Raw genomic sequence first — 57,671 nt, forward strand, 5'->3', positions numbered from 1 at the left:
TTTCAGCATATAAAGAAACCACATCTGTACCATCGTCACCTTCTGCTACTACGTCAAATGTATCTTCAAAATCTAAAATACGTTTTACTCCTTCGCGGAATAGCTGGTGATCGTCTACAATAATAATCTTCGTCATTTGTCTTTACCCCCTAAAATTCTCCAACAATCGTTTTACTCTACTTCTAACGGAATTTTAAATAACACCGTCGTACCTCGATTTATCTCGCTTTTAATTGAGATTGTCCCATCCAAAATTTCGATACGTTCTTTCATACCTAAAATCCCAAAAGAATGGTCTTTAACCTCCTGTGGATTGAAACCTATACCATCGTCTTTTACAACGATATTTACGGCATCTTTCAACCACTCCAGTCTTACCCAAATATCTTTACATTTCCCGTGCTTCATGGCATTTGTTACACATTCTTGCACTAATCGGAAAATAGATACTTCATAGTTTGATGGTATACGCTTTTCGGTGCTTCTCGATTGGAAATGAACTTCAACACCAGGATTATATTCAGTCACTGTCGATAAGTATTTTTTTAATGTCGGAACAATCCCCAAATCATCAAGTGCCATTGGTCTTAAATCATAGATTATACGTCGCACCTCAGATAAAGCATTACGCACCGTTTTCTTTAAATCAGCAATTTCATCTAAAGCATATTCAATGCCTTTTTCACGATACGTCCTGTCTATTAAATTAGTGCGCATTAGTACATTTGCCAGCATTTGAGCAGGTCCATCATGAATTTCCCTAGATAGACGTTTGCGTTCCTCTTCTTGTGCTGCAATAATACGTATACCAAAATCTTGTTTCATTTTTGCTTGTTCTAGTGCTAAACCAACATTTCTTAAATCTGAAGTTAAGTAATTCAAAACGACATTTACTTGATTGACAATATGATCTGCACGTTCAATCGTATCGAGTAACGCTCTTAATCTTCTCTCTAAATCATCTCTTTTATCACGTAGTTGCTTTTCTTGTGTTCTAATAACGGAGAGCTTCACTTGAAAATCATGCGCGGTTTCATATGCTTCTCTAACTTGATCTTCGGTATAATTATCAAAAGCTTTACTCACTAACACAAGTCTTTGCTTAGCAAGCTGTGTACTCTTTTCTAAAGCATCGCCTTCATCAATAACAATTGAAACTTGTTTTCGAACAATTTCTAGCTCTATTTTCATATCTTCGAAACTTCTTCGGCTTTGTTCGCTTATAATAAAGATATCATCTTTTGAGCTCATGATTGTTTCTAACATTCGATTAAATATGTCATCAAGCGACTTTAAATCGAAGGTATCATTTGAAAACATAGTATACTCCCCAGTCTAATGTCTTATGATTACTTACTATTTCAATAGACCAATTACATAGTCTACATCTATTATAGCATTCCCATGTTAAAATTTAATGCTTTTTCTTTATGAAAATTATAGAATAGAACTCTACTTTAAAGGAGATTGATACTGATGAGAGAAAACTATTTAACTGTAAAAGGATACGGAGAAAGTGAAATTGTTATTTCAAAATCTCGTTTCCTTACTTATATAGAACGTGCAGAAACGGAAGAGGATGCAATTTCTTTTATTGAACGCATAAAAAAAATGCATCATAATGCAACACATAATTGTTCAGCCTATATTATTGGAGAACATGATCATATTCAAAAAGCAAACGATGATGGGGAACCTAGTGGCACAGCTGGCGTCCCTATGTTAGAAGTCCTAAAAAAACAAGGGTTAAAAGATACGGTCGTTGTCGTCACACGCTACTTTGGTGGCATTAAGCTTGGCGGTGGCGGTCTTATTCGTGCGTATGGAAAAGCGACAACAGAAGGATTACTTGCTGCTCAAGTAGTAGAACGCAAGCTTCACCATTTTATGAACATTTCTATTGATTACACATGGTTAGGTAAAGTAGAAAATGAAATTCGAGGTTCTTCATATACTTTAGAAGAAATTCGCTATTTAGAAGGCGTCGAAATTATTGTATCCGTATTAAAAGAGGAAGAAGAACAGTTTCAAAACTGGGTAATAGAAATGACAAATGGACAAGCAAACATTACTTTTGAGAAAGCTCAATTTATTGAATTTGTTGTAAAATAAATAGTTTTAATTGTCGAATACTAAATATCCATAGTATAATTTTAATATTGAGCTATTTTATCTTTTACGCATATTCTAAAATTACTGTGTTTAATCGCTTTATTATTCCCAAAATTTAGAGGAGAATATATTAAAAATGAAAAATAGAATTAAAAAGCAAGGCAAAAAGAGGTCGTCTAAAGCCTCCCTAATTATAAAGATTTCCCTTCTTCTTGTTGCTAGTTTACTAATTTGTGCAACTGCTTATGGAGTATATATTACGAAGCAAGTAAAGCATGCAGCTGACTCGGCACACGAAGAATTAAAAGGGCGAGACATTTCTGCACTTCGTAATGAGAAGGTAGAACCAGTACACGATAATGTTTCAATCCTATTTGTCGGTGTTGATGATAGTGAAAATCGCGGGCAAGGCTCTGACCACTCACGTTCGGACGCTCTTATTCTAGCAACATTAAATAATAAAACAAAAACAATTAAAATGTTGAGTATCCCTCGAGATTCATATGTATATATCCCTTCTGTAAAACATAAGGATAAAATTACTCATGCACATGCCTATGGTGGAACAATTTCAACAATTGATACAGTAGAAAAACTATTAGATGTGCCAATTGATTACTATGTTCGTATGAACTTTAATGCGTTTATTGATGTTGTTGATGCATTAGGTGGAATTGAAGCAGAAGTACCGTACAAGTTACACGAAAAAGACGAATTCGATCGCAATGCCATCAATTTAGAGCCAGGTTTACAGCATTTAAACGGAAGTCAAGCACTTGCACTAGCAAGAACACGTAAGCAAGACAGTGATATTGAACGCGGCAAACGTCAACAAGAGATTTTAACAGCGATCATCAATAAAGTTTCTTCTGTAGGATCCATTACAAAATACGATGATGTCATTAGAGCACTTGGTGATAATATGAAGACAAATATGAAATTTAGCGAAATGAAGTCATTCCTATCTTATTTATCACAAGGGATGCCACGTATCGATTCTTTAACATTAGATGGTACAGATGATATGTCTACTGGTGTTTACTACTATCAATTAAATCAAAAATCAGTTGATGAAATATCACAAACGCTAAAGAACCATCTTGACACTAATAAAGCATCTAGTAGCTTAACGAATAAAAATACTGATAAAGATAACGCTGCTGGCAAAGATTCAACAGATAAAGATAGCACTCAGTAACTATAAAAGCCTTTCCACTTTATATTTGTGGAAAGGCTTTTTGTTATGGCATGATTATATCGCGATGTTTGCTTAGCGTAGAGATAGATTGGACCTGAGTTTTGCTCCATGTTACTCGAGCAGTTCTGATTCTACCTGAGCGTATTTCCACCGTACCCTAGGGATTCATCAGCCTACCTGAGCAGTTTTTCGCCAAGTCCTTAAAATTGTGAAAAACTCTATACAAAGTTTTTCATCCCTGACTTTAGTTTTGTCAAACTGTCCAGCTTATATTGGGTATCGCCGCTAAAAGTATGAGTTGCGCCGCTAATCAAGCAAAGAACGCCGCTAAAACCCGAAATCCCGCCGCTAATCAAGCAAGTAACGCTACCGTTTTTCTCTTTACCCAAGCAGTTCTTCAGTCCACCTGAGGTTTTTTTCGCATAGATTCAAACTTCTTATAAGTCCACTTCACTCTAAGTCTCATAAAAAAAGCAACCATCCATAAAAATAGGTGGTTGCTTAAATGTTTTATTTATTAAATATCCGCACAAAATTCAATAGTGGTTTATAGTTTTTACCCGCGAGTCCGATGACTTCAACCAAAATTTCAATTGCAGTTAAAATGACAGCTACGAGTAAAATGGCACCCCATACTTTTGCCATTGAGAAAATGATGGCTGCTAAACCAAACATGATGGCAATCCCATAAATAATGAGTACTGTTTGACGATGTGTGAAGCCCATATCTAGTAAACGGTGATGCAAATGTGATTTATCTGGATCAGACCATTTTTTCTTCATACGTACACGTCGAACAATCGCAAAGAATGTATCAGAAATCGGCACACCTAGTATAATAACTGGGATAATTAATGTTACGACCGTAATATTTTTAAATCCAAGCAATGCGAGCACCGATATCATGAAGCCTAGGAATAAGGCTCCGGTATCTCCCATGAAAATTTTCGCTGGATGGAAATTGTAAAATAAAAATCCAAATGTTGCTGCCGCTAAAATGGATGCGATAGCTAAAACGAACATATTGCCCATAATAAAAGCCATGATAGCTAAAGTAATAAGGGCAATCGTTGACACACCTGCAGCTAGGCCATCTAAGCCATCAATTAAATTAATGGCATTTGTAATACCAACAATCCAAAGAATTGTTAAAGGGATACTTAGTAATCCAAAATTTAATTCACCTACAAATGGTAAATTAATCATCTCAATTTGAATTCCACCTACAAAAATAACGATAAGTGCCGCAACAAGCTGACCAATTAATTTTGCTTTTGCAGAGATTTCACGCATATCGTCAATGACACCTGTTGCTACGATAATACAAGCTCCAATTATAATTGCCAGTAAAAAATCGCTACCATTTTCATTGTATATCAAAATCGGCTGGAATATAGCCACAGCTATTAAAAACGCAAGGAAAATCGCCAATCCCCCAAGTCTTGGCATAATTCGTGCATGTACTTTTCGATAGTTTGGTGCATCGACAGCACCTATTCTGAATGCTAATCGTTTAACTAGTGGAGTTAACAATATTGAAGCAACAAATGCTGCTATTAAAGACACGTAGAGCATGTCTCTCCTCCTCAAAAAAATAATCTACATTTAAATTCTAATTGATTATAGCACGAACAGACGCCGAAATATACTTTTTCTATTTATTTTCCACCATTTCACAAATATTATTCCTTCTTTTTCGAATTGGAAGAATGCTGCATGTCAAATGTAGTCATCATTCGTAAAATTTGATAAAATAATGTTGTGTCTAGCATTTAGACAACTTAAAAGGAGCGTAAATTTCATGTTCTCAATTTTTAAACGTAACAATGAGCATACTAGTGCTCGTCAATTAAAACGCTACTATAAAATAGTAGATCAAATTAATAGTCTTGAAGAAAAATATGTTAATAAGTCAGATGATGAATTAAAAGAAATGACTTTTATTTTCAAGGATCGTTTAGAACAAGGTGAACCAATTACATCTATCATCCCAGACGCATTTGCTGTTGTACGTGAAGCCTCAAAACGTGTATTAGGTATGCGTCATTTTGATGTACAGCTTATCGGTGGCCTTGTTTTAACTGAAGGCAATATTGCAGAAATGCCTACAGGTGAAGGTAAAACGCTTGTCGCTTCTCTACCTTCGTATGTACGCGCATTAGAAGGTAAAGGTGTTCACGTTATTACTGTTAATGACTATCTAGCTAAGCGTGACTACGAGCTTGTCGGTCAAATCCATCGGTTTCTTGGTTTAACAGTTGGTTTAAATATACCGATGATGGAGCCGGATGCCAAAAAAGAAGCCTATAACGCAGATATTACATATGGTGTAGGTACTGAGTTCGGATTTGATTACTTACGCGACAACATGGCTCACAGCTTGGCTGATAAAGTACAGCGTCCTTATCACTTCGCCATTATCGATGAAGTCGATAGTGTACTTATTGATGAGGCAAAAACACCACTTATTATCGCTGGGAAAATGGCTGCGAATGATGAACTACATCGCATTGCCTCTATGCTAGCTAAACGTTTTAAAGAAGAAGAAGATTACGATTTTGATGATGAAACAAAAGCTACTTCTTTAACAGATAAAGGCATTGAAAAGGTTGAGGCTGCCTTCAATGTTGATAATCTATATGATCTTGAACACCAAACACTTTACCATTACGTGATCCAAGCAGTGCGTGCACACGTAATGTTCAAACGTGATGTTGATTACATCGTAAAAGATGACAAAATCGAGCTTGTTGATATGTTCACAGGTCGTGTTTTAGAAGGTCGCTCGCTATCTGATGGCTTACATCAAGCAATTGAAGCAAAAGAAGGCGTAACGATAACTGAAGAAAATAAAGCACAGGCACAGATTACAATTCAGAACTATTTCCGTATGTATCCGAAGCTTTCTGGGATGACGGGTACGGCGAAAACTCAGGAAAAAGAAATCCGTGAAGTATACGGCATGGAAGTTATTCAAATTCCAACAAACCGTCCACGTCAACGTGTCGATCAGCCTGATATTATTTTCAACAAACAAGAAGATAAATATAAGTTCGTAGCTGCTGAAGCTAAACGTCGTCACGAAAAGGGACAACCTGTTTTAATTGGGACAACGTCAATACTGCAATCCGAAACAGTGGCCGAATACTTAAAGAAAGAAGGCTTAAAATTCCAATTGCTGAATGCTAAAACTGTTGAGCAAGAGGTTGAGCTGATTTCACAAGCTGGTCAGAAAGGCCGTCTGACTGTAGCAACCAATATGGCTGGTCGCGGTACAGATATTGTGCTAGATGAAGCAGTTCACGAACTTGGAGGCTTATATGTCATCGGTACCGAAAAGCATGAAAGCCGCCGTGTAGATAATCAGCTGCGTGGTCGTTCAGGTCGCCAAGGTGACATAGGCGAAAGCCGCTTCATTCTCTCTATTGAAGATGATATGTTCCGCCGTTATGCAAAAGAAGAGGTTGAAAAATTCTCAGAAAAAATGGTTGTCGATGAAAACGGCATTATCCAAAATAAAGAGGTTCAAGAACTTATTAACCGTACACAACGTATTGTTGAAGGCTCTCAACACGGTATGCGTGAATACAACCTAAAATTAGATGATGTTATCAATGACCAGCGTACAGTTATTTACGGTCTACGTGATAAAATTTTAGCTGGTGAAGATTTAATGGGTGAGCTGAAAAAAATGCTAAGTGAAACGGTTGATTTTGCTGTTCGCGAAGCTGCTTCAGATGAACTCCCTTCAGTTGAATGGGATTACGATCAAATGGAAAGCTCTCTCAATTCACTATTTATTACTCCTGTCACAATAGATCGTGAAGTGGGTAAAGTAAAGCAAATTTTAGCTGATATTCAACCTTCTGAACAAGAGTTGCTTGATCGCATGGAAAAATTCGCTGATAACGCAGAAGTAATGACTATTATTCCGAATGTGATGCTAAGCTACATAGACAGTGGCTGGGTAAAGCATTTAGAAAACATGGCCCACTTAAAAGAAGGAATCGGCTTACGCCATTACCAACAAGAAGACCCGATGCGAATTTACCAACGTGAAGGACTTGAATTATTTGGAAGGAATTTCCAAGAATTACGTCGTTCTATTATTATTGAAATTACAGGCTTCATGAAAATGATTGAAGCACAAATGGAGGTACAATAATGGGCTTATTCTCATTCTTTAAAAAATCAGACAAACTTGGGCAAGAAAATACAATCGACTCTAAAGATTTACTGCAAAACATCAAAGTAGAAAATACAGACAATAATCAGGATGTTGTGACAAAATTATCTTACCATCCAGATTGGGAAGTGCCTCAAGAGCAAAAGTATATCTTTAACTTCCTTGCTAATGAGCTAGAACCATTGAAGCCAAATCAATTATCACTTTCTTCTATTAGTATAGAAGAAGATATGCGCTCTAAAAAATGGCAAGTGCGTGCATTTTTCCGCTCATCATTATCTCAAGCAATTGAGCTTGGTGAAATTGAGCTGTTTATTATGGATAAAAATGACGAGCTTTTAGCATCTAAAAAATTCGACTTTGCAGCACTTGGCACAATTCCAGCAGAAAGTGCTCGTCCATGGGTATTTGAATTTGAAAAATCAACGATAAAAGTCGATGAAGTACCAGAAGATGGCTGGAAAATCGCATTCAACCTTGTTTCCCTTCGCGGTCACCAATTAGAATTAGACCCATCATGGGAGAAACAACTACCTGAAGCACAAAAAGAGGAACTTGCAAAAATCGTAAAAACTTTACCTAAGTTAGGTGAAACAGAAGTAAACTTCACCGGCCTACAAGCGAAACTTGCTGATAACGGTAATTTAAATGTGTCTATCTTCATTCGTAACGGACATAATAAAGCGATTAACCTAGAACAATTACCACTAGAAATTATTGACGCAACAGGCAAACAAATTGCTAAAGGTTCATTTAAAATGGATCCAATATTAACTGTACAACCAGACTCAACAAAGCCATGGACATTTATCTTCCCTGCAGAGCTTGTTGACGCAAAAGATGCCGATCTTTCTCGTTGGACAGCCCGCGTAACACAATAAAATGTTGAAAACCCTTCTTTTTTTAGAAAGAAGGGTTTTTTATTTGTTTATTTTCTTATCAGTGCTGTCGATGTTCTAACCGCGATATTTGATGTTTATCAGCGGTTCTCACTCTCTTATCAGCGTTGTTCCGCGTTCTATCAGCGGTTCTCGCTCTCTTATCAGCGTTGTTCCGCGTTCTATCAGCGGTTCTGGCTCTCTTATCAGCGATGTTCCGTTTTCTATCAGCGATTCTAGCACCTTTATCAGCGATGTTCCGTTTTCTATCAGCTATTCTAGCACCTTTATCAGCGATGTTCCGTTTTCTATCAGCGATTCTCGCTCTCTTATCAGCGTTGTTCCGCGTTCTATCAGTGGTTCTCGCTCTCTTATCAGCGATGTTCCGTTTTCTATCAGCGGTTCTCGCTCTCTTATCAGCGATGTTCCGTTTTCTATCAGCGGTTCTCGCTCTCTTATCAGCGATGTTCCGTTTTTTATCAGCGGTTCTCGCTCTCTTATCAGCGATGTTCCGTTTTTTATCAGCGGTTCTGGCTCTTATCAGCGATGCTCCGCGTTCTATCAGCGATTCTAGCACCTTTATCAGCGTTGTTCTATGTTCTATCAACAACTGTTAGCCTTCATTCCTGCTCTTTTATTTAACTCCATGAAAAAAGCGATTATTGCGTATTTGCAATAATCGCTTTTACTTTATTTAATAGTGTCGAAACGTTTATAAGCTACTAATCTTGTAGACCAGTAAGAGAATGTAACGTCCGAAATTTCAACACCGTCTGACCCTGCATGGATAAATTTATTGTTACCTATATAAATACCCATATGAGATATTCCATCTTTATACGTATTTTGGAAAAATACTAAATCTCCCGCTATCGGATTTTTAATTAGTGTTGTATTGCCGTAGAAATATCCTTCGCTACTGTCTCTTCCAATTTTTAAACCACCTTGATTAAAGGCGTAGTAAATAAAGCCACTGCAATCTAGACCTTCAGATGTGTTGCCACCATAGAGATATGGTGTTCCTACTAATGAATTAGCTACATCCACTGTTTTCTTATAAATAGCTTGTCCATTAGCTGTAGAATCTTTAGACGTTACTGTTGATGTTCCCGCATCTGAAGATCCGTTATTATGTACTGTGTCATTCTCGGGTAATGAAGCTACTGGAGATAATTTTAACACTTGTCCAACGTAAATTGTGTCTGTCGTAAGTCCATTCCAGTCTTTAATGTCCTTTATTGTTACATTATATTGCTTAGCAATTTTGGATAATGAATCGCCTTTAACTACTGTATGTGAAACAGTTGCGGGCTTTGTTGGTGTTGTTGGTTTTGGTGTTGTCGGTTTTGTTGTTGGATTTGAAGGTTTTACCGTATCATTTGTAGCTTGCTTTGAAACTTCAAGCTTTTGCGCGACGTAAATCAGATCATTCTTTAAATTGTTCCAGCTTTTTATGTCTTGTACTGTTACTTTATTGCTTTGGGCAATTTTAGTTAAAGTATCTCCTTTTTGCACGGTATATGTAGCTGCCTCTGCGGTCTGTAATGCTAAAAATGAAGTAGCAATAGTGCTTAAAGCAAGGATTCTTAATTTTTTTGCCTTTTTCATATCATTTTTCCTCCGTTCGTGCTAAAATATTTCCTTGTGTGTCTATCATACTAGATATTTAAGAAATCAGAAATCAGAAAAAATGACTATTTTTCAAACAATTTATGAAAATTACTGATTCCGACAGATTCTTACAAATTGTAATAGAATATTAATTGCAAGATTAGTATTCATGTGATAACATACACTTCTGTATTTAAAATTTTTAGAAAGTTTCATCTTTTCAATTTTAAAGGAGTTTTAATTTTTATGAAGAACATCTTGCTTTTCATCAAAGAAAATTTGGCAGTAGGTTTACTATTATTTGCCTTATTTTTAGGTGCCGGAAATATTATCTTCCCCCCTTTATTAGGTCAACAAGCTGGTGAACATATTACGACAGCAATGATTGGTTTCTTAATAACAGGTGTCGGATTACCGCTATTAGCAATAGTTGCAATTGCGAAAGCGGGTGGCGATTTACAAATACTTGCTAATCGTGTCGGCCCTACCTTTGGTATTATTTTTACGTCAATCGTTTATTTAGCGATTGGACCATTTTTTGCAGTGCCGCGTACAGGCTCTGTATCTTATGAAATCGGAATTGTCCCATTTCTCCCAGAATCAGCAACAGATCATTGGGCACCACTTTTCATTACTTCTGTAATATTTTTTGCCTTTATACTATTCTTAGCTATTAACCCTTCAAAGCTTGTCGATCGCGTCGGGAAAATTTTAACGCCTGTTCTATTGGCCGTTATTTTACTACTAGCGATTAAAAGCTTTATTTCCCCAATGGGTGAACCAGGGGTAGCTATAGGAAAATACACTGAGTCACCGTTGACTGAAGGCTTTGTTCAAGGCTACTTAACAATGGATGTACTAAGTGCACTCGTTTTCGGGATCGTTATTTTGCAAGCATTGCGCGACATGGGTATGTCAAATACTAAAAAGCAAGTCAAAACGACAATTTTCGCGGGAATTGTTGCCGCTATTGGCTTATCATTTGTCTATATCTCACTTGGGCAAATTGGTAACACTAGTATTAATGCAATTGGTACTTTTGATAATGGTGGGAAAATTATTGCGAAATCAGCAGAAGTTCTTTTTGGCAAATTTGGAACTATCATATTATCTGCTACAATTTTACTAGCGTGTATATCTACTGCTGTAGGTTTATTGACTGCCAATGCTCAATATTTCCATAAACTATTTCCTAAAGTTTCGTATAAAACGTTTTTAGTAATTTTCACAATTTTCAGTACTGCTATAACAAACGTTGGTCTTTCTACAATTATTAGTGCATCATTACCTGTATTATTAATCATCTATCCGCTAGCGATGGTGTTGATGGTTCTGTCGCTTTTCGATTCCTTCTTTAAAGGTGGGAGAATTGTCTACATTTTAGCATTAATTCCTACATTCTTTGTTAGTTTGAATGATGGTTTAAAGGAAATGAAAATTACAATTGCACCATATGTGAACATTTTAAAAACTTTGCCATTATACGAGCAAAGTCTAGCATGGCTTGTACCTGCAATAATCGGTGCGCTTATCGGCTTGGTCATTCATAAGCTCACAAAAAAATAGAAGAGACTTATTTAATTTCTTCATCTGACTAGAATCTGATTGCTTTTTGCGAATAAGCTTCAAGCTTCTTTTAGACAACGACTGTCTAGGAATCTTGCCTAAACTTACTTTTTCGCAAATGGCTAGCAGATTCTTTTTTTTGTAGGTAAACCCCTCCTTTCCTATTCACGGTTATATGGAAATTCATGTATAATAAAGCTAATTAGAAAAGAGGTGTCCCATGAAAAAAATATTGTGGTCTTTTGTATTCGTTCTATGCTTTTTCATCATTCCATTGACAAATGCTTCTGCTGCAAGCAATGAACAACAGCTTGTAAAGGAAATCAAGGCAATTATTGAGGAAAACTATGTTGGAACCATCCACGGAAATTTGCAAAAAGCTAAAACAATTCCTGAAATCATTGATATGCTAGATCCTTACTCCACATATTTTACGAAAAATGAACTTGAAGATTATATGAATAGCATCGATCTATCAACAATTGGAATTGGTGTAATCATCGAAGAACATGAAGATGGCATTCATATTTTACAAGTGTTTGAGGATAGCGGTGCATCTAAAGCCGGTGTAGTTGCTGGAGACATTATTATCGCCATTAACGGACAATCCGTAGTAGGAAGCTCTACCCAAGAAGTCTCCTCCTTATTAATTGGTGACGACAATACTAAAATAGAAGTGACGCTCCGGCATGCAGATGGTAAAACATCAACTACAACCATTACACGGAAAAAATTCACATTACCGAATGTGGAATCTGCGTTACTGTTTGGGGATGTTGGCTATATTGCTATGTCATCCTTCTCAGAAGACGGTGCAAAGCTTGTCAAAGATGCGCTTATTCAATTAAAACAGCGTGGTGCAACCTCTTTTATACTTGATTTACAAAACAATGGTGGAGGCTATGTATCAACAGCTGAGGAGATTGCAGGGCTATTCCCGAAAGCAAAAATTGCCTACTTACTGGAAGAAGCACATGCCTCTTATAAAATACGTGCAGTCAATCAAAACGAAAAATTCCCAGCTGATACACGTATTCTAGTAAACCGTTATAGTGCTAGCGCCTCTGAAATGTTAGCAGCAACATTACAAGATCAGCAATCTGCTATTTTATACGGAGAAACTACGTATGGAAAAGGCTGTATGCAAGGATTTTTTGAACTGCAGGATGGTAGCTATTTAAAGCTTACAATTGGTAATTTTACAGGTCCATTAGGGAAAACGATTAATGAGGTTGGGGTAAAACCGAACGTCCAAACAAAGACTGCTCCTATTTACCAGGCACATTATGATGCAATTAAAGCACAATATACAAATTATAAAGAGCTTGAAAGCTTGAAAAATGTACCAACTTCTAAAACATTTACTGTGAAATTCTCACAAGCACTCGCTTCGCAAATTGCTGAAGGTAGTGTACAACTCGTTGCTTTAGGCGGTAACGAAGTACCCATTACTACAAAAGTTGATGGTCATTCATTACTTGTTACTCCATCAAAACCATTAAACAGTGGGCAAGAATATATGCTACTCGTTCATCCATCTATTCAAAAAGAAACAGGCAATAAGCTTCAAAAAGGCGTTTATCTTCATATTACAGTTAAGAAATGAAAAATTCCTCTCACCTTATATGGTGAGAGGAATTTTCATTCAATTTTTTTGTATTTACTTCTCTTAAAAAGTATAAATGAACTAAGTCGCTTGCTAACTCGCATGGCTGTTTTTTTTGTTCAAGTAAATTTGTTAATATTAAACGCTCTAAGGACCCTACAAAACTATCTACAACTATGTTTATGTCTGCACAATATGATTGTAATATATGGGCACAATCATAACGATGTATAAGGTGAGTAAATTGCTGTGTAAGTCGAGATTTAACTACAAGTGACTGCTTAGATTCAAATAATCCAATTTTTGTTAATTTAGGGTTATCAATTATGTAAACGAATAACATTTGTATTTTTTGCTTTAGCTCTGTAACAAAGCCTTCTAATCCCTCTTCACCTTCTACTGATTGTTTACTCATAATTTCATCAAACCCATGCTGAAATCGTTTATTCAGATTGGTGTAGAGAGCATCCTTACTTTCAAAATATAAATAAAAAGTTGGCTGTGTTACATTCGCGGCTTTTACAATGTCACTAATCTTTGTATCATGATACCCTTTTTCAGAAAATAACTCTAAAGCCTTTTCAAGCAATAATTGTTTACTTCGTTCACCATTTGAATTAACCTTCCTACCTCTTGCCATACTTCCCACCTTATCTAATTTGTAGTAGTCATAGTCCTTTAGGCATCACTGAAATAATGCCAATTTATCCATATGTTCATAAAAAATACCACTATTAATAAAACTAATTATAATACAGCTCCTATTTTTTCACTATAAAATATTATAAATATAACAAGTTTTTTGCAGATAGTGCTTATAATGTCCAATCGAGTTTTGACAAAAACAGGTGTGTTAATGACCTTTTTTCCACTCGATTTAAATAGAGGACACTGCTATCCACTAAAGGCTACTCGCTTTTCCACTGGGGCCTAATGGGAGCACCTTAGTAAAATTCCTTATCGAACAACAATAAGCATATCAACACACCTGAAAAATAAAAAAAGTGGGTATCCAGTGCTTTCTAAGATACCCACTTTTCCCCATTATTTTAAATATTTCCGTTTTAGTTTATCACTAAATTCTTTTACTTCTTTCACGCCAAATAATAAGTACGAGCCAACAACTACTGCACTAAAAATAACAAGGCCTACAATAAAAGTTATCCATATGTTGTCAAATACTAAAAACTTGCTTGAAAAATACAAAACAATCGTGATAATAATCATTGGCGGAACTGATCTGAAAAATTGCAGCTCTTTGCTAAAAATCCCCATTTTCAAGTCATATTTATAGGCTGCATAAATAATTAGCATAATAAAGTTTGTTACTGAACTCACTAATGTACCCCATGCAATTGCTTCTGCTCCACACTTATCAACAAGTAACATAATAACGGCAATGTTAATAACAAATACATTTATTAAGCTGAAGATAACAGGTGCCATTGAGTCACCCTTTGCATAATAAAAGCGCGTTATATACCCGTTTGCAGCTAAAAAATACATCGATAAACAGAAGATTGCCAGTACTGGTGTAGTAATTGCAGTTGAAATTGCATCAAAATTACCACGTTCATAAACAACCTGCACAAGATTCTCTGCATAAAAATATGAGTAGACTGTTACAGGATAAAGTAACAACAATAGATAATGTAGCCCTTTTGAGTATAAGCTTTTAATGGAAGTAAGGTCATTCTCTGCTTCTTTTTGACTCAAAATTGGAAAGATAACTGTCGTTACTGCTGTAATTAAAATTGCTTGCGGGAATTGCATAAGTCTTGAGGCATAGTTTACAGCAGCTACTGCCCCTTCAGATAACATTCCTGCAAAAACACGCTGTAATAATGCATAAATTTGAATGGTTGCCCCACCGAGCATAATCGGTAAAGTCATTATCCACAATTGCTTTGATGCAATATTTCGTTCAAATGAAAAACCAACCTTAAATGAATCCAACTTACGATATCCAATAATCAGGAAATATACCATTATTGCTGCACTGACTAATGCACTAATACCATATCCAATTGGACCGATAAAATAGGCTAAACCTACAGCAATCACTAAAAAGATTGCATTATAAATTAAAATTGCAAAGCTAGACAAATGGAATTTTTGATTTGCGTTTAGCAATCCACTATACCATGAGGACAATACGAGTAAAATTGACGAAGGCATCATCCAATAATATAGATTTTTAGCTAAATCTAACTCACTTTGACTAAACGTCTTTTTATTTTTACTTTGGTTAAACATCTCCATAATAGGGTTAGTAAACGCTAACATTAGAATTGTCATTATTGAAACCGTTAACAAGACAATTGTGAAGGACTGTTTAACAAATAGCGCACGATCCGTTGTTTCCCGATTATAAATTGAGATAACAGCAGTAGTAAATGCACCACCTACGACTAGATATAAAAAGTTTGGAATTGTGTAAGCTGTGAAAATACTATCAGCAATATGGGTACTTCCATAGTAGTATCCGATAATCATTTCACGTAAAAATCCGAATACACGGGCCACGACATTAATAATCGCAACTGCCCCAACTATTTTTATAAATTTATTCATAGGCCATCCCTACCTTCAATGGCCGACTTATAAATATCTATACAACGAGCTGTTATATTTTTTTCATCGTGAATGTTTAATACTTCGTTGATCGCTTCACGATTCATATATTGTTCTTTTGGCGTGTTCACGGCACGCAGCATCTCCTCAGATAAAACCATCGCATTTTCGGGCTCCACTAAATGCCCTGCGCCCTCTCCAAGCAAAGATACAAGTCCGCCTACATTTGAAGCAATAACAGGTGTATCTGTCGCTAATGCCTCTAATGCCACTAATCCAAAACCTTCTAAATGGGATGGTAATACAAAGACATCACTTGCTTGGAACCACTTTACTAGTTCTTGTTGTTTTAGTGGATCTATAAATTTGACGTCTTCACTGATTAATGGTTGCAATGATTGGAAAAATGCCTGGTCTCTTCTAGAACCTACAATATTTAACTCTAAAGGCCGAGATACTTTTGTTTTTAACATTTGGAAAGCCTGTAACAGCTCTTCAACGCCCTTTTGTTTTATAACATTTCCTACAAATAAAAATCTGAATGGCTCAGTAGCTAATTGCAGTTCTTTGCACACTGCCACTTGATTTCCTTTTGTGAAAACCTCACGATTAACACCCATGCTAACGACAGAGATTTTACCTTTTTCAATCCCAAAATCTTGTTCAATTTGTTGAGCTAAGACAGGACCTACTGCGATAATATGTTCACTTTCACGTAAAATACTCTCTGTCCAATTGCGAATTCTTGCGTTCTTCTTCGCCATGCGCTCAATATCACCACCATGAGCAGTAACGATAAATGGTATACCAAACATTTTCTTTAATAGGAGCGACAGCATACCAGATGGAAACACATAATGTGCATGTGTGACATCAATAGACTTTCTGTTTTTTAAGCCTTTCATCAATGTCGATAAACCCCATTTTGTATATTTCATAATGGTGTTCTTCTTACCGGTTGCCGGATTAGTATTTACAGATATATCTACGTCTAGTCCTGCTTTTTCAAGAGCAGTGACTTGGTTTTTCACAAAAATACCGAATGATAAATGATCAGATGTTGGATACATATTACTAATGACGAGTATTTTTTTCATAGACGTGTCACTGCCTTTTTCATTAATTCCTGACCACGCATGGCCTCTTTATGAATATGGGTAGCAATTTGTTTCGTCTCCGCAATCGACTGGTCCCAATTACTACTTAGTTTGCCAACTAATGTGGCTAGAGCCTTCACATCATCCTCTATATCCTGCATTTGTAAGCAACGATCTGATACGCCTACAAAGGACATAAAATCTTGTACTTTTGTATGATAGGATATCGCAATAATCGGAGTTTCTGAATTTGTTGCTAAAATAAGCGAGTGCAGACGTGTACCGATAATAATATCCTGTTCCTCAGTTACATCAAGTAATCGCTCCGGCACCAAATTTTCATCAATAATTTTTGTGTGTGCACGTTGTTGCATTTTTTTCTGAATATCCTTCGTCACAGTGACGTCCTGCGGGTATTTTGTGGCAAAGAATGTAATTTCGACATTATGCTCAGAGATTACATGATCTAAATTTTTCGCCATACCTGTAACATACGCATCATATTTTTCAACATTTCCTTCTGGCCAATAGTTTGCATTATAGTACGGAACCGCTGATACACCTATTTTAATTGGTTTTTCGGCGTAATGTTGACGATCACCTTTTAATGTAAATGCAGGATCACCAATAATATCTATTGGCTTTTTCACCCCAATACTTTGCAAAAGCTTTTTAGACTGGGGATCACGTACAGAGATATTTGCTGCATAACGACACATTGCGCGAATACTAATTTTCCCAGAAATCGTATCAAGTGGTCCAGCGCCACATCCGTAAATAATGTAGGGAACATTACTTTGCTTTGCCATCATTGCATACGCTCCATACAGGTGAGCCTCACGTTTATAAAAATCCATTAAAATACCACCACCACCAATGATGAGGAGGTCAAATGTTGATACATATTGTTTATTATTTTTATAGGTATGGATAAACGTTTTAAATAAATTACTCTTCCTGTAATACAATGGATAGCTATGTACCCCATAACGTTCGGATGTTTGTTGTGTGTTATTACTAAAAACGGTAATGTCATCATTAGTTACCGAAAATGTTTGTTTTACTTGTTGAAGAATGCCGTATAATATTGATTCATCACCATTATTATCATTGCCGTAATTCCCCACAATGCCTATTTTCATTAAAAAACATCCTTTTACTTTTTAATACTGAGATTATACCACAATTGCACATTTACGTTCTTTTAAAAATAGTAAATATAAGATGAGCTTCAAAAGTTGCTACTAATCTTGTGATATGTTCGCTCATCAACATAACGTAAGGTTGATTTCCGTTGCGGCTAGGCGCTTCCTTAGAGCGTCCGTTGAGCCGTTAATCAACTTATACGGTTTCAATAAATATCAATTAAATATTTAATTGCAAGGTCCCAATCAATAACCTTTTTATTTAAAAGAGAAAAATAGCAAACTAGGTAACACGACTAGTTTGCTATTTTTTAAATGCTAAGCCATTCTTTAAGGACGACAATTATTGATTAATTGCTCTATAAAGGAATAATCCGAAATGAGCGCGACTAATCGCTTCATCTGGCTTAAAGGTGTTATCACCATAACCAGTTGTAATTTTGTTTGCAGCTAACTGTTGAACATATGTGTATGCCCAATAATCCTTCGATACATCTTTAAAGTTAGTGCTGCTTGTTCCTTTTAGATTATAAGCTAAAGCTACAACCTTCGCCATTTGTGCACGAGTTAAAGTAGCATCAGGATCAAAGACATTATTGCCCTTACCGCTCATAATGCCAGACTCAACTACAGCTGCGATTTGTTTATAATATATGTGATTCGCAGGAATATCCTTAAAGCCTGGATTTTTGACGTTTGATGTTTTTAAATCCAGTGCGCGACTAATAATAACTGCTGCATGTGCACGTGTAAGTTTGTCATTTGGTCTAAATGTGCCATCTGGATGACCTGTAATAATATTATTTTTTGTTAAATACTCAATTTCTTTATAGTACACATAGTTACTTGGAATATCTTTAAACAACTCAGCTTGTGCTACAGTTACAGCAGCCTCTACACGTTTTGTTCCTAAAGTCGCTACTACTTTACCAGTAGCACCTGGGTTTTTAGCTGTAAACTTACCATCACTAGTGATCGTACCGATATTACCTTCTACAGACCATTTCACCTGTGATGCATTGTAAACTAGCGGTTTGCCACCGTCATCCTTTGCATCCATAGTAAATTTAACAGTTTCGCCTGCTCCTACTGTTTTTGACTTTGGTGCAATGTCCATTGTTGCTGGAGCATCTACTACTTTCACTTGGAATGATTCAACAGGTGTGCCATCGTGGTTGATGATAATGCGATCATTGGCAGCTGTCGTTGAAGTATAGTTCAAGCCGTTAACTTTTAAAGTATTATTCTCAGATGTTAGCGATACATGACCGTCTAATGGTAGCGCATTATAGTTTTCATCTAAAATATATTGTACTGCTATACTAGACGAAGCACCTGCTAAAAGAGTTGCATAGCTTGTACTATTCGTATATTTAATATATTTTCCTTTGCCAGTTGGTGCCGTACTTACGGCTTGTAATGTTGCGGACACAAGACGTTGCGCATTGCCTGCATTTAATGGTAGGTTCGCTAATACGACATTATTATTACCGTAATTTCGAATACCCATCGTTGTTGAGCCGCCACCATCTAAGTTAATTGCTCGATCAACACCAAGCGACACTAAATAGTTCGCAAGTTGAACCATATTCATCCCTGCGCTATGTTTCTGTTTTCCATCAACCGTAATAAAGTGAACTGTTTTTCCATTATTACTTGTCGCCACAATAGTACGTGCTGTAACCTCTGTTGCACGCTTACTAGATGTGCTCATCATAATGTAAGGTTTATTATCTTTTACTAAATACGGACCACTTGCCATGATAAATTTTGCATCCTGCCATTGCTTATCAATAGCGAAGTTAACACTCAACTCATCTCCAACTGCAATTTGGTTTAGCTTACTGTGCCAATCCCCACCTTGTAATGATACGACAAAGCCAGTTGAAGGGATGGATATTTTTTCTTTTGATCCATAAGGTGTAATTTGTGTAACTTTACCTGTCAATGTTTGACCAAATTTATTTTCAGTAATCGGAGCTCCTGTATCTACTACGATTTCAAAACCATATTCATTTGTATTTGTTGTTTTACTATAAAATTGTGGTGTGTAAACAATCCCTTCATATATATTACGTGCACGATTCATCCCTGTCATTTTATAGTCTTTACCTTTGTGAGAAAGGGTTACATTAAAATCAAAATAGTCAATGACACCACTGCCATCTGGAGAAACACCAAAAGCTGTAGGGACATTCATATATTCATCGGAGCCGTTTGAAACAGCACCACCGTTTAAAATAACATTATCTTTACTTAGTAAAAATAATGGGAAACCTGCTGACATATCGAAGAAACTTGCATTAATAGCACCAACTACACGATTCCCCTCGCGTGAATTACGATTAGCATTTGCTACTGTCGATTCTCTGCCATTGACATTCGCGGGCATACCTAATTGTACTTCCGTCGTTTCGTCTACATTAATAGCAAGATGATTAATAGAATTTGTTTTGGTACTGCTGTATGTATATTGTTTATACTGCACACCATGTGACAATTTATATTCCTTTTTGACCGTTTGGGCAGCATAGGCATTTAACGGACTAACAACCATTGACAATAATACAACTAGAACTAGTAAATTTTTCGCTATTTTTTTCATTTTTTTGCGCTCCTGAATAAAATGGAGCCTTCAACTCTCCCTTCACATGTTTTACTTCTACAACACTATCAAAAATATGACAAAATATCCATGGAACATTTATGCTATTTTCCAGTTTTATATGAATTGTCATGAAAACTATTTATATAGTCTCATTTTATGATTTTTCTAACATTTGACCCTTATCGTTACTCTATAACTTTGGTAAAATGATGTAGAAGTCTAGGAGGGTATAATATGAAAAAACTATCAATCATCGCTTTGCTCATGACAGTAATCGGCATGCTTTTTTGGCAACCTCAACTGGCATCTGCTGATGAACTAACAGGGCATTCACATGAACCGGGTCTTCGTTATTTAATTTCCAAAAATGCATTAATAAAAGATGCAAAAGGAAGTTATCGTCCAGATGCCAATGTGACACGCGGAGAGTTTGCTTCTTATTTAACTAAAGCCATGAATCTTGAAGCGACTAGCGACATAGTCTTTAAAGATGTCCCAGATACATATGTACATGCAAAGGATATTAAGCTTGCTGCTTCAGCTGGCATTATTACAGGTTACGGAGATGGTTCATTTAAGCCTAATGCCGCTGTTTCAAGACAGCATATGGCGGTTATGCTTGAGAGAGCTATCGATTATTTAAACATTCCTAAAGGTACTTCTACTATTACCTTTAAGGACAATGCAGCTATAATAAAAGACTACCGTCAAGCAGTAGCTATAGGTGCAAAACTAGAAATCATTAAAGGCGATAATGGTTACTTTATGCCTAAAAAAAATGCAACAATTGGACAAGCATCTTCGTTTATTGTCCGTCTAATGCAACTTGCTGGTGATCCAAACGATGGCAATTCAAACAGTGGTAATACTAACGGTGGCAACACTAGCGGCGGTAATACTAATGGTGGTAATTCAAACGGTGGCAACACTAACGGTGGTAACACTAACGGCGGTAATACTAACGATGGCAATACTAACGGCGGCAATACTAACGGTGGTAATTCAAACGGTGGCGATACAAATACCGGATCTTCTAAATATGCTGTTAAGGAAATTTCAAACGGCACATTAGTTGGTAATCAAGGTTTCTCTACCTTCGAAGCTGCTGAAAAAGCTGTGACAAAAAACACTCAGGTTATTGTCCAAAGTGATAAAATTGTGAAAATGCCTTCAGGCTATGTTGTTACAAATAATTATGTAGCACTAAAATCTGAAACAATTAATGACTCGCTTGGGGTTGCGGCTAATACAGAAATGGAATACCTCAGCAGTGATGCAACACAAGTAAAAGTTCGATTAGCTGGTCAAGTCGGCTACTTAAAACACGCTGATGTTACATTAATCCCATTTTCAATGAGCAAAGGTCGTTCTTACTATGAAAATGTGAATGGTGAAATTAAGCACACACTTTACGATTACAACACAAATAAGTATTCTTCTAGCTATGTTTTCGGAAAAGCGCCATCATTTATGAAGCAAGGCGAAAAATACTATAGCTGGGACGGTATTTATTTCACAAACGGCAACGGCTCCTCTAAAGGTGAGGCCTATAACTATTATCAATTTTTACCTGCCCGTGCCCAAACACAATATACGGCACAAGAACTAGATGCTTATATAATGAATAAGCTAGCAGAGGTTGAGAGTACAGGAGTTAGCAGTTATAAAGATGCTACAAAGAAAAGTAAGTTAATAGGTTTAGGGAAAACATTGAAAGATGTGGAAGAAAAATCTCAAATTAACGCAATGCTTGTTTTGGCACTTGCTCAGCATGAGAGTGCTTATGGCATGAGTAATCAGGCACAAGACTTAAACAACTTATTTGGTTTGTACGTGACTGATACGAACCCAAAAAACAAAAAGTTTGATAGTGTAGTTGACAATATCAATGAGCTTGTTGAAAAATTCCTACAGCCAAACTACATTACTCCAGGGGGTTCACCTGGTAGAAACTTTGCGAATGGTGCAGTAGTAGGTTCAAAAGCTCTTGGCTTTAACGTGAAATACGCTTCTGATCCATACTGGGGCGCAAAAATTGCAGGACACTATTACCGTGCTGAAAAAGCATTAGGCTTTAAGGATGCCAAAAATCCATACACAATCGGTATAACAACAACAACCGGCTTAAACGTTCGTACAGGCGCAGCTACTAGCTTTAGCCCACTATTCACATATGCACGAAGTGGCATGCCTGTGATCATCACAAGCTCTGCGACAAACGGCTGGTATGAGGTCCTTTCTGATAAACTGTATACAGGAAAAGCTTTCGTTAGCAAAGACTATGTACAAGTGATCAATTCAGTAAAATAAAAAAAGAAGTCGTCCTATAACGTAGGGCGACTTTTTATGTTGTTGAAAAGCTATTATGGCAATGTTAAGGTGTCGCATTAAATATAATATGGTTTTTCGGCAAAACAAATGTCATCCAACTTCTGAATTTTATCGACATCCACCTGCCTTAGGAACACCCTAATGAAAAAGAGATGCCTCAAATAACATTTGAGACATCTCTATTATTGTTAATATGAAAGCTTTTTCTTATCTGTTTTAATAATCGCTGACGCAATTATGACAAAGCCAAGCATTAAAATAAAGATTAAATCAAGTAAGCCTGTATGCATAGACACTGTAAATACGGTAATGACAAATGCATAAGCTACCGAATGGAAGCTACGAATACCGCCTTGCTTTACTTTATTATAAATTAATGAGATTAATACACCATATAAGAAGAAGCCTATCGCTACAAGCAGATAACCACCGTCTAAGAATAATTGACCAATAAATGTTGGTGTTGTTGTTCTGTTAGGACGTGTAATATATTTACCTTCAGATTCAGCTAGAGAGTTTACAACTTCTGTTACTCTCATACGTGGTGAAACTTGTTCACCTGGTAAAATTGTACTAAAGATACCACCATGGATTTCCCCATTTAGGTAACCTTCCTCCTGCGTATATTCGATAATTTTACTTAAAACAATATGGCCTGTTACACTCTCACCATTTATTGAACGAATCCATTTTGGTGTTAAGTTAACTTGCTGCTCTACTGATAACAGCTTTTCCTTTTCTGTTTCAGTCAATTCTACATCTGGTTGTTCGCGGCTATTAAATTCTTTCGTTGTATCCTCTGATACAACACGAAGGAAGCCAAACATTGAGAAGGCTACCCCGATCACAAACAGAGCTGTAAGGAACCATGTTAATTTCACTCGTTTTACAACATAATGGAAAATGATAATACCAGTAAATAACATAATAATTAATGGTGTACGGTAACCCATTAATAGGAATAAGAACATTACTGCAGCATAAATGGAGCCGTAGATTAATGTTTTTTTCCATGTTATATTTTTTTCTAAAATCATTTTATATGATAATAATAGTAAAATGCCATACCATAATAATTGAGCAAAGAAGTTTAATTTTGGATCAAGGTTACGTCGATTAGATTCATCAGAAATTCCTAATCCACCACCTTTAATCATCATTAATACATATGCAACTAAACCAAGTAAAGTTAAAAATACGATAAAATGAACAACATATTTCCCTAAGAAGGATAAACCAAATGATGGGATTGTCCATTGTAACTTATCAATAATATACACACCAATGTAATAGCATATTACTGCTAAAAATACTGCTGGCCAAATTGATACTCGTAAATTAAATAATTCAAATCGGTGAAAATCAAATAGACTTGTAAAGAAATAGAGCATTAATATAAAAGGTAAAAAGAAATACGGCGAAAACGTATCAATTTTGTTGACCTTTGCAAAAGTTTGTTTCAGTTTATTCATAAATGTCATACATCTCAGAAGATGTGATTGCCCTCCTCTATCGCGAATCAAAATTGTTTATTCTTTTATTTACTAAGCAAAACAAGAGTTATTATATCATAAATACAGGTAGACTTATAGAAAGGAATGAATTGATTTTACATAAAATTATGCAATATTTTTCTTTTTTCCCTAAATTACGTGATCATCACCAAAACGTGTAGTTGATTTCCGTTCCAACTGGGCGCTTTCCTGGGGGCGTCCGATGAGCCGCTTTTGGTGTTGCTGTCGCTACGCTTTCGCACAGTCAAAACATTTGCTGCCGCTACGTTAACACTGCGCTTTCGCACAGAAAACATCCGCTGCGCTGCAGGGTCTCATCTTTGACGCTGATCCCCGAGGAGTCGCCCAGCCTCCACTCTAATCAACTATTTACATAGTAGACGTTTTAACAAAAGTCATCTACAACTTTTGGTGATGAACGAAATTACGAGTTTATACCCAAAATTAACTGCATAAATTTCCTCAACTGTTGTCCCTCTTTGCTCTGACAACACAATTTTAGCCTCAAATCGACAATCTATTTCAAATCGCCATACGATAATAACCAACTTTTAATGTTTTATCCATTATTTAGTTGTATGATAACTAAGTAATGCAAATTTCATGGCTTAAGCACAATTCAAAATTAGCACGCAATCGCGTAATTGAAGAAAAGTACAAAAATAAGGATGTGGATTTTATGAAGAAATTATTCGTTTCACTACTCTTAGCATGCTCTTTTATGCTCGTAGTTTTTTTAGCACCAACACAAGCTAAAGCAGCACAGAAAATCGGTGTCGTTTTCTCTGAAAGTAGTGAAAAATATGCCAATACAACACACCCTGGTGGAACATTTAATGGCAAACGTGTTTCTGAAAAGGTTGACTATAGCTCCACATATAATAAGGAACTAAAAGCTTTTCTTCTCTATCAGCAACAAGGCTTCCATGTAGAGAAAATTTATGAGAAAGACTTAAATAATTTAGAAAGTTTAAGTCAATATGATGCAATCGTTTTTGCCTATACAGTCATGATGAATCATCAGCAACGCGAAAATGTCAAAATGTACGTCCGAAATGGCGGTGGTGCAATTTTTGCCTTCCAAACAGCCCGTAATGAATCTACAAAATTCCCTAAACTCGGTCAAATGGATCTCTCTCCATTGATCTACGATGTCGATTCTTGGGTAATGGAGTGGGATAATTTAACTGAAGTCTTTAATTCCCGTTTTATTGACGATATTGTGTTAGGAAATTCTACAATAAGCAATATAAATACTGTTCATCCAATTATTCAAAATACAACAAAAGAGCTTGGCAAAAGCAAGCTTAATCTAACAAAAACAGATCGTGATTGGGTAGAAGTCATGAAGCCTTGGCAAGGTGGATCTGCAACACCTATTTTATATTTCTCAGATTACAATTACACAGACAAACCTAAAACAATGAAAAAAAATGAATTTGGCGCAGCCCATGCGATTGAATACGGAAAAGGCAGAGTTGTTCAAATTGGATTCAAAATCTATGATTATATAAATATTAATGATCAAACGGATTGGCAGGATAACGAAAATGGTGCTGCTTATATAACAACTAATGGTGACAAGGATGCACAAGTATTTATGAAGCATGCTTTAAATTGGGTAGCCGAAAAACATAATGGCTATGTGCCCCGCCGTTATAACCTTTCGCTTTACTCTGACGGGGTGCAAAGTTATGTAGCACCGTCTGGTAAATTTGTTTTCTACTCCACTGTAACGGTTAAAAACAATGGTAATGTGCCTGCACGCGGTACATTGAAAGTAGAAATTTTAGACGCAAACGATAAAGTTGTTGGTATTGGACATGAACGTTATATTCCAGGACTTGCTGCTGATTCCACAACAGTCAATGCCGATCAAAAAGATATTAGTACCCATGTGGAAAAATATCAGATTACTATGCCTGGTAATTTAGCTACCGGAACATATACGATACGTACATCCTTTATAGGGGGGCGCGATGATCGCAAAAATGCTGATGAAAAATTTGCAACGATTGCAGAAATTAAAACGCTCACGCGCGCAAAAGGTTCCAACAAAGCGACAATTGCTTCCGCTCCATTTTTCCCAGATGTATCTTCATCGAATGGTGCCTATTTTGATATTAAAAACTTATATGCATTAGGCATTGTGAAAGGAACTAATGGGAAATTTAATCCACAGGGGACATTAACTCGCCTACAAGCAACAGAAATGATTTTGCGAGCATTAGGGGTTCCAGCATCAAGCTCAGCTACCTTAAATGCAAGTGACATCAAAGCAGGTGATTATGGCTATGCTGTTTTAGCAACAGGCTTACGCTACGGCATTATTGCAGTAGAAAATGGCAAAATCAATGCCCACCAACCAATGACCCGCGCTGTCATGGCACGAGCACTTGTCAACGGCTTCAAGCTACAAGGTTACACAAATAATACTTTCTTAGATGTGCCGACATCTCATGCTTATTATAAAGATGTCCAAGCCTTATATTCACTTGGCATCACTACAGGCTATGCCGACAAGACATTTAAACCAAATGGTACAGTAACACGTCAAAACTTTGCTCAATTCGTAAATAGAACACTTCATGCAAATTCAAAATAGCTACTAAGGGATAGGTATCACCGGTTGAAGTTCGTTGCGCCGCTAAAACTTTGAGTTTCGCCGCCAACCACACAAAGAACGCCGCTAAACCATAGAATTGCACCGCCAACCAAGCAAAGAACGCCGCTAAACCATAAAGTTTCGCTGCTAACAAGCTTTTTCGCGATTCTATCAGCGATGTTCGTGGTTTTATCAACGATGTTCGCGATTCTATCAGCGATGTTCGCGGTTCTTTCAGCGATGTTTGCGGTTCTATCAGCGATGTTCGCGGTTCTTTCAGCGATGTTTGCGGTTCTTTCAGCGATGTTCGCGGTTCTTTCAGCGATGTTTGCGGTTCTATCAGCGATGTTTGCGGTTCTATCAGCGATGTTCGCGGTTCTAAAACTGTGTGTTCCGCCGCTAAAAGTGTTCATTTCGCCGCAAAACTGTGTGTTCCGCCGCTAAAATACCAAACCCATTAAACAAAAAGAGCTACAGCGTTTACTTTTGATCGCTGTAGCTCTTTGTTTATTGTTTTGAGTAATATTCTAAAATCCCTTTGTAGATGGATTCCGCAAATAACTCAAGATATTTATCATCTGTCAACTTAGCACGGTCTTCACTATTTGTTAGGAAGCCTAGCTCGACTAGAATGGATGGAATAATCGTATTAGCAACTACGGTGTAATTCTTTTGTCTGACCTTACGATTTTCCATATTTACGTTTTTAACAATTTGGTTGTTTACAAATGTCGCAAGTTCAATATCTTCTTGATACATATCACCCGGTGTTTTAGCGTAATACGTTTCGGTACCTTTTGCTTTAGTACTATCTGCAGAGTTAACATGGATACTAACGAAGATTTCGCCGTAATTATCATGTGCAAAGTCAATATGTTTTTGTGGCGGAGAGAACGTATCTCCAGTACGAGGCATCAATACCTTTGCCCCTGCAGCCTCCAGTTTTCCCTTGACAAGAGTACTAACCTTTAATGTAATGTCTTTTTCTGTAATAGAACCATAAGAAGTTCCCGGGTCACTACCACCATGACCTGGATCAATAATGATAATTCGATCTTTTACCGGATTACCATTTTGATTTAATAGCTTTATATAAGATTTATGGACATACCCTGTTTGACCTTGATAAGTAACTTGTGCCCAATAACCGTTAATACTGTTCACTTGAACATAATCGCCCTTTTTCAGCTTACTTACTACCGCAGATGTAGCATTAGCTTCTTGGCGAATATTTAAATTATCAACTGTCACCCGACCTAATAGATCCCCAGAAACTATAGGTGGTGTTGGATCTGGAGTAGAAGGCTTTTCCACCTCAACGTCCGCTGTACTATTAGCCACGATATAACCAGGTACACCGTTCACTACAGTTAGATGGTAACCACTTACCGTCTTATAAACAGGTAAATTCATTTTACTATTCACAGTTGAAATTACCTTTGATGAAGAGGTTGGTTTTGCGTAAAGATTAATATTTTGTGTTGTCGCTACTTGCTTTTGGATATTCCCTAATGCGTTACCATCTGCATCTAGAAACTGTGTATATGTTTTATAAATATAAGCAAAGGTATCTTTATAGGAAACTTTTAACCAATCTCCTTCAACTGCATAGACTGATAGTTGACCACCTTTGTTTACTGTACCTACTATATTAGTAGTAGATGAAGAATCCTTGGATTTACGAATATTTAATCCGTCAGTTGTTGCAGAAACTAAGCCAATGACCTGTGATGAATCAGGTACAGCTACACCTTTAACAGGGATATCTAAGCGATATTTTTCTTCTTTCGCACGCGCTACAAATAACGCAAACTGTTTACGTGTCACTTGTTCATTTGGATTATAATTTTGATTACTTCCCTTGGTAATACCATTATAGTAAATCGTATTCACATATGAAACGTATGGATGGTTAATGCCTACGTCTACAAAAGGAGAATCGATATTTTCATGCTCACTTATATCGAGCTTAAACGCGTTTGTTAACACATAACTCATTTCATCACGAGTTAAAGGTTTGTTTGGCAAAAATTGTCCCTTTGTATTTGTTTTAAAGAGACCAGACTGTATAGCGCGTTCTACATAGCCTGAAAGCTCCGTGCCGGCCGTTACATCCGTGAAGCTTGATTTATTAACAACTAGTGGCTTTTTGCCTGATGCCACAACAACCATCTTGGCAACTTGTCCACGCGTTACGGTGTTGTTAGGTTTATAATACGTTTTGCCCTTTTCTGTATACCCTTTAATAACACCTAAATTTACTAAATAATTGATTTCTTCATATGCGTCATCCTTGTTCGTAACATCTACAAATCCGCCACTTGCTTGTGCACTATGTATTGTAAACATTGAAGTAGAAACGAAAAGGACGCATAATATAAGACTAATTTTCTTGAGATACAATGTCTTATTTCCTCCCTTCTTGTTCTACCACTAATATTAACAAAATTTCCTAGGTAAAACTATTACACATATGTAATTATTATACCAAAATTTAAAATAATAGAATTCAATTCTACAATAATCATACTATTTAAAGCGCAAAGTATTAAATCAAACAAAAAGAGCTACATCGCCTACTATTGAATGATGTAGCTCTTCATTATTATTGTTTTGAGTAATATTCTAAAATTCCTTTGTAGATAGATTCAGCGAATAACTCAACATATTGATCATCCGTCATTTTAGCTCGGTCTTCGCTATTTGTTAGAAAGCCTAGCTCAACTAAGATAGCTGGAATAATCGTGTTGCGAATAACATAATATTGTTCTTTTTTAACACCACGATTTTTCATATTTAAGTTATTAACAATTTGATTATTTACAAAAGTCGCTAAATCAATATCTTCATTAAACATATCACCTGTTGACACTGCATAATATGTTTCGGTACCTAGTGCAGCAGTATTTGCTGCTGAGTTTACATGGATACTTACGAAGATTTCACCGTAATTAGCATTTGTAAAGTCAACGCGGTCTTGTAATGACGGATACGTATCCCCTGTACGAGTGATAGATACCTTCGCGCCTGCAGCTTCTAGCTTTTGCTTCACAAGTGTGCCGACCTTTAATGTAATAGCTTTTTCGGAATTAGAACCTACAACAGTTCCAGGGTCCTTGCCGCCATGACCTGGATCAAGAATGATAATTCGACCTTTCAACGGATTACCACTTTGATTTAGTAGCTTTATATAAGATTTATGGACATACCCTTTTTGACCTTGATAAGTCACTTGTGCCCAATAACCGTTAATACTGTTCACTTGAACATATTCGCCTTTTTTTAGCATACTTACTACCGCAGAAGTAGAGTTAGCTTCTTTACGAATATTTAAATTGTCAATTGTCACTCTACCTAATAGATCCCCAGAAATTGTTGGTGGAGTAGGATCTGGTTTCGGTTCTGGTTTCGGCTCTGGTTTTGGAGCCGGAGTTGGATCTGGGGTAGAAGGTTTTTCTACTTCAACGTCCGTTGTACTATTAGCCACGATATAGCCTGGTACACCATTCACTACAGTTAGATGGTAACCACTTACTGTCTTATATACAGGTAAATTCACTTTACTATTCACAGTTGAAATAACCTTTGATGAAGAGGTTGGTTTTACGTAAAGATTTATATTTTGTGTTGTCGCAACTTGCTTTTGGACATTCCCTAATGCGTTACCATCTGCATCTAAAAACTGTGCATACGTTTTATAAATATAAGCAAAGGTATCTTTATAGGAAACTTTTAACCAATCTCCCTCAACTGCATATACTGATAGTTTTCCACCTTTATTGACAGTTCCTACAATATTAGCAGTAGATGAAGAATCTTTTGATTTACGAATATTTAATCCGTCTGTTGTTGAAGAAACTAAGCCAATAACCTGTGATGAATCAGGTGTAGCTACACCTTTAACAGGGATATCTAAACGGTATTTTTCTTCTTTCGCACGCGCTACAAATAACGCAAACTGTTTACGTGTCACTTGTTCATTTGGATTATACTTTTGATTACTTCCCTTGGTAATACCATTATAGTAAATCGTATTCACATATGAAACGTACGGATGATTAATGCCTACGTCTACAAAAGGAGAATCGGTTTTTTCATATTCGCTTGTATCGAGCTTAAACGCTTTTGTTAATACATAACTCATTTCATCACGAGTTAAAGGTTTGTTTGGTAAGAATTGTCCCTTGATATTTGTTTTAAAGAAGCCTAGCTGTACAGCACGTTCCACATAGCCTGAAAGCTCTGTGCCGACTGCTACATCTGAGAAGTTTGATTTATTGACAACTAGAGGCTTGTTACCTGAAGCAACAACAACCATCTTGGCAACTTGTCCACGCGTTACGGTGTTGTTAGGTTTATAATACGTTTTGCCCTTTTCTGTATACCCTTTAATAACACCTAAATTTACTAAATAATTGATTTCTTCATATGCGTCATCCTTGTTCGTAACATCTACAAAACCGCCACTTGCTTGTGCACTATTTATTGTAAACATTGAAGCAGAAACGAAAAGGACGCATAATATAAGACAAATTTTCTTGAGATACAATGTCTTATTTCCTCCCTTCTTGTTCTACCATTAATATTAACAAAATCTCACAGGTAAAACTATCATATAGATGAAAGTGTTACAACTTAAATTCTAAATAATAGAATTTAAGTCTACCAATGCTCATAGTATTTAAAGCACCAAACAAAAAGAGCTACATCGTTCATACTGAACAATGTAGCCCGTTTTATTATTTTTTCGCGTAGTATTGTGAAATCCCTTTGTAGATAGAATCAGCAAATAACTCAGCATATTTATCATTCGTCATTTTACCGCGGTCTTCGCTATTTGTTAGGAAGCCTAGCTCAACTAAGATAGCTGGAATAATCGTGTTGCGAATAACATAGTATTGCTGTTCTTTGACACCACGATTTTTCATATTTAAGTTATTAACAATTTGATTATTTACAAATGTCGCAAGATCAATGTCTTCTTGATACATATCACCTGTTGAAATTGCATAATATGTTTCAGTACCTAGTGCAGCAGTATTTGCTGCTGAGTTAACATGGATACTTACGAAGATTTCACCGTAATTAGCATTTGTAAAGTCAACGCGGTCTTGTAATGAAGGATACGTATCCCCTGTACGAGTCATATATACCTTCGCACCCGCAGCCTCTAGCTTTTGCTTCACAAGTGTGCCGACTTTTAATGTGATAGCTTTTTCGGAATAAGAACCTACAACAGCTCCAGGGTCCTTACCACCATGACCGGGATCAAGAATGATAATTCGATTTTTCAATGGATTACCACTTTGATTTAGTAGCTTTAAGTATGATTTATGGACATACCCTTTTTGACCTTGATAAGTAACTTGTGCCCAATAACCGTTAATACTGTTTACTTGAATATATTCGCCCTTTTTCAGCTTACCTAATACCGTAGAAGTAGAGTTAGCTTCTTTGCGAATATTTAAACTGTCAACCGTCGCTCGACCTAATACATCACCAGAAACTGTAGGTGGAGTTGGATCTGGAGTAGAAGGTTGTTCTACTTCAACATCCTCTGTACTATTAGCCACGACATAACCTGGTATACCGTTTACTACAGTTAGATGGTAGCCACTTACTGTCTTATAAACTGGTAATTTCGTTTTGCTATTAACTGTTGTTATAACTTTTGAAGAAGAAGTTGGTTTTACGTAAACATTTAAATTTTGTGTTGCAGTAACTTGCTTTTGGACATTCCCTAATGCGTTACCGTCAGCATCTAAAAACTGTGCATACGTTTTATGAATATAAGCAAATGCACCTTTATAAGTAACCTTTAACCAGTCCCCTTCAACTGCATAGACTGATAGTTTACCACCTTTGTTTACTGTACCTACTATATTAGCAGTAGATGAAGAATCTTTTGATTTACGAATATTTAATGCGTCAGTTGTTACAGAAACTAAGCCAATGACCTGTTTTGTATCAGGTACACCTACACCTTTAACTGGTAGCTCTAAACGATACTTTTCACTTTTTGCACGCGCTATAAATAATGCAAACTGCGCACGTGTCACTTTGTTATTTGGATAATAATTTTGACCTGTTCCCTTTGTAATACCGTTATAGTATATCGTATTCACAAATGTAACATATGGATGAGTAATACCTACATCTACAAAAGGAGAATCGATATTTTGATATTCACTTGTATCAAGTTTAAAGGCTTTTGTTAATACATAACTCATTTCATCACGAGTTAAAGGCTTATCCGGTAAGAATTGCCCCTGAGTATTTGTTTTAAATAGTCCAAGCTGTATAGCGCGTTCTACATAGCCCGAAAGCTCTGTGCCTACTGTTACATCAGAGAAGCTTGATTTATTGACAACTAGTGGTTTGTTACCTGAAGCAATTACAGCCATCTTGGCAACTTGTCCACGCGTTACGTTATTATAAGGTTTATAATACGTTTTGCCGTTTTCCGTATATCCTTTAATAACACCTAAACTAACTAAATAATTAATCTCTTCATAAGCTTCTTGATCTTTAGGAACATCTACAAACCCACCACTTGCTTGGGCACTATGTATTGTAAACATAGAAGCTGATATGAATAAGACGCATAATATAAGACTGACTTTCTTGAGGTTCAATGTCTTATTTCCTCCCTTCCTGTTCTCGTGTTCATTTTAGCAAAATTGCACCGACAAAACTATCATACGAACATCACTATTCAACTGTTTTATAGGCATCACTCCTATTTTTGTAAATTTCATAAAAAGAAGAGAGTCTGCAAGTGCAAACTCTCCTCAATTTATACATTATATAAAAGAACTTCCTTGCAATGTATTACTTTAAACGTAGCCCTTGTCTAAGTAATACGGAATTTGATTATTATTGTTATTTTTGTGCGCGTTCAATAAATGTTTGAAGTTGAGAAATTTTTAACATCTCATCGTAACCGAAGTTACCATTTCCGTTACCTTCTGTAATACCATTTGAAGAAAGAATTGAAATAAATTCATTTGCCCAATGATTTGCAGGAGCATCAGCAAATGTTACAACATTGCCTTGTTGCTTTAATCCGAAGGCCTGTACTAATACTTTCGAGATTTGAGCACGTGTTATCGGTGAAGATGGATTAAATTTGCCACTACCATCACCAGCAAAGATACCTAACTTCGATACAGCAGCAATTGCACCAGCATGTTCATTTGTTGGCTTTACGTCTGTAAAATTCGTATTTTTATCGGATGTATCCAAGTTAAGTGCTTTAGCAATTTGCACTGCCACTTCAGCACGAGAAGCATAAACTGTAAAGTCAATCGCAGCTTCCTTTACTTCTTCTTTAACAGCTTCTGCTTGTTCACTATCAAATGTTGCTACACGTTTAGCACCAATGTAACGAGAACCCCAATAATAAGGATCATCTACATTTGAGTAACTAACACCTTTACCTGTTTGTGAATGGATCATTTTCCCGTCACCAATGTAAATAGCTACATGCGAAACACCTTTACCACTAGTATTGAAGAATAGTAAATCTCCAACTTGAAGATCCTTCTTTGCTACCACGGTACCTTGTTGATATTGCGAGCCTGAAGTACGGTTTAATTCAATACCTAAATCTGCAAAGACTTTAGTTGTATATCCTGAGCAATCGAGCCCTTTAGTAGTTGTACCTCCATAAAGATATGGAACACCTAAATATTTTGACGCTGTATCAGTTACATCAGATGTTGTGGCTGCTTCAGCTTTATCTATTTGAGTTGTTGTAAATAACATGAAAGATGCAAAAATCGGTAATAACCATTTCTTTTTCATATATTCGGTATACCCCTCTCAGAACTTTTTTTGCCTATAAATAGACTATCATAAAAGATGCTATATTAACTTTTCAATTGTGTAACGGTTTTTAAAGCACAAAAAAACACTGATATACCAACGTTTCGTGGTTTATCAGCGCTAAAATATGGGTTTTAAATAATGGATAATCGGGATTTTTGTAACATTCCTGTAATATTCGCTACGCTTTGTCACAATAGATTACAGATTTTAGTTAAATTTCAATTTTTAGGGATCATCACCAAAACGTGTGGTTGATTTCCGTTCCGACTGGGCGCTTTGTTGCTGCCGCTTCGCTTTCGCTACAGAAAACATTTGTTGCTGCCGCTACGTTAACACTACGCTTTCGCACAGAAAACATCCGCTGCGCTGCAGGGTCTCGGGCCAACACGATGTTGGTCACGAAGGCGTTATCACAGGATGTGATGCTTTTAGCCTTCGTTCCTCTATTGCTGATCCCCGAGGAGTCGCCCAGTCTCCACTCCAATCAACTATTTACATAGTAGATGTTTTAACAAAAGTCATCCACAACTTTTGGTGATGAACCATTTTTAGTTGTTAAATATGCGCATTTCCGATTCAATTTTCCGTTTTATGATGTAGGGCCCGTGCGGTATTTAATTACCTTTCACGGGTAATTCTTTTGCTTTGCGCGGGGATTTGCCTATGCTTTGCGACGATTCGCCTTTGCTCCGCAAGTATTGGCTTATGTTGGAATTGGCCGCTAAAAGTGTGAGTTGCGCCGCTAAAACCCGAAATTCCGCCGCTAACCAAGCAAGGAACGCCACTAAAACTTGAAATTCCGCCGCTAATTGGCCTATGCCCCACGAGTATTTGCCTATGCTCCACAGGGATTCGCCTTTGCTCCGCAAGTATCTGCCATTCTTTGCTCCGAGGGTATTCTCATGCTTCACGCGAGTCCCTTCTTCGCTTCATGGGACAGGTCATTCCCTCATCCCGCCGCACATTCTATTGACTAGAAAATAACTGCACCCAATAGTAATATCCATTGCTATCAACTGCAATTGCTACCCCGGTATTTGTGTAATTTTCTCGTAAAATATTTTCACGATGTGCCGGTGAAGCCATCCATGCTTTGACGGCAGCTTCGGGTGTTGGAATTTTTCTTCCTATATTCTCTCCTAAGCTCGTGTATGGATAATCGAATAATGTTGCCAAATCCCAGGGCATACCGTAGTAAGGGGATTCGTGCTCAAAATAATGTCGATTCACCATATCCTGTGCCTTAATAACGGCAATTTGTGTTAAAGCTGCATCATAGTTAAGGGAGGGTAGCTTTCTTTTTTGTCGTTCGACGTTGACTAAACGTATTACATCATTAGACATGGTTGGTGAAAAACATTTTGTCGGAATATAAGACTTGGATAAATAATCGTAGGCTACCTCGAGATTTGTTACCTTCGTTGAAAAGTCGAGACTTCTTTCAACCAAAGAAGCAAATTGCGCACGTGTTACCAATCGATTTGGTGCAAATTGCTGTGCGTTAATCCCTTTAATAACACCCACATCTGCAAGTGATTCAATATAGTCTTTTGCCCAATGTCCCTCCTTAACATCGCTAAACTTACTATGATTTTGAGAATCGACTTCAATTTGATACGCGAGTATTAACATTTTGGCAATTTGTGCACGTTGTAAAGGTGCATCAGGGTTGAAGCAATCACCATTTTGTAATATCTTTAATTCCACTAAGGCACAAATTTCTTTATAGTACGGATGATTATCCGATAAGTCCGTAAAATTAGGAGTGTAATCGGTATCCAGTTTTAGCTTCATGGAACGAGCAATTGCAGCGGCAGCCTCTGCCCTAGTAATCGGTTGTTCTGGTCTAAAGAAGCCATCCTGATAATTTGTCATATAATGCTTTTCTAGCATATGTTCTATTGAGCTTTTTGCCCAATGTGATTGTGAAACATCTTTTGCAATATTAGCTGCCAATACTTCTTCAGATGTGTTTGTCAGAGGCACAGCATATGATGTAGTCAGCAAAATAAGAGACATACCAACAACACTAGATACTTTTTTAAACATAGCTATCTCCTCCTTCGTTTAATTATGTATAGTACTCTAATGGCACAAATTTCCCACCATATGTTTTCCTAACGACCAAATTAGGGATCGTATCCAATTCAGTATACTTATGTTTGATTTCCCTCATGGGGAATAAAAGCACTGTCACCATTCTAATGCAGTTTACACCCAATTTTGATTGATGCGACACCTATATTCCATTATTACCTAATTTTACCTTTATCGTTTCAAAAAAACCACTCTAAGATTGAAAATAACTTAAGAGTGAGTTTTCTCATTTATTCAACGCTAATAATATAGAAATCGTCTTCAGTTTTTTGCAAAGTGCGGTATAGGAATAAAGCCATTTGACCGCGTCGAACATCTGTATAAGGTGAAAATGTAGTCGCACTAGTTCCTTGTGTAATCCCATAATTTAATAACGTTTGAATATACCTATTAGTTTCATTTTCTTTTGTAAAATCTGAAAAAGGTGCAGATAATGTTGTTGCCTGCTGTAAATTAAAGCCGATTGTCAATATCTTTGCCATTTGACTTCGATTAATAAAATGATCTGGATTATAATTTGTACCTTTTTGAATAATACCCTTTTCAGCAAGCGCGGCAATATGTCCGTAATATTTATGAGAGGTCGGTACATCACTGAAGCCAGGATTTACTACATTTTTTGTCTCCAATTTTAGAGCTTCAGCCAAAAAGTACGCCGCTTCCCCTCGTGTTAAATTTTGATAAGGACTAAACGTAGTCGATGTTGTCCCAAATACAATTCACTGGCTATATAATTCACTAACTGCCTTGTATAGTTCAACTTCATTTCCGCTATTTTTTATATCTGTAAATGGCATTGCAGCTGCTTCCGCAGGCATGGCTGCAACACAGGGGACAACTAGTGCCGCGGTTGCAATAGCCCATGTTTTATGTACCTTCTTAGTCGCCAATGAACGCTTCCTTTCCTTATTATAAAGAAAGAAAAGAGGGACCTGCCCTCTCTCCTTATATTAGACCTAATGTTTTTAAGTGATCTTGTAAAATACGATAATTATATACTAAATCCTGCTGCTCAAGAGTAAGTGCGTCGTATAGTTTTTGTGCAGCCAGTACTTTCTTTTCAAACGTTTTAGCGTCTGGGTCCAGCTCACCAATCGCATTCACCACTTTTAACACTGCTGCTACATCTTTTTCTGCTTTCTTTAAAGCATCGTAGTTAAGAACTTGTCCTTTTACTTTAGAATCTAATGCTTTATATGCAGCAGAAGCATTCGCTACATCTTGAATATATGTGCTAGAAGCCGGATTAAGACCAGCTATAATCCCAACAATTTTCTTTACTTCACTCATATTTTTCTCAGCTTCAAGCAAAATATTGTAATTAGATACTCTTTGCTTATCTACAGTACTTAAGCTATCGTAATCTTTTCGTACAGATTCTATCATACCAAAATACAATTTGTCGCTTGGCTTTAAGGCTGCAATACTTTGATAAACTTTAATAACGTTATCTAATGAAAGAAGTAGCTGCTCGTTATAAACATATCTACGTTGAGTTGCAGTAAGATTATCATATGCTTTTAACACCTTTTGATATTGGCTGTCCATATTTTTCGATGTCATCAGTTTATCAATCTCATTGACAACACTAATGACAGGCTTAATAATTTTTTCTTGCTCTTGCAATGTTTTATAGTTTTCAACCGCATATTGTTGATCTTTTGGTAATGCATTATATGCTGCACGTATCTCTTCAATACGTTTAATATATTGATTTGCCGGGACAGTCGGAAGCTCATCAATCATACGCTGTACATTTCCTGCACCTAAGATGCTTGCTTCAGCAGCTTGTAATAAATTGTAGTTTGTCACATATTGCTGCATGTCCTTACTTAGAGCATCGTATAGTGCTCGAGCTTGTACTGTATCCGCATTGAACGTTTTACTAGAAGGCTTTAACTTGCCTATTAATTCAATCACTTTAGCAGCTGGCTCATAGCTTTGTAAAATAGCAATATTTTTGACATATAGCTTTTGGTCTTTTGTCAGCTTATCGTACGCTTTTCGCGCTGAGTTTACTTGACTGACAAATTTACTTGTGCCCGGCTCTATACCATCGATTTGCACCATAGTATTTAAAATTGCTTTTACTTCTTTTTCACGATCTGTTAACACCTTCACATTAGAAACAAGCTTTTTCTGTCCTGAATTTAGTTTATCGTAAGCAACGCGAGCATTCATAAGCTTCGTTAAATAATCTGGATCATTAGGCACTGCCGCATCTATTAATGCAATAACCGTATGTGCAGATTTCAGCTCAGTCTCAGCTGTGACAAGCTTTTCATAGTTTGTGACAACTTTTTGCTTTTCTGGTGGTAATGCATCGTAATTTTTGCGCGCAGAATCTAAATCATTTAAAAATGTTTTACTTGTCGGTTTCAATGTTTCAATCAAGCCTATTAATGTAGCAACATCCTCAACTGCTGTTAGCTGATTGTAGTTTGTTACGCGTTTTTGTGAGGCAGAGTCTAATGCATTGTATGCCTTACGTGCTGCCAAAACCTTTTTTGTATAATCCTTATTTGCTGGATTTAAAGCTGCAATTGCATTAATAACCTTCACAACATTGGCATTATTTTTTTCATAAGTTGTTAATGTCTTGGATTGTGTTACTAATTTTTTCGCATTTTTATCCATCGTTTTATATTCTGCAGACATCGCTGCTACTTTCCCTACAAACGTAATATCTGGCTCATTGGCTAAAGCGATAACACGATTGTCGAAATCTTTAGCTGTTGTAATATAGCCATTCGCGGTTTGAAGAGCAGGATAATTCGTTACAAGTTGTTGCCCGTTAGATGATAGTTTCCCATAATCTGCAGTTAACTGTGTAACTACTTCCGTATATGTTTTTTGCGATGGGTTCAAAGCCATGATGCGTGTCACAATATCCATCGCCTCTACTTGATCCTTCAACGATTTATAGTTTTTCACATATTCACGTTTTGCAGGATCTAGCTTTAAGTAAGCAGTATTAGCAGCCTTCGCTTTTGTAGTATAATCCTTTGCAGTTGGGTCTAACTTTTCCACTAGCGCAATTACTTTATCAGCTGTAGATTGGTTGGCTAACACTTCTGTATATTTTTTGTATGGTGTAACCGCTGCACTATTTGGATTATGCGCTATAACAATTTTCTTTTGGTCAGCTGTGAGCTTGTTCAGTTCAGTCGTTATGCCATCTGTAATTTCCTTAATTTTAGTAGCATCAGAATTTGGATTACTTAGGGTTAATACAAGAGTTTCTAATTGTTTAACTGTTTTGTCTACTACAGTTGCATCATCAACCATTTTTAAAAGTTTCGCAATATCTGCCCCGTTACTTTTGAAATAAGCAATGAGTGCAGCCCCTTCAAAATCATATTGGAGGGATTTACCCGTAACATCTTTAACTATAGCTCTAGCCTTATTGTTGGTTGCAGTATTAACAGCACCTTTAAATGTTTGTTGAACATATAAATAAGTTTTATCAGCATCCGTTGCACCTAAAAATGTCTGATATCTATTCCATGCATCATTAACATCCTTAATGAAAGTTTTACTAGTATAAGAGATACCCTTCATACTTGTACCAATGTTCTTAAGATCGCTTAATAAAATTATTTGTTTTTCTATATAGTTGTATTTAGCTGTAATAAATTCGATTTCATCAATGTCAAAATTATCGCTTAAAAATGCTAAATCTCTTTTGGCAGCAGCCATTTCTGTCGTTGTCGATTTTTCAGATAGTTTTCCATATTGTGCAATAGTTTGTGATTTAGCGTTTGCATTTGTTGCTGCTATATTCACATTAGCTACTTGATTTTCCTGAGAGATTGTTTGAGGTTGCCCTTCTTGAGCATTGGCAATCGCCGTCGGAGTTAGTAATAGACTTGTTATTACACCAATCTGTATTTGTTTCTTCAAAATGCCCACCCTTTCTTTTATATAGGTAAATAGATATGTATCATTTATTTCTAATTTGCTACCTTTTGTATCGGTGCATTTTATCCTATTTCAAGCTAATCTATTAAAGAAGCTTATCCTCTGCACTAACAGAAATATTTTTTAGATTGAATAGTCTTTTTATAGGAAGTTATTGTTAGGATACTATATAATTGAATTATGTGCATTGTTCTGGAAGAAATTTTGGCAAAAGATGACTAATTGCGAGTAAAAATGCTATAGACTTTAGACGAACAAATTTACTACATAAAAGAATATGTGCCGCTGACGACAGTTATCGTGTAAAAACGAAGCTTAGAGGAAACAGCGCTCGTCTGTTGAAAGCGCTACTCTATATATACTTGCACCTTATATTTTCCAGAAAATATTTTGTTGAAAACATTACTCAAACTAGCGAATAAAAGCTTTGTATAATTGTCTAAAATAACGATTAAATTTTCTCTTTTTCGAGGGAAATCCATGAAAAACTCAGCATTTCTACTATATTATTTTCCAGTAATTAGATGTATACTACAACTTTACGATTTAATTTACGAGAAAGGGAGCTATATATGTTTTATCAATATAAATTTTGGCACAGCTTAATGCATCCCACTTATTTTACCCAAGCTGTTGAGCAAGGAGAACTAAGAGGATATAAAAAGCGATCCTTCGCAGTTTTTATACTCTTTTTGCTTCTATTCGCCGTTCGTGAGTTTTGGGGCATGGGTACTGAAAGCTTAACAACCTTATTTGCATCGAATCATCCAACTGAATACTATACAGCCCGTTTATTATCAATGGTTGGGGTTATTGCCTGGGGAGTTATCTATTATTGCTTCCATTATTATGGCGTTACATACTTGTTACATCTATTAACAGACATTCCTTACAAATGGATTCAGAAGGTACAACTTTATGTAATGGTATTTTTACTTATTGAAAAGACAATTTTATTTGCTGTATTTTATGCTGTTGGTTACACTACTAACTTCTCGTTCTTCTCACTTGCACCTATAGCTCAGCAAGTAATTGATAAGGATTATGTACTATTTGCTATCAACCAACTAACCGTAGCAACTGTATTAACAATTATTGTACAATACACGTTCCTTTCGAAATGGGAGGAGTGGTCAGATCGAAAGGCATTATTAGCAAAAATTATTGGTCTTTATGTAGTAATGGCTATTTTTATCGGAATGATTAGTGTGTTACCACTACAAGAATGGATTACAAGGGGGTTAGGATGATGCGCTTTATTAAATCCAGACCTTGGACAAGTTTAAGTATTATTGTGATAGCGTTATTAATTGGTGTAAATGCTTATTTTGTATTTAAGGATGATAGTAAAGTAGCAAGATCCTACTTTATCAATGAATTCCAAAGAGCTACACCTAGTGATCGTGTAGAAACGGTTGAAAAGGATGCGATTGTTGCACCAACACAAACCTATACGATTTCAGCAGATGCGAAAAATCTCGCTGCAATAGATGTAACACGTGGACAGGAAGTACATGCCAATGATTTACTAGCTACCTACAAAACAGAGGAAGTTGACGGTGAATTAGCAAAGCTTGAGGCTGAACGCACTGCTTACGAAACTGAATTAAGTGATTTAGAATCTGCTTTAGCGGATATAGAATCTGAATACGGTGGAGGCAATGACCCAAAAAGCTCTATTAATACCGACCAAATTAGTGAGAAATTAAATGTCTCTGTTAAATTTGAATTAGGTCAGCAAGCTTCTCCATCAACTGCAGTGGCAATACTGAACCGTCATATTGCAGAGACCAATCGTCAAATAGCTTTAATGGACGCACAAATTGGCCAAATTAAAGCGCGCCAAGGTGTTATTTGCCCAGTAGATGGTGTCATCTCAAAAATCACTGAAGAAGCTGGTGCGGTAACATTTGAAATCTATTCATCTGAAAAGTCTATGCTTGCCTACTTATCCGAGGATGAATGGCAAAAGGTTGAAGATGGACAAACCGTTAGTTTTAAACTGCCGCATAACGACGAGGATCTATCTGGTATTGTCTTTCAAAAACAAATGATACCAGCAAATAAGGAATCCCTTTGGGCAAATGAACTAGCTAAGTCTGCAAAGCTACCAAAACCTACAAGCTATGAGGTAATACTGCATCAAGATGACATACTAGAAAACATTCCATTTTCAACTGTCGGTAAAGCTTCTATTACCGTAAATCAGGCATCCAACGCACTTAAGGTGAAGTCCGCATGGGTGAAGGCTGGAAAGAATAATAAACATAGCGTTTATACGATTGATGAAAATGGTAAAATACGCCTTGAGGATATCGAGGTTGCCTTTAAAACGGCAGATTCTACGATCTTTACAGGCTATATGGATGCTGGAACACCTATTATCGCAAATGAACAACGCAATATTTTAGCTCGCTCCTTCCGTTCAATACCTCTTAAAAAAATCGAGTGGCGAAATTTTAAAGAGATCGGTTGGAAAGACTACGTAAAATATATAGTCTTTTAGTATACAAAAGCCTCCCCGCATGAAAAATTGGGTAGGCTTTTGTGCTGTTAGCGTCTTTTTGATGTTTATCAGTAATTTATCTGGTTTATCAGCGATTCTCTGATGTTTATCAGCGATTTCTCTGGTTTTATCAGCGATTCTTTGATGTTTATCAGCGATTTTTCTGGTTTTATCAGCGATTCTCTGATGTTTATCAGCGATTTATCTGGTTTTATCAGCGATTCTCTGATGTTTATCAGCGATGTTGTCTTTTCTACCGGTTTCTTAATTAAATGATGAATTCTCCATTTGTTCTTGTGTCACTAGTTCATAGTTCATTGCTGCTATACCACTTACCTCATGGATCATGCCATGTACATATAGTTTCTCACCATTTTCTCCATTCAGACGGACAGAAAAAGCAGAATTACCTTTTCCGACTCTTTTTACAGTGACACCATCTGCTGAAAGCTCGACATCAACTATTTTATGATCATGCATTGCACCTGTGTATTGCTCAATTTTGAAATCTTTCACCTTAAAGCCAATTTCACTTTTTGGAATGAACGCACTGCTTTTTTCAATCGCTGATGTTGAATACAATCCATAGCCATCAGATTCTGCATGGATACCTACACGTACCGAATGTCCTTTATTATCAGAGAAAGTCGCAATATAGTCACCTGCTTGTAATAACGACAGCACATAGTTACCGCCCTTAGGAATCGATTGTTCATCCCAGCCATCAAATTTATATGGCTTATAGCTGAAAACTTTATCACTAACAGCTTGTCCAGCAGCTGTAGTTAGCTGAATATTTTTCGGATCAAAGCCTAAATCTTGCTCAAAAATCAGTGCTGAGCCAGGTGTCACTTCATCTGTTGGTTGACAGTTAATTTGTAATTTTCCATCTACTTTTGTTACATCAATTTTATATTTTTGCATTTCGACGATTTCATAATTTTCATCATTATCAATATTGTAGCCAACCAGCATGAAATAGCCCGATCCCTCTTGTAACGCCTCTATCTTCATACCGTTATTTGTTCGAAGAATACGGAAGAATTCATGCTCTCCATCCGGCGTTAGATTATCGTTAGAATAAGCATCAATATTAGTTGAATTAAACTCCTGTGCAGTAAATGTTTGGGTCACTCGTTTAGCCTGCATAGCTTCAAGACGATGAATAAATAACGCAAGCTGCGAACGATTGACAGTCTCTTTTAAACCAAAAGTAGTAGGTGTAATCCCCTTTGCTATATTATTCTCAAACAATGGAGCGACTGCGTAAAAAGCATCTGAATATTTTACAATATCTTTAAATGGTAATGTCTGACCAATAGTAGATTCTAAATGATATGCCGTTGTTAGCATTCGCGCTAATTGTTCACGTGTAATCGCTTGATTGACACCGAAGGATCCATCAGCAAACCCTGAGACAATCCCTTCACTTTCTAAGGCTGCTATGGCCCCATAATATTCATCGCTCGGTTTTACATCTGTAAATTGTGGGTCCATTACATTTTTAGTATCCAGCCCTAGAAGACCTGCTAAAATCTTCGAAGCCTGTCCACGCGTCACATCAACGAATGGCTTAAACGTGCCATCAGCATAACCTTTAATAATTCCGCGTTCAGCTAAATCCTTTACCGCTACACCATATTCCTTCGTGTAATCAACATCAGAAAATTTATCTGTTGCCTGTGCAGTTGGTACTACTACAATCGCACTTGTCGCTAATGCAGCAACTATTGCCCCTTGAAATAAAGTATGCTTCTTCATCACCAGCTCAACCCCTTAACATATTTTGTCTATCATACTATTATAATACGTATAAGGGAATCCAAATATTTCATAATCTTCAATTATGAAGAGTTTCTTTTTTCTATCGAATGTTGGGGTGAGACACTTTATGAAGTCTCATCTATTGACTACCCAGTTCGTCGGTTTGAGATAAATTTGTCATTTTTGTGATTTTATTTAGCGTTGCGATTTTTCTTTCTCTCGTTCTCCCTCTTTTTCCGTCGTTATCGCTCTTCTATCCATTACCCCTGCTCATCATAAATAAAAAAAACAGCGGAGAGTTCGATTTAACTCGAACCTCCACTGTTTAAAAAATATTTCTTAGTTTTTGAAGTCTTGTTTAGCTGTAACTTTTACAGGAGTTGCGCTTTGACCACCAATGTTTACACGAGCATTGAATACGTCTCCAGCTTTACCTGTAGCAGATGCTGTAGCTGTACCGTTATTGCTGAATACTACTTCACCAGAAACTTTAGATAAAGTTAGTGTTGCAGCAGCAGTTGGAACACCGTTAAATACAGCTTGGCCTTTAACTACGCCAGTAGCATCAGCTTCAGCAACAGTTGCCATTACGCCGTATTGGTCAGTAACAACTACGTCAGTTAATTTGAAGAATGCATCTAAGTCGAAGTCAGCAGCTACATTGTAAGAAGAAGTTGTTACGAAGTTAACAGCGTCACCATTAATGTATTGTTGAGCTTTACCATCTTCTACTACAGCTACTTTTTCTACTTTAGGAGCAGCTTTAGAGAATGTTACTTCTTTCACGATTTCTTCACCAGTAGCATTGATTGTGATTGTTACTTTTGCAGTTGCAGTTTTAGCATCTTTATCGAATTCTACTTTAGCTGCATCATCAGTAGTAATATTACCATCTGCAACGTTTGTAAGAACTGCAGATTTTACTGTGTAGTCAGAACCTGCTTTAAGTGTAACTTCTCCACCATTAGCAGTTACTGCTTTCACAACGATGTCTTTGCCATACTTATCCGGAATTACTAAATCTGCTTTACCAGCTTCTTTTTCAGTTACGTAGATAGGTTTAATATCTTCTACTTTATAAGAAGTGAATGAGCTATCTTTTACAACTGAGAATTGTTTAGAGTAAGTACTTGCTTCAATTGCAGTATTATCCTCTTTTACAAGTTTGAATGTTACATTAGCAGTTGTTTTAGTAGCGCCTGCTTTGTATGCTACTGTAATTTTGTTGTCAGCAGCACCGATTTTACCTGTTACTTCGAATGGTGCATTTTCATCTGTAGATGCTTCGATTGTGTATTTTGCTGTTGCAAGTTTTGCAAGAAGCTCATCAGTTGAAATAACTTGACCGAATTGATCTTCAACTACGATGTCTTTTGCAGTGATTTCTACTTTTTCACCAGCAATTTCACGGATAGCTGTGCTCACTTTGCTATTTAAGCCAGTGATTACTTTTGGTGCAGTTGTAGATTTAGGAATAACTGTTTGAGTCGCAACCTTACCAGTTGAAGATGTTACAACAACAGTTACTGGTGTGTTTTCTTTTACGTTAGCGCCTGCTACTTTTGCATAAAGCTCGCCATCTTTTTCTACTAAAGATCCACCAGTAATAGAGATACCTTTAGTACCGTTTAATACAGTAGTATCCTTAATAGCATTACCTTGTTTGTCTGAAACAAATAATGGGAATAGGATGTCTGCTTCAGCAGTAACAACTTTTGTTGGTGCGCCTAATGTAACTGAATCAGCACGTACACCTTCAGCAACTTTCACTGTCGCTTGTCCATTTTTACCAGTTGCTTTAGCGATAACAATTACGTTTGTATCACCAGTTGCCACAATCTTATCAACTGGAAGAACAACTACTTCTTTGCCTTCGATTGTTTGTTTTTCAAATTCACCAAATGTTGCAACAGCTTGGTTTGTATTTGTTACTAGAACTTCATCTTTTAGACGTTTTAATTCAGTAATTTCTTTACCGTATTGGTCTTTTACAGTAACAGGAAGATAGAATTTATCTTTTGCTAAAGCAGTATCTTCAGTTAAAGTTTTGCCATCTTTGTTGTAAAGAGCACCAATTGTTACGTCAGATGCTACTGTTTTTGCAGAAACTGTTACAGTTTGTGTTGTTGTAGTTGCAGTTGCTCCATGGATCACTGTAAGTACTACTTTGTCGCCTTCTTTAAGGCCATCTTTAGTGATTGTAATAGAGCCGTTTGCATTTGGATCTGCCTTAGCTCCTGCTGCAGAAACTGTTAATGATGAAGCGTTTAATTTTGTAATATCTTCACCATATTGGTTTTTAATTTGGTAACCGATTGTAGCTGTATTTGTATTGTCGATTAATGGAGCTACTTCACCAAGGATTTCAATAGAAGAAACTTTTTCGTCTTCTGTTTTCACAGAACCAGTTAGTGCTTCATCTGTAAGACCAGTTACGTTTACAGTGAATTCACCTTTTGTAATTTTGCTTGTTAATTCAATTGTTGCAACTGTTTTATCTTCGTTCCATGTAATAGAAGAGAAGTTAGATTTGAAGCCATCTTTTTTAAGCTCAAATTTAGCTTTTTCAGTTTCAACTGGTTTATTGAATGTTACAGCTAAAGTTTTTGCATTTACTGCATCAACAGATTTTACTTTTACCGCAGTTACATATGTAACTTCAGCAGAATAAGTTTTGCCATCGATAACGAACTCTACTTTAGTTTCTTTGTTTTCTGGAAGTGGAGTTGGTAATGTTACCGTGTGTTTTTTGTCATCAGAAAGTGTTACTTCTAATGTTGTTGCATCTACAACTTTAACTTCTTTAACAGTTAAAGATGCTTGTTCACCCATAGTAATCGTACGGTGTAAGAATGATGCAAATTGACCGCGTGTTACTGAGTTTTTAGGATTGAACTGTTGTATAGTTTTAACGTTTGTAATACCAGCATATTCTAACGCGATGATTGCTTCGCGATTTTCTGTAGCTGTAGCTTTGTCTAAATCAGTGATAACAGATTCGAAGTCAGCATCTTTGTAATCAGCTACTAAATCTATGTTATAAACAGTTTTGATAGCACGTACTAAAACAACTGCCATTTGCTCACGGCTCATGTTATTAGCTTGCATTAATTGGTTATTTGAACCTTTGAATACGCCAGCATCTTTAACAAGTGCTGCATATTGTAATAACTCTTTGTCAGATGTTGATGTTGGTAAATCAGTGAAACGAGCTTTTGTTGCATAGTCTGCAGGAATTTCGTAATTTTCTGAAACTAACCATTTTCCTAAGAATTTAGTTACATTACCACGAGTAACTACAGCATCCGGTCTGAATGTGCCGTCTGGGTAACCTGCTACGATTTTAGCGTCTGCTAATGCTAAAATAGCGTCCTCATGGTCATTATCTTTAATATCAGAAAAGCTTGCTGCGCTTGCTGCTGGTACGATTGCTGATGCTACTAGGGCTGCTGATGCTGCGCCTACAACCCATTTACTATATTTTTGTTTCATATGAAATTACCTCCTAGATAAATTAGCCAATATTCATGACTACGACTTCATTATAAGAGTACGAGATGATAAATTTCAAAATGAAATACCTGGAATGAAAATTGTGGTAATGCTTTAGTTCTAAAGGTTTTTAAACCATAATTTGTACAAATATTGTTATTGTTACCATCCTGAAAATTAACAGACAAACCTTACTGCCACAAGGAAAATATACCATCTTACCCATGTCATTTTTACCATCCAAATTTCTACAATTTTCGACTTTCAAGCAATAATTGATTAAAAACCATTAGTGAACAATTCGTGAACTCATGTCACAATCAGGTAGGTAATTTATTCTTGTATTTCCTATATTCTATTAGATATTTCCAGAAATTTTATATATTATTAATTTTTAGGTATATTATATAAGCTACTTTTATGTTCAGAAATTGACTTATAAATTGGGCACTTTTTAATCAGCAATTGCAGTTATTCTATCATTATTTGGTATTTTATCAGCGATTTTCTTGAGATTATCGTTGTCATAGCTTTTTAGTGATTCTAAGCTCTTTATTAGCGATCTTCTTGAGGGTATCAGCGATTCTTAGCTTTTTATCAGCGATCTTCTTGGGGGTATCAGCGATTCTTAGCTTTTTATCAGCGATCTTCTTGGAGGTATCAGCGATTCTTAGCTTTTTATCAGCGATCTTCTTAGGGGGTATCAGCGATTCTTAGCTTTTTATCAGCGATCTTCTTGGAGGTATCAGCGATTCTAAGCTTTTTATCAGCGATCTTCTTGGAGGTATCAGCGATTCTTAGCTTTTTATCAGCGATCTTCTTGGAGGTATCAGCGATTCTTAGCTTTTTATCAGCGATCTTCTTAGGGGGTATCAGCGATTCTTAGCTTTTTATCAGCGATCTTCTTGGAGGTATCAGCGATTCTAAGCTTTTTATCAGCGATCTTCTTGGAGGTATCAGCGATTCTTAGCTTTTTATCAGCGATCTTCTTGGAGGTATCAGCGATTCTTGCTTCACGGGCTTTTAACACGGGGCGTGCTGGACATTTATAGCATGGGGTTTTTATTATATTAATTTGCTTTGAAAATGGGGCTTATTAAAATGGTTGGAACGCATGCCTCGTATCGTATGCCATATTCGTGAATCTATTGAAACTGCGGAATGGTAGATGCTATCGGCGATACTTCTATCCCTAGCGGTGCTTCCCTATTTGCTACCGGTGAAACAAAAAAAGCAGTGATTTCTATAATTAAAGAAATCACTGCTTTTCCTATGCGGTACGCTTTTTTATTCTCCCAATTACAAACTGACTAAATGGAAGCATCGAAATTAACTTCGTCACCGTAATACAAACAATTAGCGCCCACAACATTAGCAATAGCACTCGCACAAGCGTACTATTAAAATGATCCACAAACCATCCTGTTGATATCCGCAGAACCTCCCAATGAATGAGATAGATCATAAACGCATATCGACTTAGCAATTGAACCGTTTTCGTATAAGGTAGCGACTGCCCCCAGGCAATTACCAACAAGGCGATACTTATAACAAGCGGTATTAAATCAAGTCGTCTCGAATGCGTCTCTGTATAACCGAGCTGCAGACGGATATATAAAAAGATAGCAGATAACACGAACAACACAACCATCGCGTAACGATACTTTTTCGCAAGCGCAGCAATCTGCGTATAATACATACCCATCGCATATGCTATCGCAAAATAACCAAGCCAGCCCGTAAAGAGTAAACGCAACATGAGATCATTCTCTTCAAAAAATGGATATGGCAAGGCAATCAATGAATGATGGATTAACATAATCAGCACACATAACGGTAAAAACCAAGCCATAGACCATTTAAAACGCTTCATCAACGTAAAGACTACATATAACTGCATCATAACCACAACAAACCAGCCTACAAACCCACCGTAAACAACATTACTAACAAACTTTTCCCATACTAAGCCATTGTGATAAATTATCTCTACAATTACAGAATCAAGTATGGCCCACATTAAATATGGTAGAAAGATATATTGAATTCTATTCGGCCAAAAGTTATTCGGTATTTTAACCTGATAACGATTCGCCAAAATTAAAATAGACAACAAAATAAACGTCGGCGTTGCATAACAGAGCGCAATCCGTAAAAACAGATAAAACGACTGCTCTGGCTCTACACCTACCTCCATAATAATCCATGAAGAGGTGTGTAATAATAAGATAGACAAACACGCCACCACACGCAGTAAATCCCACTCTTTGATCACTAAACATTCTCCTAAAACTATTATGTCTCATTTAAGTCTGTCATAGTTTGTCGATCAATGCAATGGAGATACTTGTTATCTATGCTATAATGAGGGGCTTATATTAAAGAGAGATAGATTAACAAATTAGATATACTTAATAGATGAGAGATGAAATCGTTGGAGGAAGTTTTAAGCGGATTAAAGAAAATCAATCAACGTCTTGATTCAATGAGATTAGAATTTGAGATAAACAAACGCCACTTAACTTTGAAGTGGCGTTTTGAGTACTCTCTTCTCTATTAATAAAGAAGAAAGTAATATCGAAAGTCTAAGGTCACTGCATTATCGGAACTTTCCATCACCAAATCTTCTCCACCCATTCAGGATGGTCTATAAACGGATTTCGATTGCCTTGGATATCGTAAATTCTTTCATTTCTTTGTTTTTCATATTCATCTACAGGATCTTGCTTGTGCCATTGTAAAAGAACAGAGAGTTTACCGTGATAGGGGGCTGTTCCATTATTGACTTTATCGTTTAATTCAAGATCAACCTTATCTCCAGGCTCATAACGAGTTGCCATATATAATAGTATACGTGCCACATCACCTTTTACGCGATTAGGTGGTTCGAATGAATCTGAATCTTTAAAGCAGCCATTACAACCAGCGACTGGACTACCCCCATTGTCAAAGTCTAAATTTCCTCTTGAACTATTAACTTGTACATCGGTTGCGCGTAAATGATGGATATCTGTTCCGGGTCCTTTGCTTGTCCCAAAGTTTCCGTGTGATTTTGCCCACGTATGCTCTCGGTTCCAGTTTCCTACATTGCCGCCATTGTTTGTTTTTGGACTAGATTTCCCAGCATAAAATAAAATGACATTATTCGGATTATTAGGATCTTCATCTGTATACTTTAAAGCATCCCAAACATCATCATAAGAAAGTACCTTTTGTTCAGAAATGATATCATGAAGAGCCCTTTTTAGTGCTTGACCTTCCTTGTTATATGCGCCTGCATAATAATCATTAGCAATTACTGTCACGCTGAAGCTTGTCGTGACACTTTTCTTGCCATCAGATGCTGTAACGCCAACAATATGACTACCCTCATCTAAATTGAGTGTTAATAATTTTCCACTTATAGTACCCTTTGTAGCCGTAAATGAAAGTTTATCACCATCAGGATCGGAAAAATGATCTGTTAAATCAATTCGAATTTCCTCTCCAACAGCTACAGTTTTGTTTGAAATCGGATTTTTAATGATTGGTTGTTTGTTTTCTGAAGGCAAAGAAGGATCCACAATGGGATCCCCCTTCGAATTTGTAAATTTAATTTGTTCAGGAGCTGCGCCCTTTTTATAGATTATCGATTGTATATCTATATTTTCAGCGCCTCTTATTTCACTGACATTTGGACCTTCAATTGTGAGTGTTTTCACGCTATTGCCTTTAAGGTCGATAATCATCCCTGCTTTAGCTGGACTAAGGAAAACATCAGTCGTCTTAAAGCCTTCTCCATGTAATTCCGCATAAGCACCTTTAAGGAATACACCTTTTGGAATAACGGATTGGGCATCTAAATGCACTGCCACACTGGGTTTATTTATCGTCAATTTGTTTGTTTTGAAGTTCTTATAATCATATACTATTTCAGGCTGAATCGGTTCAACAGTTGAGCCTTTATTAACATCGATTTGAACCATTACAGGGTCATGGTCACTTGCACGGCCAGCCATGTCTGTAAAATCAGCGTTAATATGAAGAATATCGACATCAGTTTTGTCTTTTAGATTGTTTGACACCAAAATATGGTCTAATACTTGTGAGTTCCCCTGATAAACATATGTGTAACGATCCGAAGCATCCACTTTATTAATCATATTTGTCATCAATTGACCTTCATGGATTTTAAGAGCATCTGCAAATTGGTAATCATTAAAATCACCTAAAGAAACAATATTTGCATCTGGATTTTTTGATTTAATGTCCCCAACAAAATTATAAACAATGTTGGCGATTTTTTTACGTTGCCCTTCACTCCCATACTGTGGCGGCTGAATCGCACCAAATAAAGGCGTATCTCCATTTTTAGAATTCCAATGATTTGCGATAACAATTACATCTTCACCTTGGAATTCAAATTGTGCAGCTAAAGGTTTGCGGCTACTATTAAACGCTCCATTTGCCGGATCAATTCGTCCAGGGTTCAATGTTAATTTCTCATCTTGATAACCAACAGCTGTTGTGGCATCTCCTGTTGGGATACCTTCCTTCAGCTTAACTCGCTTTGGATTATAAAGGAAACCAACTCGAATATTTGCATCCGGTGCTCCACCGTCTTGATTGTTGATTGGATCGATATTAACATACTGATACTCGACACCACCTACACCTTTAATAGCGTCAATTAACCTTTTATAACTTTGATCCGCTTTGGAATCTCCTGCAGATGGCCCATTATTATCCTGCACCTCAGTTACGCCGACAATATCGGGGCTGCCCATATCAATACCAATTGCTCTTGCTAGTTTTCTTGCTTTATCATCAGTTGTAGAAGTTTTGTTATTAGAGAAGTTCTCCAAATTATACGAGGCAATTGTTAACTTATCTTCTGCCTTTACGATTTTTGTAGTCTCTGGTGAAGTATCTCCTCTTTTATAAGCTGCCTTCATCTCATCTAAAGAAGCATAGATTTTAAAGTTTTGATAGGAATAGCCTACGATTCCCGTAATTGGCCCTTTAAATTTATCTCCTGTAGCCACTTCAAAATCACGTGCAGCCCCATTCGGTTCTAATCGGAATTGAATTCTGTTTGGATTTGCATTTTCTTTCTCATACAATACCCCACCGTGAATTGTGTCCGTTGGTTCATCCTCAAGTACTGTTACTAAATCTCCATGCTCCTGTGGTGCTACCGCCTTCACGTTTCCAACTTTTACTCTCATGCCTTCAATACTTTCCCAAAAATCAATAGCATCAATTGTTGGATTAAAAATTTGGAGTTGATCGCTGTCTATTTGACTAAATGACATTTTTAGCTTATCGATTTCAATTGCTTTTGGTAAAGCTACACTACTTTTAATGACTTCTACTTTTCCATCTTGATCGTCACGCACATTAATTTGAGTTGTTTTTAAATCTGTTTGCTGCCTATCATCATAGCCATCGTAAGCATATTCGCTTACTTTACCTTTAACAGATACTAAATCCCCTACCTTTATTGGCCATGGTTTCTTTCCACTGTACAGAAAAATTCCTTCAGAAGTATTCGGATCATGATCAGCCAATTCATCTGGCGTTTGAATCGTATAATACCAATTATTATTTAACGTAAATGAATAAGTTACGATTCCTTCAATTCCTTCAACTGTTTTACCATCAAATGTTGAAGCATGCCCCGCACCTTGAATATCATGAATTTGTAGTTGATCAGCAATGCGATAATCAAATGTAGTTATTTTGCTATATGTGCCATCTTTCGCTTTAACTATTGCTTTTAAAGTCGTATTTTTGCTAATTTCAATTGGTGTCTCATATTTAAGACTTTTATCAGTTGGCACCGTGCCATTTAATGTGTAATAAATTTCTGCATCGGCTGTCGGTGTTGTTAAAGTAACTGTTGTCTTTCCAACAAACGTTCCACTTCCAGGGGATGCGCTTGCAGGCTTTAATGCTGAACTATCCACTACAATATCTGCTTTTGATCGAGGAATTACTTGATAGTCTTTATCGAATTGTTGAACAATACCAGTGATAGATTCATAGTTTGTACCGGCAGCTAGATCTAGCGAATTTGTTTCATCTCGTACGAGGAAATTCGTTCCGTCACTTGCAGTAAAGTTTGCCCATCCAGCCCCTTGTTGAACGTCTGTGAGCGTAACATTTTTCACTGTTACTAACTGTGATTCACTATCTTCATTCACTTGAGCACCTGTTACTACCTTTGGAGAAGGTAAACCGGCATTTTCAACCTTTTCAACGATTGTAGCACCATCTAATTGTAGTAGCCCACGATAGTCAGCTAACTTACCTTTTAAAGTAACTTCATCTCCGATAGACATAGCTAAACTAGTAGGTCTTACGGCAATACCACCTGTTTCGTCTTGGACGGAGAACGTATTTTTCAAGCCTGCTGCAACTCTACCTTTAATAGTTACAGTTTCACCTACTCCTTTATTCCGAGCTTCTCCAATTGAAAGAATTCCCGGTGCTTCAGGGTCAACAGGCTGACCTGAATCAATATCCATAACATGTTGCCCTAAATTAGAAAAATCATCTACCGGATATGAAGTCCATTCTAAAGCTGAATTAAATGGATCCTCAATATTTGTATCACCCAAAAAGACTGAACTCTTCCTTACTAAAGTTACATCTTTAGCAAAATCCGCTGAAGGTCCAACTTGTCCAATGGAATCAACTATTTCATCAGCTTTCCTTAAAACGACTGGATCATTTCCATTAAAATTAATAACAGTTGAGTTTTCTAGATTTCCTTTTGCTTTAATGTTAGGAGCTGCATCTTTATGATATAAAACATAAGTAGCTCCGCTTTCTAGAGTACCCGTCAGATTCACTTTATTTTTCGCGGTAACTTCCCCGTTCGTATGAAGCTCTAACGTATAATTGCTTAAATCAACCGCTGCACCTGTACCATTATATATTTCAATGGCTTTATTGAAGGAGCTTCCTTCTATATACTCTGAAATGATTAAATCCTTTGCTAATGTTTCAGCTTGTACAGTGAGTGGTGCTACTGGTGCGGCAACACTCGCGACTAGAGTTGTTGCTAAAAAGGCGTTTATCGGCTTCTTCCAATTCTTCTTTGACATCTAGTTAATTCTCCTTTCAAATTTAGGAAAGTTAGTTTTTAAAATGCAAAGCCTTCCCTCTATTAAGAGAAGACTTTGCAAAAGAATTATAGAATTGTTTCTTCATTTAACTATGATTCCTTCAAAATAAGCTTTTTTCAGTATCTGTCTTTAAAATTGTTTAGATTGCAATTAACGACAAAGAAAACTTAACTTTGCTATCTCCACCTTTTTCCGTCTCTCTCTATCTAGGCTGTCGATTTACTTCATCGTCTACGGCGTGCCATAAATAGCTGAACTATTCAAAACATATTTCCCCCTACATATATATGTAAACATATTATTATTAATTCACTATTTTAATAGTATTTATATTATGTTAAAAAATTGTAATATCAAGAATACGTATTTACTACAGGGAATTTAGTAATTTAAAACGAATTATTAACACATAAATACAAATAACACTCTGATAAGGAGCCAATTTATCTTATTTGCTAAATTTTTAAAAAGGACAAAATACTTTTATATCAAAAGAAATAGAATCTTATGGTGCCGTAGCCCAAAGTTAGAGTGTGTCAAACAATCGGGGCGCAGTTTAGAGCTATAAAATCAAACTTTGAGGTATTTTTTACATGGCAACATATAGCAAAGACAAAGTAGCTAGAAACCATCCATGAAAGCCAACATCGCATTATTGGACTAGTATCAGCACGGTCAACCTATCATTAGGCTAAGTTGGAAACGATTACAATGTACAATAAACGCCCACTTCAAATTGAAAATTGAAGTGGGCGTTTTGTGAACTCTTCTAAAGTTCTCACTTAATAAGGAAAGAGGAAGTATCACAAGTTTATTCTGTATATCACTTTCAGTTAATTATTTTTGACTGACAGATCTAATGGGGAATTGCATAAATAGAAAAAGCCCTGTAGGAGATTTTTCTCCCACAGGACCATTATCTAATATTTTAATTAGAATTATTTAGTAATAACAGTAGATGTTTTTACAGTGTTACCACCAGCATCTTTAAGGTCAACGTTTTTGAATTTGATAGCTGTTAGGGCTTTATCTACTACTACTGATGCATTATATGCATGTGATACAGTAATAACTTTTTTATCTGCGCTAACTGTTGCAACTGTACCAGAAACTGGTTTTCCATCAACAGTTAAGTCTAAGATATCTCCAACAACTAAAGTTTCTACAGCGTCAGAGAACGTTAATACCAATTCTCCATTAGTTGCTTGCGTTGCTGCTACATATCCACCTGTTGTTTTACCAGTTTTAGCTGTTACTACAGTAGTATCAGCTGTTGTAGTTGCTGTAACTACTTTATCAGCAGTAGGTAATGCTTCAATCGCTGTTTTAACATCACCTTGTGTTGCTGTATCTTTAATTGTAACTGTAACTTCTTTATTAGTTGCATTATATGCAGCTGAAGCTTCACCTGCAGTTGGTGTACCGACTACAAGGTTAACTGTAATACCATCACCGTTACCACCTGCAGCATCAGTTGCAGTAAATTTAACACCTGAAAGCTCAACACTACCTTTAGTACCTGGAGTACCTGCTTCTGGTTTACCTTCTTTTGCTTCAGTAGTGATTTTAGCTGAGTTTAATACAGTTGCTGATACTGATGCGTTGATAGTATAAGTTGCTTTTGCTTTACCATCTTTTGCAGTTACTTCTACTGTCCAAGTAGCACCATTATTAGCAGTTGTTGCTTTCGCTACTTTTGCACCAGAGTTTGTAGTAGTTACTACTACATCTTCTGCTTTAATAGCAGCTAAATCTGTACCAACTGGGAATACTACATTATAAGTATTACCTGATCCAGTTGCTGCAACATTTTTCACTTTAATAGATGATACTGAAGTATCTTCTTCTCCAACTGCAATTGTATCAGCTGGTTTATCTCCACCATTATTAATAGCAAGAACATAGAATGTTACAGTAT

The 57,671-nt window shown here is 36.6% G+C and carries 37 protein-coding genes and 1 pseudogene (2 of these 38 cut by a window edge); 11 read left to right on the forward strand and 27 right to left on the reverse strand.

Going from position 1 to position 57,671, the window contains the following annotated elements:
* Together C7Y47_RS12785 and C7Y47_RS12790 are read right to left on the reverse strand one after the other, a co-directional pair.
* Positions 1-136: the 5' end (the start) of a response regulator gene (locus C7Y47_RS12785; protein ID WP_132360514.1), read on the reverse strand. Its footprint begins 539 nt before the window's first position; only the first 136 of its 675 coding nucleotides appear in the window; the start codon lies at positions 134-136; its stop codon lies off the left edge, out of view.
* Positions 137-171: 35 nt separating this feature from the next.
* Positions 172-1,320, reverse strand: a complete 1,149-nt coding sequence (locus C7Y47_RS12790) for a sensor histidine kinase (protein WP_132360512.1) — start codon at positions 1,318-1,320, stop codon at positions 172-174.
* Positions 1,321-1,476: 156 nt separating this feature from the next.
* Here C7Y47_RS12790 and C7Y47_RS12795 point away from each other — a divergent pair, with 156 nt between their 5' ends.
* Both C7Y47_RS12795 and C7Y47_RS12800 read left to right on the forward strand, forming a co-directional pair.
* The gene (locus C7Y47_RS12795; protein WP_142509136.1) at positions 1,477-2,112 is read left to right on the forward strand and encodes a YigZ family protein; all 636 of its coding nucleotides are present in this window, start codon (positions 1,477-1,479) and stop codon (positions 2,110-2,112) included.
* A 136-nt stretch (positions 2,113-2,248) separates the two neighbouring features.
* Entirely contained in the window at positions 2,249-3,310 is a 1,062-nt protein-coding gene (locus C7Y47_RS12800; RefSeq protein WP_142509137.1) for an LCP family protein, read from the forward strand.
* A 218-nt stretch (positions 3,311-3,528) separates the two neighbouring features.
* Here C7Y47_RS12800 and C7Y47_RS24930 read toward each other — a convergent pair whose 3' ends face one another.
* Both C7Y47_RS24930 and C7Y47_RS12805 read right to left on the reverse strand, forming a co-directional pair.
* Positions 3,529-3,699, reverse strand: coding sequence for a hypothetical protein (locus C7Y47_RS24930; protein WP_185903480.1), 171 nt, complete (start codon positions 3,697-3,699; stop codon positions 3,529-3,531).
* A gap of 121 nt (positions 3,700-3,820) precedes the next feature.
* Positions 3,821-4,885 (reverse strand): glycosyltransferase family 4 protein, encoded by a 1,065-nt coding sequence (locus tag C7Y47_RS12805; RefSeq protein WP_132360504.1) that lies wholly within the window; start codon positions 4,883-4,885, stop codon positions 3,821-3,823.
* A 226-nt stretch (positions 4,886-5,111) separates the two neighbouring features.
* Between C7Y47_RS12805 and secA2 the strand changes: the two genes are divergently transcribed.
* The 3 genes from secA2 to C7Y47_RS12820 all read left to right on the forward strand — a co-directional run bounded on the left by secA2 (position 5,112) and on the right by C7Y47_RS12820 (position 8,948).
* On the forward strand, positions 5,112-7,475 hold the full coding sequence (gene secA2 / locus C7Y47_RS12810; RefSeq protein ID WP_142509138.1) for an accessory Sec system translocase SecA2: 2,364 nt from the start codon (positions 5,112-5,114) through the stop codon (positions 7,473-7,475).
* A complete protein-coding gene (locus C7Y47_RS12815; RefSeq protein WP_142509139.1) occupies positions 7,475-8,377 on the forward strand; it encodes an accessory Sec system S-layer assembly protein in 903 nt (300 codons plus the stop codon). The genes secA2 and C7Y47_RS12815 overlap by 1 nt, the downstream gene beginning before the upstream one ends.
* Positions 8,378-8,468: 91 nt before the next feature.
* Positions 8,469-8,948: a hypothetical protein gene (locus tag C7Y47_RS12820; RefSeq protein WP_142509140.1), complete on the forward strand. Its 480-nt coding sequence runs from the start codon at positions 8,469-8,471 to the stop codon at positions 8,946-8,948.
* Positions 8,949-9,064: 116 nt separating this feature from the next.
* On the opposite strand, the gene C7Y47_RS12825 is transcribed toward C7Y47_RS12820, so the two are convergent.
* Positions 9,065-9,982, reverse strand: coding sequence for a LysM peptidoglycan-binding domain-containing protein (locus C7Y47_RS12825; protein ID WP_142509141.1), 918 nt, complete (start codon positions 9,980-9,982; stop codon positions 9,065-9,067).
* Between the two features lie 249 nt (positions 9,983-10,231).
* Between C7Y47_RS12825 and brnQ the strand changes: the two genes are divergently transcribed.
* Positions 10,232-11,551: a branched-chain amino acid transport system II carrier protein gene (brnQ, locus tag C7Y47_RS12830; protein ID WP_142509142.1), complete on the forward strand. Its 1,320-nt coding sequence runs from the start codon at positions 10,232-10,234 to the stop codon at positions 11,549-11,551.
* Between the two features lie 220 nt (positions 11,552-11,771).
* Positions 11,772-13,157: a S41 family peptidase gene (locus tag C7Y47_RS12835; protein WP_142509143.1), complete on the forward strand. Its 1,386-nt coding sequence runs from the start codon at positions 11,772-11,774 to the stop codon at positions 13,155-13,157.
* Between the two features lie 10 nt (positions 13,158-13,167).
* On the opposite strand, the gene C7Y47_RS12840 is transcribed toward C7Y47_RS12835, so the two are convergent.
* From C7Y47_RS12840 to C7Y47_RS12860, 5 genes are all read right to left on the reverse strand, one after another.
* Entirely contained in the window at positions 13,168-13,797 is a 630-nt protein-coding gene (locus tag C7Y47_RS12840; RefSeq protein WP_142509144.1) for a TetR/AcrR family transcriptional regulator, read from the reverse strand.
* Between the two features lie 404 nt (positions 13,798-14,201).
* Positions 14,202-15,731, reverse strand: coding sequence for a murein biosynthesis integral membrane protein MurJ (gene murJ, locus C7Y47_RS12845; protein WP_142509145.1), 1,530 nt, complete (start codon positions 15,729-15,731; stop codon positions 14,202-14,204).
* Positions 15,728-16,828, reverse strand: coding sequence for a glycosyltransferase (locus C7Y47_RS12850; protein ID WP_142509146.1), 1,101 nt, complete (start codon positions 16,826-16,828; stop codon positions 15,728-15,730). The genes murJ and C7Y47_RS12850 overlap by 4 nt, the downstream gene beginning before the upstream one ends.
* Entirely contained in the window at positions 16,825-17,970 is a 1,146-nt protein-coding gene (locus C7Y47_RS12855; protein ID WP_142509147.1) for a polysaccharide pyruvyl transferase family protein, read from the reverse strand. Before C7Y47_RS12855 ends, C7Y47_RS12850 begins: the two co-directional genes overlap by 4 nt.
* A gap of 346 nt (positions 17,971-18,316) precedes the next feature.
* Positions 18,317-20,578 carry an S-layer homology domain-containing protein gene (locus C7Y47_RS12860; RefSeq protein WP_142509148.1) on the reverse strand — a complete coding sequence of 754 codons (2,262 nt, stop codon included), beginning with the start codon at positions 20,576-20,578 and terminating at the stop codon, positions 18,317-18,319.
* Between the two features lie 237 nt (positions 20,579-20,815).
* Here C7Y47_RS12860 and C7Y47_RS12865 point away from each other — a divergent pair, with 237 nt between their 5' ends.
* On the forward strand, positions 20,816-22,891 hold the full coding sequence (locus C7Y47_RS12865) for an S-layer homology domain-containing protein (RefSeq protein ID WP_142509149.1): 2,076 nt from the start codon (positions 20,816-20,818) through the stop codon (positions 22,889-22,891).
* Positions 22,892-23,100: 209 nt separating this feature from the next.
* On the opposite strand, the gene C7Y47_RS12870 is transcribed toward C7Y47_RS12865, so the two are convergent.
* Positions 23,101-24,384, reverse strand: a complete 1,284-nt coding sequence (locus tag C7Y47_RS12870; protein WP_142509150.1) for an oligosaccharide repeat unit polymerase — start codon at positions 24,382-24,384, stop codon at positions 23,101-23,103.
* Positions 24,385-25,105: 721 nt separating this feature from the next.
* Between C7Y47_RS12870 and C7Y47_RS12875 the strand changes: the two genes are divergently transcribed.
* On the forward strand, positions 25,106-27,031 hold the full coding sequence (locus C7Y47_RS12875) for an S-layer homology domain-containing protein (protein WP_185903481.1): 1,926 nt from the start codon (positions 25,106-25,108) through the stop codon (positions 27,029-27,031).
* 17 nt (positions 27,032-27,048) lie between these two features.
* Here the strand turns inward: C7Y47_RS12875 and C7Y47_RS12880 are convergent, their stop codons facing one another.
* The 11 genes and pseudogenes from C7Y47_RS12880 to C7Y47_RS12925 form a co-directional block, all read right to left on the reverse strand.
* Entirely contained in the window at positions 27,049-27,444 is a 396-nt protein-coding gene (locus C7Y47_RS12880) for a hypothetical protein (RefSeq protein WP_142509152.1), read from the reverse strand.
* 94 nt (positions 27,445-27,538) lie between these two features.
* Positions 27,539-29,434, reverse strand: coding sequence for an N-acetylmuramoyl-L-alanine amidase (locus C7Y47_RS12885; protein ID WP_142509153.1), 1,896 nt, complete (start codon positions 29,432-29,434; stop codon positions 27,539-27,541).
* Positions 29,435-29,636: 202 nt separating this feature from the next.
* Entirely contained in the window at positions 29,637-31,580 is a 1,944-nt protein-coding gene (locus C7Y47_RS12890) for an N-acetylmuramoyl-L-alanine amidase (protein WP_142509154.1), read from the reverse strand.
* 190 nt (positions 31,581-31,770) lie between these two features.
* The gene (locus C7Y47_RS12895; protein WP_255505161.1) at positions 31,771-33,666 is read right to left on the reverse strand and encodes an N-acetylmuramoyl-L-alanine amidase; all 1,896 of its coding nucleotides are present in this window, start codon (positions 33,664-33,666) and stop codon (positions 31,771-31,773) included.
* A gap of 247 nt (positions 33,667-33,913) precedes the next feature.
* The gene (locus tag C7Y47_RS12900; protein WP_142509155.1) at positions 33,914-34,837 is read right to left on the reverse strand and encodes a C40 family peptidase; all 924 of its coding nucleotides are present in this window, start codon (positions 34,835-34,837) and stop codon (positions 33,914-33,916) included.
* Between the two features lie 638 nt (positions 34,838-35,475).
* Positions 35,476-35,772 (reverse strand): hypothetical protein, encoded by a 297-nt coding sequence (locus C7Y47_RS12905; RefSeq protein ID WP_142509156.1) that lies wholly within the window; start codon positions 35,770-35,772, stop codon positions 35,476-35,478.
* 55 nt (positions 35,773-35,827) lie between these two features.
* Positions 35,828-36,910 (reverse strand): S-layer homology domain-containing protein, encoded by a 1,083-nt coding sequence (locus C7Y47_RS12910; RefSeq protein ID WP_255505162.1) that lies wholly within the window; start codon positions 36,908-36,910, stop codon positions 35,828-35,830.
* Between the two features lie 278 nt (positions 36,911-37,188).
* Positions 37,189-37,587 (reverse strand): S-layer homology domain-containing protein, encoded by a 399-nt coding sequence (locus C7Y47_RS12915; RefSeq protein ID WP_142509157.1) that lies wholly within the window; start codon positions 37,585-37,587, stop codon positions 37,189-37,191.
* A 30-nt stretch (positions 37,588-37,617) separates the two neighbouring features.
* Positions 37,618-37,677: pseudogene (locus C7Y47_RS26110) on the reverse strand (hypothetical protein); the annotation flags it as partial.
* Positions 37,678-37,848, reverse strand: a complete 171-nt coding sequence (locus C7Y47_RS24935) for a hypothetical protein (RefSeq protein ID WP_185903482.1) — start codon at positions 37,846-37,848, stop codon at positions 37,678-37,680. It lies immediately after the preceding pseudogene.
* Between the two features lie 55 nt (positions 37,849-37,903).
* Positions 37,904-40,861 carry a hypothetical protein gene (locus C7Y47_RS12925; protein WP_142509158.1) on the reverse strand — a complete coding sequence of 986 codons (2,958 nt, stop codon included), beginning with the start codon at positions 40,859-40,861 and terminating at the stop codon, positions 37,904-37,906.
* 590 nt (positions 40,862-41,451) lie between these two features.
* On the opposite strand from C7Y47_RS12925, the gene C7Y47_RS12930 reads away from it, so the two are divergent.
* Both C7Y47_RS12930 and C7Y47_RS12935 read left to right on the forward strand, forming a co-directional pair.
* Positions 41,452-42,129 carry a hypothetical protein gene (locus C7Y47_RS12930; RefSeq protein WP_142509159.1) on the forward strand — a complete coding sequence of 226 codons (678 nt, stop codon included), beginning with the start codon at positions 41,452-41,454 and terminating at the stop codon, positions 42,127-42,129.
* Complete coding sequence (locus C7Y47_RS12935; RefSeq protein ID WP_185903483.1) at positions 42,126-43,385, forward strand: efflux RND transporter periplasmic adaptor subunit; 1,260 nt, start codon at positions 42,126-42,128, stop codon at positions 43,383-43,385. The genes C7Y47_RS12930 and C7Y47_RS12935 overlap by 4 nt, the downstream gene beginning before the upstream one ends.
* Before the next feature lie 264 nt (positions 43,386-43,649).
* Here the strand turns inward: C7Y47_RS12935 and C7Y47_RS12940 are convergent, their stop codons facing one another.
* From C7Y47_RS12940 to C7Y47_RS12960, 5 genes are all read right to left on the reverse strand, one after another.
* Positions 43,650-45,146 (reverse strand): S-layer homology domain-containing protein, encoded by a 1,497-nt coding sequence (locus C7Y47_RS12940; protein WP_255505170.1) that lies wholly within the window; start codon positions 45,144-45,146, stop codon positions 43,650-43,652.
* Positions 45,147-45,488: 342 nt separating this feature from the next.
* Complete coding sequence (locus C7Y47_RS12945; RefSeq protein WP_142509161.1) at positions 45,489-48,641, reverse strand: S-layer homology domain-containing protein; 3,153 nt, start codon at positions 48,639-48,641, stop codon at positions 45,489-45,491.
* A gap of 1,270 nt (positions 48,642-49,911) precedes the next feature.
* A complete protein-coding gene (locus C7Y47_RS12950) occupies positions 49,912-50,916 on the reverse strand; it encodes an acyltransferase family protein (RefSeq protein ID WP_255505164.1) in 1,005 nt (334 codons plus the stop codon).
* A gap of 340 nt (positions 50,917-51,256) precedes the next feature.
* Positions 51,257-55,732 (reverse strand): endonuclease, encoded by a 4,476-nt coding sequence (locus tag C7Y47_RS12955; RefSeq protein WP_142509163.1) that lies wholly within the window; start codon positions 55,730-55,732, stop codon positions 51,257-51,259.
* 959 nt (positions 55,733-56,691) lie between these two features.
* On the reverse strand, positions 56,692-57,671 hold the 3' portion of the coding sequence (locus C7Y47_RS12960) for an S-layer homology domain-containing protein (RefSeq protein ID WP_185903485.1). The gene runs 2,689 nt beyond the window's last position; 980 of the gene's 3,669 nt are visible here — the last part of the coding sequence; its start codon lies off the right edge, out of view — the gene reads right to left on this strand; the stop codon is at positions 56,692-56,694.

It is taken from the genome of Lysinibacillus sphaericus (assembly GCF_006864135.1).
Classification (GTDB): Bacteria; Bacillota; Bacilli; order Bacillales_A; family Planococcaceae; genus Lysinibacillus.

Excerpts from the sequence above, each read along its gene's own strand:
- C7Y47_RS12860 (WP_142509148.1), bottom strand. The coding sequence starts at position 20,578 with ATGAAAAAAATAGCGAAAAATTTACTAGTTCTAGTTGTATTATTGTCA.
- C7Y47_RS12940 (WP_255505170.1), bottom strand. The coding sequence starts at position 45,146 with ATGAAGAAGCATACTTTATTTCAAGGGGCAATAGTTGCTGCATTAGCG.
- C7Y47_RS12840 (WP_142509144.1), bottom strand. The coding sequence starts at position 13,797 with ATGGCAAGAGGTAGGAAGGTTAATTCAAATGGTGAACGAAGTAAACAA.
- C7Y47_RS12815 (WP_142509139.1), top strand. The coding sequence starts at position 7,475 with ATGGGCTTATTCTCATTCTTTAAAAAATCAGACAAACTTGGGCAAGAA.
- C7Y47_RS12945 (WP_142509161.1), bottom strand. The coding sequence starts at position 48,641 with ATGAAACAAAAATATAGTAAATGGGTTGTAGGCGCAGCATCAGCAGCC.
- C7Y47_RS12870 (WP_142509150.1), bottom strand. The coding sequence starts at position 24,384 with ATGAATAAACTGAAACAAACTTTTGCAAAGGTCAACAAAATTGATACG.
- C7Y47_RS12900 (WP_142509155.1), bottom strand. The coding sequence starts at position 34,837 with ATGAAAAAGAAATGGTTATTACCGATTTTTGCATCTTTCATGTTATTT.
- C7Y47_RS12835 (WP_142509143.1), top strand. The coding sequence starts at position 11,772 with ATGAAAAAAATATTGTGGTCTTTTGTATTCGTTCTATGCTTTTTCATC.
- C7Y47_RS12805 (WP_132360504.1), bottom strand. The coding sequence starts at position 4,885 with ATGCTCTACGTGTCTTTAATAGCAGCATTTGTTGCTTCAATATTGTTA.
- secA2 (WP_142509138.1), top strand. The coding sequence starts at position 5,112 with ATGTTCTCAATTTTTAAACGTAACAATGAGCATACTAGTGCTCGTCAA.
- C7Y47_RS12865 (WP_142509149.1), top strand. The coding sequence starts at position 20,816 with ATGAAAAAACTATCAATCATCGCTTTGCTCATGACAGTAATCGGCATG.
- C7Y47_RS12850 (WP_142509146.1), bottom strand. The coding sequence starts at position 16,828 with ATGAAAAAAATACTCGTCATTAGTAATATGTATCCAACATCTGATCAT.
- C7Y47_RS12855 (WP_142509147.1), bottom strand. The coding sequence starts at position 17,970 with ATGAAAATAGGCATTGTGGGGAATTACGGCAATGATAATAATGGTGAT.
- C7Y47_RS12930 (WP_142509159.1), top strand. The coding sequence starts at position 41,452 with ATGTTTTATCAATATAAATTTTGGCACAGCTTAATGCATCCCACTTAT.
- brnQ (WP_142509142.1), top strand. The coding sequence starts at position 10,232 with ATGAAGAACATCTTGCTTTTCATCAAAGAAAATTTGGCAGTAGGTTTA.
- C7Y47_RS12800 (WP_142509137.1), top strand. The coding sequence starts at position 2,249 with ATGAAAAATAGAATTAAAAAGCAAGGCAAAAAGAGGTCGTCTAAAGCC.
- C7Y47_RS12935 (WP_185903483.1), top strand. The coding sequence starts at position 42,126 with ATGATGCGCTTTATTAAATCCAGACCTTGGACAAGTTTAAGTATTATT.
- C7Y47_RS12820 (WP_142509140.1), top strand. The coding sequence starts at position 8,469 with ATGTTTATCAGCGGTTCTCACTCTCTTATCAGCGTTGTTCCGCGTTCT.
- C7Y47_RS12910 (WP_255505162.1), bottom strand. The coding sequence starts at position 36,910 with ATGTTTAAAAAAGTATCTAGTGTTGTTGGTATGTCTCTTATTTTGCTG.
- murJ (WP_142509145.1), bottom strand. The coding sequence starts at position 15,731 with ATGAATAAATTTATAAAAATAGTTGGGGCAGTTGCGATTATTAATGTC.
- C7Y47_RS12875 (WP_185903481.1), top strand. The coding sequence starts at position 25,106 with ATGAAGAAATTATTCGTTTCACTACTCTTAGCATGCTCTTTTATGCTC.
- C7Y47_RS12825 (WP_142509141.1), bottom strand. The coding sequence starts at position 9,982 with ATGAAAAAGGCAAAAAAATTAAGAATCCTTGCTTTAAGCACTATTGCT.
- C7Y47_RS12795 (WP_142509136.1), top strand. The coding sequence starts at position 1,477 with ATGAGAGAAAACTATTTAACTGTAAAAGGATACGGAGAAAGTGAAATT.
- C7Y47_RS12790 (WP_132360512.1), bottom strand. The coding sequence starts at position 1,320 with ATGTTTTCAAATGATACCTTCGATTTAAAGTCGCTTGATGACATATTT.
- C7Y47_RS12955 (WP_142509163.1), bottom strand. The coding sequence starts at position 55,732 with ATGTCAAAGAAGAATTGGAAGAAGCCGATAAACGCCTTTTTAGCAACA.
- C7Y47_RS12880 (WP_142509152.1), bottom strand. The coding sequence starts at position 27,444 with ATGAACACTTTTAGCGGCGGAACACACAGTTTTAGAACCGCGAACATC.